The following is a 57671-nucleotide window of genomic DNA, read 5'->3' as shown; positions in this document are numbered from 1 at the left end:
CTGGATTTTTAGATGCGGTCGATGGAACAATGGCGCGAAAAACGAAGCAAAGTGGATTTGGAACAGTGATGGATGTGACATTTGATCGGGTGGTGGAAGCGGGTATTATTATTGCATTAGCCGTACGTTTTCCAGAGCAGCAGCTTATTTTACTACTTTTAATGGCATCGATTTTATTTGGAATTACGGCATTTTTGACGATTGGAAACGTAGTTCAGAATAAAGGCGTGAAATCATTTCATTACGCTACAGGACTAGCGGAGCGCACAGAAGGCTTCATTTTATTAAGTTTGATGATATTAACAGCACCGATTTTCTTATTTTGGACAACGTTATTGTTTTTTATTATCGAAATTATTTCAACGATTCAGCGTTTGGTAGAAGCATACAGACAGCTTGATAAAGAGGAGTGAGGACGATGAAGCAGCATCATCAGGTGATTGTGATTGGCGGTGGCGCGGCAGGGCTTTATGCTACGGCTGGCTTGGCGCGTCTTGGTGTCGATGTTGCAGTGGTGAATACAGATGCGAATATGGGCGGCGATTGTCTTCATTACGGCTGTGTTCCTTCAAAAACGTTGCTACATATGGCGCAAGAAACGACGAATTGGACAGAGATTCAGGCAAAAATTCAGTCTGTGATTGCGGACATCCAGGTTCATGATAGCGTTCCGAGGTTCGAGGATATTGGCGCAAAAGTGCACATTGGAAAAGCGGATTTCTTAGACGCAAACACTATCGAAGTCGGCCAGCAACAACTGACAGCTAAAAAATTCATCATTGCAACTGGTTCGCGACCAAGAATTCCGGATGTGACCGGGCTTGATGATTCGATGTATGAAACGAACGAAACGCTATTTCAAATGCCAAAATTACCGCGCAAAATGGCGATTATTGGCGCAGGACCAGTCGGACTGGAGCTAGGACAAGCTTTGCAGAATATCGGTGTTGAAATCACGATTTTTGACCATAATACGACATTTTTAAAAGCACTCAGTCGTGATATTGCGGATATAGCGCTTAAAAACCTACATTTAAATATCCATCTAAACAGCACGCTTACTGAAGTAACCCGTCTTAGCGAAGATGAAATCAGTCTTAAAATTACAGAATCAGGGCAAGAAAAAACGCTAATCGTTGAGAAAATTCTTTTTGCAACAGGACAAATAGCGAATATCGATAAGCTACATTTAGAACGAGCTGGCGTCACGTATGATAGTAAAATCGAAACAAACCATTATTTACAAACTACGGCACCACACATTTATGCAATTGGAGACGTCATCGCAAGTCCAAGTCTCACGCATGCAGGCGGCGCTGAAGCACGAACGGCGCTCATGAATATCGCATTTGGCAATTTTAGCAAGGTGAACTATGACACGCTGGCTTCGGTTATTTACACGAAACCAGAAATTTACCAGCTCACATCATCTAAAAAAGCAACGCGGACCTTATCAACATCCGGCGCTAATGTTGATCGATTCAAAACGGACAATGAATCCGAAGCGCTTGTCAAAATCGGCATCGATGATAATATGAAAATCATACAGGCAGAAGCAATCGGCACAGATATTTCCAATGTAATGCAACAAATCGCGCTACTCAAATCCACCAATGCCAAAATTACGGATCTTTCTAAACCGATGTATCCGTATCCAACGAAATCAGAAATCTTAAAAAACATATCTGACCAACTACTTACAGAAAAACTCGAAAAGCCCATTTTACAGCGAATTATCCGTAGCATCATCAAGTGGAGGGGATTATCATGAAAAAATTTTGGCAAGAGTGGCGCGGGGTTATTCTATTTATTGCATTTGTTATGACTGGCTTTCTCGTTATTTATAAACTCGGAATTATCGATAGTTTCAATGTAGCTGAACTGAGTCAAGTCGTTCGTGATATGGGCATTTGGGGTCAACTTCTCTACGTTGTGACTTATATTTTGCGCCCACTTGTTTTATTTCCCGCGACACCACTCACCCTTTTTGGCGGCTATACATTCGGCGCAGTACAAGGTACGATTTTAGATGTCATCGGTGCTGGAACAGGTGCTTTACTTGCTTTTTGGATTGCACGCAAACTTGGAAAAGATAAAATCGAACGCCTTATTCAAGGTAAAAAACTCGAAAAATTCGACCATAAACTCGTTGAAAATGGCTTTTTAGTTATTCTATATTTGCGGCTCATCCCGCTGTTTCCATTTGACAGCATTAATTATTCGATGGGACTAAGCTCGGTTCGGACGCGTGACTATGTTGCAGCAACCTATCTCGGCATTATTCCAGGCGCATTTACCCTGAATTTTCTCGGTTCGTCACTTGGCCGCCTAGATTGGAAATTTTACACAGCAATTGCGCTATACGCGATCATGATTCTTTTGCCATTTATCGTGAAAAAAATTAAGAAATAACTAAGAATTGCATAAAGGTTACCTTATTTTCGGTTGTTATTATAAAAGAGTAGAAAATAATAACGAAGAGGGGTAATGAAATTATGAAAGTAAAAACAGCAATTTTAACGGTAGCATTGGGGTCGACACTGGTTCTAGCGGCATGTGGGGGTGCGGATACATCAAGTAAAGATGACAAAATGGACGATAACAAATCCGCGATGACCACTAAAAAAGATAGCATGATGAAAGCAAATGAAAAAGTTTCGTTGATGGCCACATTGGGTGGAGCGGGTGCTCATAAAGTGAGTGGAACAGCGACAATCAAAGATAACAAGCTGATGCTGACCGATTTTGTCACAGATGAGGGTTCAGATTTACACGTGTACTTAGTAAAAGGGGGTAATATGAAGGATGGCGTGTAAGTAAGCGCAATCGACGTTTCTCGATGAGCAGAGAACTCAATGCCTATGCTGGTATCGATATCCGACGATATCAATCTGGAAAGACTTTTTATTCGAATCATATCAATAAGCGTGGCAGCCCTAAGTTTCGTAAACTGCTTTATCTTATTATTCAAAACATGTTAAAGAAGCAGCGGAATGCCCCTAATCATATTGTCCATTATTATTATAGACAAAAAGAAGAACCCTACAACAAATGTCATAAGGTCGCCTCTGTGGCTTGTATCAATAAATTATTGAAAACAATCCACTATCTGATTATAGCAAATCAAATGTACGACTACTGTTTAGCGACAACGTCGTAACATTTTTATTATAACAGCCTGCTCCCTTTTTTTAAATGGAAAAGAAGCAGGCTTAATTTTCTATGCCTAAAATACTTATATATTTATAAGGTTTATTGGTTGACTAATCGTAAGAAGAGTCTGAATCATAACCCAAATAAATCGGCGACAAGTGTTCGTATTGTTGGGACTGTTCGAAAGAAATGAGTTACAGTCCCAATATGCATGGGAGCAAAGCGACCATGTAATCCACCAGTGGCTGTTCGAAAGAAATGAGTTACAGTCCCAATATGCCGACAAGAGTCCTGAGCAGACGTTCTTTCAGGATACTTAGGCTAGAGATGAACGGACTTAGATGGTTTGCCCAGTCATACACTCCTCTTGATTGGACTGTTCGACATAAGATGCGCAATATAAACGTGAACAAGAGAACGGTTAACCCCCTTGCATACAAACGTATTCGCTCGATTTGTGCCAGCGAGTTCACATCTCACACGAAAAAAAGATTGGTGATATCATGCTTATTTTGTGTGGAAATACGTTTTTCAAGGTTTCATTATGAATAAAAAATCAGCCGCCTTACATCAAATATATGCATTTTAAAATAAGGTTTTGAACACACTGTTGTAGCCTCCCGATTCAAGAATGTGTGCTACTTTGATTCGTATCCAATTCATACCGAAAGCTAAGAAATCTAACCAAGATGACTGAAACTGATTACCTACCGTCTTCCAATACTGTCAAACTTGGACTATCCTCGACACTATGCAGCTTATTTCTAAACTTAAACAACTGATATAGATCTGAGAAAATATGCAAATATAAAAAATACCGATTGAAAATCTTTTTAGATTTTCAATCGGTATTTTTTATATCAGAGAGGCTTTTATCTAACCGTCTCGTTATTTACTTCAACTCTAAGTTCTTCGCTAGTGAATCATGTAATTTCTGACGTTCAGCATCAGATACATTATAGTACCATATGCCATCCATCTTACCACCATCACCGGCAACTGTCATATTTTCCACGTTTTTACGTGCATCTAGATAGTTCTTAGCGATACGTGTCATATCTGTCATTGTTAAATCAGTTTGCAGGTTCTTACCAACTGCAGACAAGATATCATCGAATTTCCACAGTGTTTGTGTTGTTGCTATTTTCTCGATTACAGCTTGGATGACTTCTTGTTGTCTCATTTGACGGCCAAAGTCACCACGAGGATCAGACTTACGAATACGTGTGTATGCTAAAGCATCTTCGCCGTTTAGCGTCACAGTGCCTTTTTTGAATTCTTTATCTTTTAAGGTAATATCCATATCGTTATAAACCTCTACACCACCAACAGCATCAACCAAGTCTTTCAGGCCTTCCATGTTTATTTTGATGTAGTAGTTAATCGGAATACCATTTAAAAAGTGAGTCACGGTATCTTCTGCCATCTTCACGCCACCGTAAGCATAAGCGGCATTGATTTTGTTCGTGGAGTCGTGTCCGATAATCTCGGTACGGGTATCACGCGGTATACTTAACATTTGTGCCTTATTCGTTGTGCCGTTTACCGTTGCGACCATCGTTGTATCGGAACGACCAACATCGCCTTCACGTTCATCGACACCTAGAATAAGAACGGAGAATGGGCTATTCCCATCAAGTTTTACAGGGTTCGCCGTTCGCCCTTCAACTGGCGTATATATGTCATCCATTGTGGACTTTGTTTGATATACAGCATAGCCAACAAAGCCTCCTAAAACTAAAAATATACCTAAAATAGACCATAGAAAAATTCTCAGACCTGTGCGTTTCTTCTTTTTTGTACCTGTGCGTTTCTCAGCGCGCATGTGCTTCTCAACCTCTCTAGTATAAATTCTCTCACCACCTATTTTACTACATACTGTCAAATAAGTCACTGTTATTTCCATTAGTATTTGATTAGAAAATAAGGAATGCTATATCCTATCTATGGGTTTTCATTGTTTTTTTTCATGTTTGTATGTATACTTATAAAAGTGTGTATCTACATAGAGGAGGCACGGGGAATTATGTTAACTGTTGTTTTAATATGTTTTTTAGCCTCGCTGCTGTTAACCCCTGTAGTGAGACGAATTGTACTTAAGTATGACATTACAGATAAACCAGATAAAAGAAGAATTAATATTGTGCCGATTCCAAGTTTGGGCGGTGTGGCTATTTTCATCGCATTTCTAATAGGGATGTTCCTATTACCGATTGATAGGACGCTTTTGTGGCCACTTGTGATTGGCGCAAGCGTGATTGCGTTGACGGGGATTCTTGATGATATTTTTGAATTAAAAGCGCGGTATAAAATGATTGGTCAGATTCTTGCGGCTGGCATCATCGTATTCTGGGGTGGCATTAACATTACGTTTATAAATCTGCCTTTTGGTGGCGAGGTTTACTTTGGTTATTTGTCGATTCCGCTAACAATTATTTGGATTGTGGCGATTACGAACGCGATTAACTTGATTGATGGCTTGGATGGTTTGGCTGCTGGCGTTTCAACGATTGCGCTATTAACCATTATGGGCATGGCTTTTGTGATGGGTGACCCACTCGTTATTATGGTTACGGCTGTGCTGGCTGCCTCGACACTCGGTTTTCTACCATACAATTTCTACCCCGCTAAAATTTTCATGGGGGATACAGGGGCTTTATTTTTAGGATATATCATCGCGATTCTTTCGCTGATGGGCTTTAAAAATGTCACGTTTATCTCATTGATTGTACCAGTTCTCATTTTAGGTGTGCCGATTTTCGATACGATTTTGGCGATTATTAGACGAATTGTGCATCGCACGCCAATTGCAATGGCGGATAAATCCCATTTGCATCATAGCTTAATGAAGCTCGGTTTTACGCACCGCCAAACCGTGATTCTGATTTACGCGATTTCAGCGCTATTCTCGCTATTCGCACTTATTTTCACGATGTCAACATTTTGGGGATCATTTTTACTCATTATGGTACTGCTCATCGTTATCGAATTTTTCGTGGAAGTTTTAGGGCTCGTCAGTCAAAATTATCGGCCGATGATGCGGCTTTTACGGATCGAGCGGGTGGAACAAGAAGAAGAACAGGAATAATGAATCAAGAACTTATCTTCGTCACAAGATAGGTTCTTTTTTGTCGCTTGATGCTTACGTACATCTATGTTAATCTATTTAAGTAGGTTTAAAAATCAAAGGAGAGATAAAAATGAATATTATTGCCACGGCAGAGTCGGTTTTGCAAGCTGAATTGTTGTTGGGCGCGGGGGTTGACACGCTATACGTCGGAGGAAGTCGTTTTGGACTGCGAATGCCGCAATCATTGACGCTTGCCGAAATTAGTGAAATAACTAACAAAGCGCACGAAGCAGGAAAAGAGGTCTTAGTGGCCGTGAATGGGCTCATGCACAATGAGCATTTGAAGGATTTGCCTGCTTATTTATGTGAATTATCTAACATGAAGGTAGACGCCATTACGGTAGGGGATCCAGGCGTTGTTTTTATGTTGCATGAAATGGCATTGGATTTGCCGTTTATCTATGATGCACAGACGTTTGTGACGAGCGCAGAACAGGTGAATTTTTGGGTGGAACAGGGAGCAGTTGGTGCTGTCATGGCTCGCGAGTTAACGTTGATTGAGCTTGAAGCGATTACGGCGAAGATGTCTGTACCAATTGAGGTGCAAGTGTATGGACCGACATGTATTCACCAATCGAAGCGTAAACTTGTGACGAATTACCAAAACATTGTGGAGATAAAAGATGATACATCGAAGAATCGGGGACTTTATTTGCGCGAGCCAAATGATGCGGATAGCCAGTTGCCGATTTATGAAGATGAGAATGGGACACATATTTTTTCAACGGAAGATTTGTCGTTAATGCCTTATTTGGAGCGAGTGTACAACGCAGGATTGCGAACTTGGAAACTGGACGGTGTTTTATTGCCAGGTGAGGATTTTGTCGCGATTGCAGCGTTATTCGTGCAGGCGAAAGAAGCGCTGATGGCGGGTGATTTTGTGGCGGAGACATTTGTGAATCGTTTAGCAAAACTGCAACCGGAAACGCGCGTGCTCGGAACGGGATTCTTTTTGAAACAGCCAGATGAGGTAAAATAAGGAGGACATGACAATGACTGGAAGAAAAAATTTGAAAAAACCGGAAGTTTTGGCGCCGGCGGGTAACTTGGAGAAATTGAAAATTGCGATTCGTTACGGTGCGGACGCTGTATATATTGGTGGACAGGCTTTTGGACTTCGTTCACGTGCTGGGAATTTTTCATATGAAGAGATGCAAGAGGGAGTAGCTTTTGCGCATGCGCGCGATGCGAAAGTCTATGTGGCTGCGAATATGGTTGCGCATGATGGGGACACGGAAGGGGCAGGTGAATTTTTCCGGACGTTGCGTGATATTGGGATTGATGCGGTCATCGTATCTGATCCAGCACTGATTAGTATTTGTTTTGTGGATGCGCCAGGTTTACCTGTTCATTTATCAACGCAAGCATCGGCGACGAATTACAAGACGCTTGAATTTTGGAAACAGCAAGGTTTGGAGCGTGTGGTTTTGGCGCGTGAAGTAAGCATGCGTGAGATTCAGGAAATCGGTCAGAATACGGATGTCGAGATGGAAGCGTTCATTCATGGCGCGATGTGTATTTCGTATTCGGGGCGTTGTACGCTATCCAACCATATGGCGAATCGGGATGCGAATCGTGGTGGTTGTGCGCAGAGTTGTCGTTGGAAATATGATCTTTTTGAAATTGATAATGGCGTACCGCGCAACTTGGTGGATGAGGACGAAGAACCGTTTTCCATGAGTGCAGTGGATCTCTCAATGATTCGCTTTATTCCTGACATGGTTGAAGCAGGTGTTGATAGCCTCAAAATCGAAGGTCGCATGAAGTCGATTCATTATGTGTCAACGGTGGCTAGTGTATACCGGAAAGTTGTGGACGCATATTGTGCTGATCCTGATAATTTTGTTTTTGATCCAGCATGGGAAGCCGAACTTTGGAAGGTTGCCCAACGCGAATTATCAACAGGCTTCTTCTATCAAGAGCCAACCGAAGACGAGCAATTATTCGGCAAAACGCGCAAAATTCCACAATATGCATTCGCTGCACAAGTTTTAGATTATGACCCAGCAACAAAAATCGCGACGCTACAACAACGAAATAATTTTGGCGTAGGTGAAGAAATCGAGTTCTACGGGCCAGGAGAAGTCGGTTTCAAGCAAGTCGTAAAAGACCTCTGGAACGAGCATGATGAGCCCATTGAGCGTGCGCCGAACGCGATGATGACAGTAAAAATGACAGTAGATTATCCTGTGGAAGAATTTTACTTCATGCGCAAGAAGAAAGAAGAGCGTAAGGCAAAAAAACGTATCAAAGTCTAATCCATAAAAAGGCTGATTTGACGCAAGGTCATCCTAGCTTACTGAATGATTGTGATTCATTGTAAACGCTGGTATAATGAAAACAAACATGAAAAGGAGTTGTATGAACATGATAGGATGGATTATTGCTATCGCGGTTGTTGTTATACTCGTATTGATTTACTTTGGCATGTATAACAGCCTTGTAAAATATCGCAACAGAGTAGAAGAAACGTGGGCGCAAATTGATGTGCAATTGAAACGTCGCTTCGATTTAATTCCGAATTTAATTGAAACGGTAAAAGGTTACGCGGCACATGAGAAAGAAACACTTGCAAAAGTGGTGGAGGCTCGTAATATGATGACGCAAGCTCCAGCAGATGGTCGCGGCGAGCAAATGGAAGCAGATAACATGCTAACAGGTGCACTTAAATCTGTATTTGCACTGGCTGAATCGTATCCAGATTTAAAAGCGAATACGTCATTTATTGAATTGCAACACGAACTAGCAACAACAGAAAACAAAGTGGCCTACTCACGCCAGCTTTATAACACAACAGTAATGACCTACAATACAAAAATCGAGTCAGTTCCTTCTAATATCGTTGCCAAAATGGGTGGCTTCACGAAACGCGACATGCTTGCAACACCAGAAGAAGAGAAAGTGGTTCCAAAAGTTCAATTCTAAAACACTGAAGGGAAGAATGAGCCATGTTATTTGAACAAATAGCGGCAAATAAACGTAAGACAGTGTTCATTGTTTTAGGATTCTTCATTTTTGTGATGTTGGTTGGTTGCGCCATCGGGATTTTGGTCTACAATAATTATTTGAACGGTTTGATTATGGCGGCTGTGATAGGAGCTATTTATATCGCGATTATGATTTTTTCAAGTTCAAAAGTCGTTATGACGATGAACCGGGCGAAGGAAGTCACATCCAAAGATCAGGAGCCAGTGCTTTGGGATACGGTTGAAAGTATGGCGATGGTTGCGGGAATTCCAATGCCAAAAGTATATATTGTGGAAGACCCGAGCCCGAACGCATTCGCAACTGGAATCTCACCTGAAAAAGGTGCTGTTGCTGTAACACGAGGATTACTAAATAAGTTGGAGCGCTATGAGCTAGAAGGCGTTATCGCACATGAAGTGGCACATATTCGTAATTATGACATTCGTTTGTCCACGATTGCGATTGCTCTTGTTGCCGTCGTTGCGATTTTGTCAGATTTGGCGATGCGGATGCTTTTTTGGGGCAGTATTACAGGTGGAAATAACAATCGTAAAAGTAACGACAACAATGGCGGTGGCGGTGCGCAAGCTATCATTTACATTGTCGCATTGGTCTTTGTTATTTTGGCACCAATCATTGCAACAGCAATTCAATTCGCGCTCAGCCGTAACCGAGAGTATTTAGCGGATGCGACAGCTGTTGAATTGACGCGGAATCCAACTGGTTTGGCTGATGCATTGCGTAAAATTAGTGGTGATACCACGAAGATGAAACAACCGAGCGCAGCTTCTGAATCGATTTACTTCACGACACCATCAAAAGGTGAGAAGAAAACGAAAGAAAAAGCAGGTTGGTTCGATTCCCATCCGCCGATTTCAAGTCGAATCGAGCGTTTGGAACATATGTAACACGAAGAACTAGACGGTTAGTTTATTGTTAGTAAGAGTCTAACATGATACTAACCGTCTTTTTTTATATATGATCATATGAATAAAAATACATAAAAATGAATATTATTATGATAATTTTTTTGTGAAATAGCGGATGTCTTTTTTGTGAACAGTTATTTTTACGGGGGAAAAAAAGTCTAAATTTTGCTGACTAAATCTGTGTAAGGGTTGTAAGATAAGTTTAGGCACAGGAAATAATAGCAACTTATTTTCCAATTAAAATAAAATGAACGAGGTGTTGGCGGATTGGTGTTACTCTAAGGTAGATACACAGCAAGGTATATCACAGTCATGGAAAAACGAAAACGTAGAGTAAGGTAACTTAAAAAATATTTTTGCAAAATAATAATGCGACACTGGTGCATGAACAAAAAACAGATTCCAAGCAAAAGAAGGAGGAAATAACTGCTTATCATGAAAAAATAATGCATAAAGCAGTTGTGATTACAAATATGAAAATGCAAAAGAAATTTGGATTGAAAATTTTATCGGTGGCAATAATTGCTTCCTTGATGGTACCGACTTCTATCGGAAATATTGCTGCTTTCGCGGAAACAGCTACGCCCACAACAACTGAAAATGTGGTGAAAAGCGATCCAACATTCGCACAAAAAAAAGAATTCCAAATCAAAAAAGGAACAGAAGATGCTGAAGTTAGTGCTTCAGCAGTTAATTTAACGAGTACTGGATTAGATTTACACGGTGTAGTGAGTGGTGTGCCTCAAGCGACTTATTTACGATTTTCCGATGTTAATCTACCGAGCGATGCCAAAATTTCGAACGCGTACCTTTCATTCACAACGCGTGATGCTTCGTCAGCTAGCCAGTCGACAACAATTAGCATAACAGGTGAACGTGGCACGCAAGCAGAATTTTCAAATACGGTTGCTTCGTTTACGAGTCGCACATTTACAGAGGCTGCGGTTAGCATGGCAACACCTGTAGTCGCGACCAATACGATTTTTAATACAGCGGATATTACTTCTGTGCTGAATGAAATGCGTGTCAACTCGGCGAATATCAAAAACTATGTATTCAAAATAGCTGGGAATAATAAAGGTTCTTTTGTGATGCGTTCTTATGATTCAAATGCAACACTGGCACCGAAACTTATTGTGGAATATACGTCTCCATCTGCGGATTATAAAGCAAACATCGCGAATACAGCAGATGACGCAGAAGAATACAGCGCGAACAAGACAATGGATTTAAATTCGGCGATGGAAATTGGTGGCTACTATTCGACGACATTAACGCCAGCATATCGAAATATTTCGGCTTTCCGTTTCGTCAATGTCAACCTTCCTGAAAATGCAAAAATTGACGACGCCTATTTAGAATTTACAACATACGGTACAGTTGCCAATCGCGTTTCCAACATGTCCATTGCATCCGAACTAGGCAATCCACAGGCGTATACGAATGTTGCTGGGAATATAAGCTCGCGTAACTATACAGTTTCCACGGTGAAATACAAACAAGCCAGTTTTACCGCGGCCAACCAAGTTATCCGAACGCCTAATCTAAAAAGTATCATTGATGAAACCCGCTTGATGGGATGGCAAAATGGCAGTGCCCTAGCTTTCCGCGTCGATGGAGACAACTATATCGGCAGTGTTTATCAAGGTGGATCAGCTATAGCCAACCAACCAAAACTTGTCATCAAATATACGTATAGTGAAAAAGATGCCATTGCTTCTGATGTCACCAAAGATCCAGCAAAAATGAAAAATCTCTTTATTAATGAAGTGGCCAGTATGGGAACAGATGCCAACAAGGACGGTTGGATTGAAATTTTCAACAACAACGATACACCTGTATTCTTTGAAAATGGTGTTTTCCTATCCGATGATGCGTCCAATTTAGGGAAATCAGAGCTAAAAAATCTCTACATTCCTGCAAAAGGATACGGTGTTGTGAAGGCGGACGGAACGCAAAATAATACTTCTATTAACTTCACGTTAGGCGACCGCGCAATGAAGCTTTGTTTGTCCACAAAATACGATGATAGTTTCCACACTCTAGACACGTTTGATGTGAGACAAATGAGTTTTAACGAAACAATGGGACGTCTTAATGATGGTGATCTGAACGTAGTGACGTTTAAAACAGGCACATACGAAAGTTCAAACAACGATGCTAGCCCAATCGTAACAGTGACAGCTAATCAAAAAACTGGACTTTACACAAAAGCATTTGATTTAGCACTGGCAAGCGACGCGGTTAATACGATTAAATACACGACGGATGGTTCGACACCGAGTGAGACGAACGGGACAACATACACGAAACCGTTCACTATTGACAAAAACACAACAGTCAAAGCCTATGCTTATAATTCGAAACAAAATAGTGGCGTACAAACATTTACGTACTCCATTCGTGAAGATGCCGATAAAATTCCGGTAGCGAAAAAAGAATATAGTATCAAAGCAGGAACAGACGATGCAGCAGTAGCAGCAACAACAGTTAATTTGACAAGTACTGCGCTAAATCTACACGGGCTTCTAAACGCCGCGCCACAAGCTACATTTGTGCGTTTTGCGAATGTTGCTATTCCAGCCGATGCCGTTATCACAAAGGCATATCTCACTTTCACGACACTCACAGCATCAAGTACACCAACGAATTTGACGGTTGCAGGAGAAATTGGAAATGGCGATATTTTTGCGTCCACCGTTGCTTCTTTCAATAATCGTAAACTAACGACTAACGTAGCAAAATCTGCAACACCAGACAAAGTAGCCGTCAACGATTTAGTAAATACAGGCGATTTAACCGAAGTCATCAATGAAATGCGTGCTGGAAATCCAGATATGAAAAATCTTGTTTTCAAAGTAGACGGAGACAAAACAGGGGCATATATTGCACGTTCATATGAATCAAGCCCCACAATGGCGCCAAAATTAGTTTTAGAATATTACTCAAGTGATGGTGATTTCAATGGCCAAGTCGCAACAGTAAACGATGATGCCGAAGAATACGGCACAGCAAAAGCAATCAACCTTAACGATAATTTAAGAATTGGTGGCTACTATAGCACGAATCTTGCTCCAGCTTACAAAGATATTTCGGCTTTCCGCTTTAACAACGTAATACTTCCAGAATCAGCAGAAATTGAAGATGCTTATTTAGAATTTACAACCTATGCAACAAATGCGGCAAAAATAAGCTCTAACATGGAGGTACGTGCGGAGCTTGGTAATCCGGAAATTTACAAAAATACGACTGGAAACATCACATCTCGCGTCTATAGTGAGTTGGCGGTGAAATACGCACAACCGGCGTTCACAGTAGCAAATCAAATCGTGCGCACGGCGAATCTAAAAGATATCATCGACGAAAGCCGCCTAACTGGTTGGGAAAATGGTCAATCAATGGCATTCCGCGTGGACGGCGATAATTATATTGGAAGTGTCTACCAAGGCGGAAATGCAAATGCAGCTAGACTTATCATCAAGTATAAAAACAACGGCAGAGGCCCAAGTATCGAAGGCGCCCTTACAACACCGGATAAAATCAAAAATGTCTACATCAATGAGTTATCATCTGAAGGCACAGCGAGCTCTAAAGAAGCCTGGATCGAGCTTTATAACGACAATGATGTCCCCGTTATTTTAGACAAAAGGATGTATCTAACCGATAAAGCAAAAACACTCGATAAATTTGAATTTTCAAACCTTGTTATTCCTGCTAAAGGATACCGTGTAATGTATTCTGATAAAGCGACGAATCTTGGGAATAATCACCTAAGTTTTGAAATCGGTGGTAGTGGGGATGTGATTTTATCCGCGAAAATTGGTTCTGAATTCAAAACAGTAGATGCCATCAAATACACGAAACAAGCATATAATCAATCATTTGGACGCCAGCCAGACGCGAGTAAGAACCTTACATTATTCAGCTCTGATACGTTAGGCAAATCGAATAACAACGGGCAAACCAACTATGCCGTACAATTCAGTAAAAATCGCGGTATGTATGATACTGGCTTTGAGTTAAGCATGACTTCAAAAGCTGGCATTACACTGAAATATACACTGGATGGTACGACACCAAGCGCGACTAAAGGAACAGTTTACACGGGCCCAATTACCATTGGTAAACAACAGTCGTTAAAGTGTATGGCTATGATGCAACAGGTAACACGGGTGTTCTTTCCAACACCTATGTTCTACGCGATAATTATAAAAATGAAGTTACATCTGGTGCTTTGTGGCAATATAAAAACACGATTACAAGTGACGATTACGCCCAAGCTATCGATGATTTTCCGGTTGTATCTATAACCGGTGATGCTACAAATTTGAACGGTTCCTCGGATACAGCTGGTACATTCGAGTATCTTGATTCACACATGGGAAATGGCGGAACAAACTATTTCAACTTCGCTGGCTCTAAAAAATTTGGGCAAGCAAGTGTATCGCAATTTAACTCCGGTGTCGCGATTAAATTCCATCGTGATTACAACGGCAAAAAAGCAAAATACAACTTTTTTGATCCAATGCCAGGTGAAGTATATCCAGTCGTGGGTAAATTCAGTAAACTGCAACTAAAAGAAGGACAGGATGGTCCTCAAAATGACATTTACAACCTTGGTTATAATCGCTATGATGAAAAAGTAACAGGCACGTTAGCTGGACAAATGGGTAAAATTTTCTTGCATACAAACTATGTTCATTACTACTACAACGGTAAATACATGGGTGTGAAAACAATGCGGGAGAATTTCAGTCAAAATATGTTTGAAGAATATTTTGGCGGTGACGGAGATGATTACACGAAGATTCGCTTCCAAGATGGCTACTTTGTTCCTGGTCACGTGGAAGCTGGCGATGGGGATACAGCTATTTTGACAAAAGTAAAAGCAGTATCCGCCGCGAAAAATTTCCAAGAATTTAAGAATTATGTGGATGTAGAGGATATGATTAAGATGCAAATTCTCTTCATGTTTACAGATACGGAACAAGAAGTCGATGCAGTCGTTTCCAATAGCGTTTTAACTGGAAATGGTGGCACAAAGATGAAGTTCAATATTAATGATACAGATGGCGCGTTCTATAATAACGGTGGAACAGGAACGAGTTCCTCTGCTTTCGCGGGCGGCGGTGGAACATACCGTTACAAATGGGCAGACGGCAACTCAAGACGCGGTGCCGGAGTGATGTTCGGTAATTTTTCAGGAGATAGTAGTACAGTCGCAACAGCCGGAAATCTTGAATTCAAAACGCTTGTTAAAGACCAAGTTCTCAAGCAAATTGGCCCAGCAAACGGTGATTTCGCAGGTTCAGCAGGCGCACCATTATCTGTTGCAAATGTGAGACAATTGATTCTAGATAACCAAAAACAAATTGATGCAGCATACAAACTAGATGCTGCTTACATGGGTGCGCGAAAAACAATATACCAAGATTGGCTATCCGCTCAAGTTAAAATCCAAGCACAGGTTCCAGATCGTGTGAAATATAATCTAGAAATGTGGACAAAATATGGCATGGCGCATACACTACAAAATGTTAATGTTGTATCAAGCGGTGCAGGTGTTGTATTAGATAACCCTAATGCTAATACAGATGTATACTACACGACAGATGGTTCTGATCCAATGGGCGCAGACGGAGTTGTATCAAGTAAAGCAACGAAATATACACCAGGAACTGTTCTTGATGCTAAAATCAAACTAACTGTCCGTGCTTTCAAAACAAACAACTGGGGTCCAATGATTGACAATGGTTCAGCCGCAGAACAAGCACAAAAAGAAGACGCTGCAACAAAAGCAGTCCAGTCTCTATTCATCAATGACGATGTTGCATCGGGAACACTAAAAAAAGAAACAACTCAAAAAGTAATTGACGCCGCACAAAAAGCAATTGATGTTGTGGCAGACGTTGAAGCACGAGCAACTTTACAAAAAGATTTGAATAAAGCAAAAGAATTGTTCGCGAATAAAGATATCGCAATAACGGCTATTAACGTAAACCCAGTTACGACATTAAATAAGGTGGTAACAGGAAAAGTAGAAGCAACTACAGGCACAGAGGTGAGACTCTTTGTTGATGGTGTGCAAAAGCGTACAGCAACAACGGATGACAAAGGGAATTTCACCTTTCAATCTGGGTATTTAAAAGAAGGCACTCAAATCGAAGTAAAGCTATACACGAAAGATGTCGTTACAGCCGCAACAAAAACTACAGTAAAGCAGGATACAGAGCCACTAAGTCTAGAAAATGTGAGTACATTTAGCCGTGTCGTCATCGGAAAAGGAAGTGAAAACACGTCATTTCGTCTAAGCATCAATGGTGTAGCAAAGACGGTGAAGACAAGTGATGAGAATGGAATTTATACATTTAGCATTGCTAATTTGGCGGTTGGAACACAAGTAAAAGTTGAAATGAAATCTGCAGGGACTTATTCTGTATGGAAAGAAACGACAGTAACAGCAGGCGTTGTTGATCCATCAAGCCTAGTTCTTGATCCATCTTTAAGCGGTGCAAAAATTGTCACCGGAAATACGCAAGAAGTTGGATCACAGGTTAGTTTGAGTGTTAATGGTGTAGCAAAAAATACACTCACATCTGACGCTACAACAGGTGATTTTCAATTTAATACAGCTGCTTTGCAAGTTGGCGACGTTGTAAAAGTTGAGATGAAAGTTGGGGGATTGTACACCGTTTCGCAAACCTTTACCGTAGCTGAAGCAAGTGGCGGGAATGAGCCAGAAAATAACGTGACAATCAATCCAATGACAGACAGGGATAAAGAGGTAACAGGTACAACAACCCTACCAAATACTGACGTTTGTATTAGTCTTAACGGTGATGTGAAAATAATCCAAAAATCAGATGCCGATGGAAATTATGCTTACACGATTGGAAATGTTACAGCAGGAGATACAATCACAGCTACTTTATATATCAATGGCGAGTACGATAAATCGGAAGAAATAGCAGTAGGAAAAGCGCCAGAACAAGCAAATAATTTAGTTGTCAATCCACTAACAACCGCAGATAAAAAAATTACAGGAAGCACAAGTAGTGCAAACACATCTATCCGCATCAGCATCAATGGTATTGCTAGAAGCACCGTAACAACAGACACCAATGGAGCTTTCACATATAACATTGCAAAACTAGAAGCAGGTGATGTAATCAAGGCAGAACAAAAAATAGATGGCTTGTTCACCGTATACAAAGAAGTAACCGTCACAGCCGCAGAAGTTGCAGACACAATTATGATTTATGATATTCGAGAAGGCGAAACCGTGATGACCGGGAGAACGAACCTGCCTAATGCGCAAATTCGCGTCAGCCTAAATGGTAAAACAAAAACGACATTTATCTCAGATGAAGCAGGTGATTTCAAATATACAGCTGGACAGGTAAAGCAAGGAGATATACTCCAAGTCGAGCTACGTGTCAATGGCGTGTATGCAGTTATTGCGACAACAACAGTCAAACGAGCAGCATTCAAACCAAGCGATCTACTAGTAAATCCAATTTTCATCGTTGATAAAAAAGTGACAATCAAAACCATCGCAGAGACACAAATTCGTATTAGCGTGAACGGAGTAGCCAAAGTAACACCAATAACGGATATCAATGGAGAGTACACTTATAACAATGCAAAATTAGCAATTGGAGACACCATCAAAGTCGAATTACGAGAAGATGGCATTTATACAATTAATAAAACAATAACTGTTCAATAAAAAAACAAAACAGGATTTCTGTAAGATGCGAAGAAATCCTGTTTTTGTATGTATAATTTGAAAAAAAACGGCCAACCTTAGGGGGAGGCTGACCGGAAAAAGGAGATTGTTAAGGGACGCCACAATTAGAAAAAGGGGGAAACTAATTGCCGTCCTTGCTTTACATTCTCTATAATAAAGCAGGCTAATGAAATTCTAGCGTCATTCCAATGAAAGTTTGATTAGAATTAGTGATATACGACACTTTCTGATTGGGGTATAGATATAACCACGCTTTACGAAGACTCTCTTTGCTTTAATTCAGGCACGAATCGATAAACGTTAGGTTCTTTTTTCACCTTGTTTTGTAGGCGGGTTAAAATAATTTCAGCCACTTTCAGTCCCATTTTTTCGGTAGGCTGCGCAATGGTTGTTAAACTAGGTTGATAAATATCGGCATAGGATACATCATCGATACCAATAACCGCAACATCGGACGGGATTGTTAGTTGCTGAACTTTTAAAAAATGTAAAATCTCGCGTAAAACAAGATCATTGCCAGCAATAAGCGCGTTTGGTTTATCTGCTGATTGAAACATTTTTGCCAAGCCGGCTTGCAATGCGTGCAACTCGTCTGAGTAGATAAAATCTGCATTGAAGGGAATATTATAAGTTTCCAAGGCCATTTTATATCCTTCAATTCGCTCAATTCGAGGAGAAATAGCAGATGCTGTCGGTAGAGTTAGCATGGCGATTTTGCGATGACCATTAGCCACGAGTGCCGATACAGCAAGAGAAGCGGCTGTTTGATTGTCAAGCAAAATCGTATCAACCAAAAGCCCATCTACAATCCGATCGATGAACACAACAGGTATTTCTTCTTCCACAACTTGCTGGTAAATCGACGCATTCGTTTCGGTCGGAAAAATAATTAGGCTATCGACCTTACGAGAGAGAAGAGCACGAATATGATATTCTTCTTTTTTAGGATTGTCATCAGCATTGCAAATAATCACGTAGATGTTTTGTTCTTCCAGCTTATTTTCAATAATTCGAATCATTTCAGTTGAGAAAGCATGGCGGATATTAGCCACGACAATACCGACAATTGTTGTTTTTCTATTTTTTAAATTGCGGGCAGATTCATTGGGGTGAAAATTAAGTTCATGAATGATTTGCTCGATTTTTTCACGCGTATTTTGACTCATGTATTCATAGCGTTTATTTAAGTATTGTGAGACGGTACTTTTTGAAACGCCAGCTTTTTTCGCTACATCACCAATTGTGATACTCTTTTTTTGCATAGCATCTGCTCCCTTCTTCCTAAAGCTCACTATCTATTAGTATACTTTGTTTTATAATAAAGCGCCATTGAATTGCTAACCATTCAGGAAAGCAATGGCTGTAAAAAAATGAAAAAATTCGCTATTTATGTTGCATTAACAAATATAATCTGGTAAAATCACTTCATAAACCGGTTTAGTAATTGTGGAAAAGTAGGTGTTTGCTATTTTAGATGTTATCACACTAGGGGATGCGTTAATTTCGATGTATCCGATGAAAGAAGGAGCTTTACGTTTTTGCCCTCAATTTGAAAGAAAAGCTGGTGGGGCGGAGCTAAATTTTGCTATTGGGTGCGCTAGGTTGGGTCTGAAACCAGGCTGGATTAGCAAGCTCGGAAATGATGATTTTGGGCGTTACATCTTTTCATTTGCTAGAGGAGAAGGTGTGGATTTGACCCATGTTGCGTTTGTTGATGGTTATTCAACATCTGTTTATTTTCGCGAAGTGTTAACGGATGGCGCGAGTAAATCGTTCTACTATAGGGAAAATTCTCCAACCGAAGCTTTGTCAGAGGTTGATTTTGAAAGCGCTTATTTTAAAGGAGCAAAAGTGTTTCATGTAACTGGCGTGTTTCCATCAATTCATCGTCGCAATCAGGAGCTCGTTCAACATGCGATTCAACTAGCAAAAAATAATGGTTTACTTATTTCATTCGATCCAAACATTCGACTGAAAATGTGGACGCTGGAGGAAGCAAAATCATTTACTGAATCGATTTTGCCCGAGGTTGATATTTTGTTAGCGGGTGAAGAAGAGGCGGAGATGTTACTAGGTAAAATGCCTGTGTATGATTATATAGCAAAGTTTCATCAGTATGGTGTGAAACAAGTTGTCATTAAGAGAGGTGCGGAAGGTGCGGCTGGCTCGGATCAGCAAACGATTTTTGATGTAGCACCATTCAAGCCAAGAGCCGTAGTCGATACGGTCGGTGCGGGGGATGGATTTGATGCCGGATTTATTTCAGCACTATTAAAAGGTCGCTCTTTTGAACAGGCGTTACATTTTGCTAATGCGGTAGGATCGATGGTTGTTAGTGTGAAGGGTGATAACGAGGGATTACCGTATTATGAAGAAGTGCAGGCTGTTTTAGGGGAATTAGAACTGGTAGATCGCTAGACGCAAACGAAATAGGAGGAATCAGTATGTCAGAAGTGCAAGCTCGTTTAGTACGTGAAAAAATCGTTGCGGTTATTAGAACAGATAGTTTTGAAGAAGCAAAGCAAATTAGTGTAGCGATGATTGAAGTTGGGATTACAATGATTGAGATTACAATGACGGTACCAGAAGCGCCAGTACTTATCAAGTTGCTAAAAAATAAATATCAAGCGGATATACTTGTGGGTGCTGGGACAGTGGCTACGAAAGAAGAAGCGATAGAATGCTTCAATTATCAGGCGGATTTTCTTGTTTCACCGTATTTAATTGAAGCGGTTGCCGAAGCTGGAGAGATGCTGGGCGTTCCTGTTTTTTCAGGAGCGATGTCGATGAAAGAAGTAGCAGCTACGCAAAAATATCCCAATAGTTTAGTAAAAATATTCCCTGCTAATATCGTTGGAGCGCCATTTTTGAAAGCGGTTAAATCAGTTATTCCTACGGTGCAGTTAATGCCAACTGGCGGTGTGAATGAAAAAAATATATTGGATTGGTTTGAGGCCGGAGCAGATTGCGTCGGTATTGGCAGTGACTTAGTACGTATTTATCGAAAAGATGGTACCGCGGGTCTTAAAGCATACGGCCAGCAACTCCAAGAAATTTTGGCTAGCACAGTGCATAAATAAGTGAAAGAAAGGCGTGAATAATTTGTCTATAAAAACTAGTTATTTATTTCGGTTAACAGAAGAAAAAAATAATTGTCTGGTATTTAAGCTACACGAAGAAAATATATATGCACGTATCTACGTTTTAGAGACGGATATTGTACGCGTGTTTATCACAAATGGTGACCAACCAAAAATAGATAAAACATGGCTCGTCGCACCAGGCTTAGAAGATATCCCATTTACTGGACGAGAGCGCCAAGATACAAGTTTATTTTCGTTACCCGCTTATAAAACGGAACAAGATGCGGACCAATTTTATATTGAGACTGCGAAAATGAGAGTAGCAATCCGCCTAGATGGATTTCAAATAACATGGTATGCACGTGATGAACAAAGTGGTGATTTCGTTCAGTTTGCCAAGGACCGAGCGACCCAAGCTTATAATTTTGATGGTTCATTAGGTGAAGGTGTGTATCATTATTTAGAGAGAGATCGGCAGGAGCAATATTACGGTTTAGGTGAAAAAAGTGGGGAAATGAATCGGCACGGACGGCGCTACCGGATGCATAGCTTAGATCCAATGGGCTACGATGCGGAAACAACGGACCCGTTATATAAGCATATTCCTTATTATTTGACGTACCAGCCAGAGACGAAAATTTCTTTTGGAATTTTCTATGATAATATGTCGCAAGCAGTATTTGATATGGGAAATGAAATGGATAATTATCATGGCTTGTATCGCTATTATCAGGCAGTTGACGGTGATTTAGATTACTATATTGTCCTTGGGCCAGAGATGAAACGTGTCGTTGAGAGAACTTCTTGGTTAACAGGCCAAACGATTTTTGCGCCGAAGTGGAGTCTCGGCTATTCCGGCTCAACAATGTCATATACGGATGCACCAGATGCGCAAGTACAGTTACATAAGTTTCTTGCGTTATGCGAAGAGCATGATATCATTTGTGATTCGTTTCAGCTCTCATCTGGGTACACATCGATTGAAGATAAGCGCTATGTCTTTCATTGGAATAAAGAGAAATTTCCAGAGCCAGAGCAACTTTTCCAAAAATTCCATGATAAGGGCATTCGACTTTGCGCGAACATTAAGCCTTGCTTACTAACGGATCACCCCAAATATCAAGAATTAGCAAACGCGAATATGTTTATTCAAAATCCAGCAGGTACAGAAGAAGAGCGGGCACAATTTTGGGATGAGACGGGTGCATATTTAGATTTTACAAATGAAAAAACGATTCAGTGGTGGAAAGAACAAGTAACAGAACAGCTTTTAGAACGGCATATTGATTCGACATGGAATGATAATAATGAGTTTGAGATTTGGACGAGAGATGCAACGTGTGACGGATTTGGAACAGCAATTGATTTTGAAAAGCTTCGAGCAATCCAGCCGCTGTTAATGATGAAGGCATCTTATGAAGCACAAAAAGAGTATGCGCCTCATTTACGGCCATATCTTATTTCGCGCTCAGGTTGTCCAGGTATGCAACGCTATGTACAGACTTGGTCAGGCGATAATTATACGGAATGGAAAGCGCTTAAATACAATATCAAAATGGGGTTAGGCCTCAGTTTATCTGGTATCTATAATACTGGTCATGATGTTGGCGGTTTTGCAGGGCCAGCACCAGAACCAGAATTATTCGTTCGCTGGGTGCAAAATGGGATATTCCATCCACGATTTACTATCCATTCATGGAATTCCGATCAAACAGTCAATGTACCGTGGATGTATCCTGAGGTGGCAGAAGATATTAAAAATCTCATTAAGTTTCGCTATAAGTTAACGCCGTATCTATACAATATTTTGTATGAAGCGCATGCGTATTATCGCCCAATTATCCGCCCCGTATTCTATGAATTTAGCGAGGATGAAAGAACATTTGAACCGAGCGATGATTTTATGTTGGGTGATGCGATGTTAGTTGCCTCTGTTGTAGAAAAAAGTGCAACAACAAGACAAGTTTATTTACCCGCATTTGTCCACGGTTGGTATGACTATCATGCAGAAAGTTGGTATGAAGGCGGTCAAACCATCACATTACCAGCACCTTTTGATAAACCACCTTTGCTCGTAAAAGCGGGCAGTATAATCCCGATTAATGATGACCAAGTAACATTTACAACGAGAAAAGAATCCAGAGGGATGCAATTATTTCCACACGCACTCGAGGGACAGAGCGAGTATACATTATTTGAAGATGATGGCGTTTCTGTTACAAATGATGCTAACTTCGCAAAAATTCAGATTCAGATGACGACTACTGCGACGCAAATCGATGTACATGTGACGAAAATTGGTGCATATGAATTACCATACGAGCAAATACATTTTTATATACCGGCGAATGAAACAAGAAAACTGCTCGTTAATGGGCAAGAACTAAAGTTGCGAGATAACCGTTTTTTCTTCCCTGTACCGGAATGTGAGGCAGGCGCATGATGCATTTTATGGATGAGAATTTTTTATTACATTCAGATAGCGCCAAAATTTTATATCATGATTATGCAAAAAATATGCCAATTTATGATTATCACTGCCACCTGAGCCCAAAAGAAATCGCAGAAAATAAACCGTTTGAGAACATGACCCAAATTTGGTTGGCAGGTGACCATTACAAATGGCGAGCGATGCGTAGTTTTGGTGTGGACGAACGGCTGATTACAGGTGATGCGAGTGACAAGGAGAAATTTCAGGCGTGGATTGAAACATTGCCGTATACGATGGGGAATCCGTTATATCACTGGTCGCACATGGAGCTAAAGCGCTATTTTCATTTTGATGGAGTTGTTCAGGCTACGGATTGGGAATTTTTATGGAATCATTGCCAAGAACAGTTACAATCCGAAGATCTTCGTCCGCAAAGCATTATTCGCCGCAGTCAAGTGAAAGTGATTTGCACAACAGATGATCCGGTCGATTCGCTAAACTACCACAAGCAAATTGCTACTAACCAAGCTATTGAAGCAAAAGTTCTGCCGACATTCCGTCCAGATCGGGCTTTGGAAATTAACAAACCAACATTTCGAGTGTTTTTGGAAGAGCTTGGTGCAGTAGCAAATGGCAGTGTAACACAATTTCAAGATTTTTTACAAGCGTTAGAGCACCGTATCAATTATTTTCATGAAGTGGGCTGTCGTGTTGCAGATCATGGTTTTGAATTCCTATTTTGCGAAATGGTTACGCTGGAAGAGGCGAGTCATCTTTTTGCAAAAGCTTGTAATGGAGTCGCATTGAATTCGCTGGAAGAAAAGCAGTATAAGACGTTCTTATTGCAATATTTAGCGGAGCAATATAGCAGGCTAGGTTGGGTGATGCAATGGCATATTGGTGCGATTCGCAATAATAATACGAAGCGATTTAATGAATTAGGTCCGGATAGCGGTTTTGACTCGATTAATGACTTTTCACTTGCCAAACCGTTGAATCAGCTCCTGAATTATTTAGAAATGAAGAATTGCTTGCCTAAAACAATTATTTACACGCTAAATCCAGTGCACAACGATTTAATTGCCAGCACGATTGGTAATTTCCAAGCAAGCGGACATAAAGGGAAAATACAATTCGGTTCTGGCTGGTGGTACAACGATAAAAAAACAGGCATGATACAGCAGATGACATCATTATCGGAAGCTGGATTAATCAGCACATTCATCGGGATGTTGACGGATTCACGGAGCTTTCTATCCTACACGAGACATGAATATTTCAGGCGGATTCTCTGCCAACTAGTTGGGGGTTGGATTGAAGCTGGTGAAGTTCCGAAAGATTACGCTTTTATCGGACAAATGGTACAAGATATTTCGTACAATAATGCGCGAAATTATTTTCCTATAGAACAGGAGTTGAGTAAATAAGATGAAAATGTCATTTCGATGGTATGGAGAAAGTGATCCAATTTCACTTGATTATATAAAACAAATACCGGGCATGAAAGGGATTGTGTCCGCTATTTACGACGTGCCAGTTGGTGAAGTTTGGCCCGTCGAAAAAATTCAAATATTAGTAGATCAAATAACGAGTAAAGGCCTTGAGTTATCAGTCATTGAAAGCGTGCCTGTCCACGAACACATTAAGCTGGGTTTGCCGACAAGAGAGCGCTATATTGAAAATTACCAGCAAACGATTCGTAACTTAGCAACTTGTGGTATAAAAACAATTTGTTATAATTTCATGCCGGTATTTGATTGGACAAGATCTTCTTTAAGTCACCCATTACCAGATGGATCAACGTGCCTTAGCTATGAAAAAGCAAGCGTTGAAAAAATGGACCCGCTCCAAGGTGAGCTAAGTTTGCCAGGCTGGGATGAAAGTTACCAGAAAGAAGAATTAAAAGTACTGTTTGACCATTACGCCTCTGTGGATGAAGAGCAGCTTTGGGAAAACCTTGCTTACTTTATCAAAAAAATTATTCCTGTCGCCGAAGAAGAAGATGTAAAAATGGCAATACATCCAGATGATCCACCTTGGTCGATTTTTGGTCTACCTCGAATCATTACGAATAAAGAAAATTTAACGCGCTTCTTAAATATCGTTGACAGCGCTCATAATGGACTTTGTTTTTGCACAGGTTCTTTGGGAGCAAGTGCGACAAATGACTTACCAGGAATGATTCGCTATTTCGGTAAAAAGCAGCGAATTAACTTTATGCATGCTCGAAATATTAAGCGAACGGGTGATCAGGATTTTCATGAGTCCGCGCACATGTCTGAATACGGCTCCATCGATATGTATGAAATTATGAATGCACTTGCTGATGTTGATTTTGCAGGTCCGATTCGTCCAGATCACGGCAGAATGATTTGGGGAGAAACAGGTAAACCAGGCTATGGTTTATATGATCGCGCATTAGGAGCCGTTTATCTAGGTGGTTTATGGGAAGCGGTGCAAAAAAAGAACGATTCCCTTTCCAAAATTCCAACACATATGGAGGCATAAAATGAGTCAAGCAAACTTAAAAAATAAAGTAGTCGTCATTACTGGTGGATCAGGCGTGCTGGGCGCTTCCTTTTCAAAACGAATGGCAGCGCGCGGAGCAAAAGTGGTAATTCTCTGTCGCGATTTGGCGAAAGGGGAAGCGTTGACTAAAGAAATCCAAGCAGACGGCGGACAAGCGATGTGTCTAGTAGCCGACGTTTTGAAGCTGGCGAGTTTAGAGGAAGCGCACCAACAAGTACTGGAAACATTCGGCGCTTGCGATATTTTAATCAATGGAGCAGGTGGCAATCATCCAGACGGCACAACCTCAAAAGAGTATCTAGCTGCAGAGGATATACACGATACCGGACTAAAAACCTTTTTTGATTTGAAGGAGGCAGGCATTGCATCTGTTTTTAACTTGAATTACATGGGAACGTTGCTACCGACACAGGTCTTTGCAAAAGATATGATGGATAGACCCGGCTGCTCAATTATTAATATTTCTTCCATGAATGCCGATACGCCATTAACAAAAATTCCTGCTTACAGTGGCGCAAAAGCAGCGGTTAGCAATTTCACGAAATGGCTAGCAGTCCATATGTCCAAAGTTGGAATTAGAGTTAACGCTATTGCTCCTGGTTTTTTTCTCACCGCTCAAAATGAAAAAATGCTTATTGCTGAGGATGGAAAGCTAACAGACCGAGCGGAAAAAATTATTAGTCATACACCACTGGAACGTTTTGGGGAACCAGAGGAACTTTTAGGGACGTTGGAGTTTTTGGTGAATGAGGAAGCATCTGGCTTTATAACGGGCGTTGTTATTCCAGTTGATGGTGGATTTTCTGCATATTCCGGCGTCTAAGGAGCAATTCAAAATGAAGGGGAGTTACGAGCATGATAAGTAAAACAAAAAATCCGAAAATAGGTTTTAAAACTGTTCTGTCTTATGGAGCAGGCGATGTATTTGGTGGTGGAGCGTTTGCTATTGCTGGTTTGTGGTTAATCTTTTTCTATACGAATATTGCTGGCTTAACACCTGTAGAAGCGACATCGATTGTTGCTATCGGGCGTTTCGTCGATGCTTTCTTTGACCCGTTGATGGGTTACATTACAGATAACTTTTATAAAACGAAACTAGGAAAACGGTTCGGTAGACGGGGCTTCTTCTTTCTGCTTGGCATGCCGTTATCGCTGACTTATGCACTCATGTGGACAGTCGGCTTCGGTGGTTACTGGTACTACCTACTTACTTACGTTATGTTTGGGTTTGTATTCTCACTAATCACAGTTCCATACGAAACATTGCCTGCTGAGATGACGAGAGACTTCAACACGCGTTCTAAACTAACGACAGTTCGCTTACTATTCTCACAAGGTGCAACTTTCTTAGCTTCATGGTTGCCAGGTGTGTTAATCCAAATTTACGGAGACGATTCTCCTACGTCATTTCTATTAATGGGGGTTTGTTTCTCTATTATTTATGCGATTATTATGTTTTGCTTATACAAATTCACTTGGGAACAGCCTGTCGTCGTACATGAGCAAGAGCAAAATTCATTTCGAAGTGATATGAGATACTTATTTAAAGAATTGATTTCTACATTTAGAGTTAAAACGTTCCGATTACACGTTCTTATGTATACAGGAGCCTTTCTTGCGCAAGATATTTTTGGCGCCACGTTCGCCTTCTTCATTACATTTGCCATTGGTCAAGATGCAGTATTAGCCTCTAAACTTTTGAGTACAATGGCTGTCGTTCAAATTATCTTTGTGCCAATTTTCGCATGGTTCTGTATTAAATTCGGGAATGGAGCCGCCTATAAAATTGCTTTGACAGCAGTTATTGGTGGGATACTAGGATTCGTTGCGATTTACTACTTTGTTGTTGCACAAGTCTTGTTAATGCTTTATCTAGTATCGATTCTAATGGGAATTGGTCGAAGTGGGACATTCTACGTACCTTGGAATATTTATAGTTTTGTAGCCGATGTAGATCAAATGCTAACTGGTAGAAGACGAGAAGGTATCTTTGCAGGCGTGATGACATTTACGCGGAAATTCGTGCAATCTGTGGCGATTCTTTTAGTAGGAGCTTTTTTAGAAAGCTTTGGTTTTATTTCTAAGCAAACGGTTCAATCGAGTAGCGCAGTCAACGGAATTATTATTGTGTTTGGTATCGGTACGATTGTTTTTGTGCTCCTAGGCTTGCTTATCTCAACTAAGTTTAAATTAACGAAAGCTAATCATAAAATACTGTTACATGAAATTACACGTTTGCAGGAAGGTGGTTCTATGGAGACTGTCGATCCGCATACAAAAGAAGTGGTTGAAGAATTGACAGGATGGAAATACGAGCAGAATTGGGGGAATAATCAAGTTGTTCCTGCTAGAGAAAAAACTGTTTAAGCCTATCAAAAAGGAACCTTCATTTGGTGGTGGAGGTTCCTTTTTAATCTGTTATAGAGCGATGTATTTCCATAGTGTCTGGCCATCTTTCGAATCGACCATCGTTACTTTTTGCTGCAGGCGCCATTTCTTCATTTGACGCTCTACTTGCTTTTCAGGCAAAGCGTACATACTTGCGATTTCTTTGGTTGTCGAAATTTGAACTTCCTCCATATATTCCTCAAGTGTCGGCGTCTCTTTAGGCTCGGGGAAATGATTGAGTAACTCTGAAAGAATATGCACGTAAACATCATAACGATGCAAGCCACTAATCTTTAAGCCTTCATCCTCGATATTCCGATTGAAAAATACAACAGTTGGATTTTGATCAATCTCCATTTCGTGTGCCACTTTTTGATCGCCAATATAGGCGCGTTTAGCGAGATTGGATTGTAAATCGGTTTTGAATTCAGCCAAGTCAAGGCCAACATTTCTAGCCGTTTCGTATAAAACCGTAGATTCAGAAATATCTTTTTCATCGATGAAATGGGTTTCTTGAAGTTTGCGCAAGAAATCAATGCCTTGTCTCTTGCCTTGGAGCTCTGCTGCTTTCACAGCTAAGCAGGAGATATAAGACATGTGTGCCATTTCTGGCTGAGGAATAGTACAAGCATTACGCTTTTGCCTACTCATCACCGTTTGTAGATTATTATGCAGGACATAGCGCAACTTAAAGTAGTTGCCATATTCCATCTGCAACCGCCGGATCGTATGTTCCATATTCCAACACTCCGTACAAGCCGGATCGAAAAATAGATAAATCTCAATAGGTTTGCTATTACAGACCGATTGAAGATATAAATTTTGGTTTATCATTGCTTATCACCTGTTTTCAGTTTCTAATCTCTCTTGATTAGACAAAGTATACGCGAATGTTTCTATTTCTCTAAGAGGTTAATGTTGGATATGTCACGATACCATTCCTATTACCATAACTACATTTTAGCAGTGGAAGATTAAATTAACAAATGATTGCAATCAGAATTAGATAAAATTATTACCCAATTTTGACGAAATCGTAACATTTCAGAAATAACTTTGTGCATATGATAAATGATGTGCACGCTACCATCAAGTGATAGCAGGCTTTTATTTCTCTTTGTAAACAGCTTCATAAAAACGTAATATTTTATTCATCGTAGGGCGCTTCGGAATTCCACGATCCTCTAAAAATCGGTTGAATATAGCTTGTCCTTTTTCAAAATCAGTCACTTCATATTCCAATTCGAAATCATGCGTGTTGCTATAGAAACTTTTATCGAAAACGAGCAGTCCTTTTTTGTAGCTTTTTTCTGCGCGTGTAGTCGTCAGTGAACCGAACATAACAAGGTCTTGATGGTCAATGCCGAATGTGCTTAAAGTATCGCGAACCGGACCAACAGGAATGTTAGCGCCATCCAAAATAGCCGTAACTTGTTCTTCTGCCAAAATTTGTGTCGTTTCCAATAAGCCAATTTGTTCAGGTGTCTTTAAAGTGAGTTCGTAATGGGATTCCCGTTTTCTAATTCTTAGAGCGGCTAACCGACCTTTCAACTGAAAATCAGCGGTGTCCAAATAATAATTCGTCTGCGTGAAAAAATCAGATTCTTCTAGTTTGAATTCCCGGATTAATAAATCATATTCGCTTGTCGTCAGCATATTCTTAAACTCAATTTCTAATTCTTGACTCATGCGGCTAGCTCCTTTTTTAGTCCCAAACAGCGTCTAAATCTGTCGAGTAATTAATAATTGCGTCTTTGTACGCCATGATGGACGGATCATTTGATGTTTCCCCGATAATTTTGATTGCGAGTTGCATTGCTTCTTTATAATGTCGTTTGTTGTACAATGACATGCTTGTAAAAACTGCGAGCGCTTGGTTTTCTGGGAAGGTTGCACGCGCTTGTTGAAAAATTTCATCCGCTTTTTCGTAATTTCCAACAGCTCGATATGTGCTCCCAAGCCCGATGTACGCGTCTGCTAAGCAATCCTCAGGAAGTCCTATTTTGAGTGCTTTCTCATAATAGGAAATGGCCTCTGTTTCGTCGCCTAAGCCATCACAACTCCAAGCCACGTAGTAGTTTAAAAGGGCATTATCTGATTCTGCGAGCAAGGCATTTTTAGCGGATTCTTTGGCATTTTGATACTGCCTGCTTTCCAGTAACGCTAGGATTTCTGCTGGCTTCATTATCGTTCTCCTCCTCGTCCTATCTATCCCTTCATTTTAACACAAAAGGGGAGAATAAATGAAATCAAAAAAGATAGAAGCAAATAGGAGAGAAAGACTAACAAATATGCTAAAATAGGAGTTGAGCAAGTTTATCACATAATGAAAATCGACATATGAGGTGAGTTTTTTGAATCATTGGGAAGATTTTTTAGCGCCATATAAACAAGCAGTGGAAGAACTGAAAATTAAGTTAAAAGGGATGCGTTCGCAATTCCAGCTCGCAAATAACCATTCGCCGATTGAGTTTGTGACCGGCCGTGTAAAGCCAGTTTCAAGCATTTTGGACAAGGCGAATAAGAAGGACATACCGCTAGACAGGCTTGTCGAGGAAATGCAAGACATTGCAGGGCTTCGGATGATGTGCCAGTTTGTGGATGATATTAATGTGGTTGTGTCACTTCTACGACAACGCAACGACTTCCGAATTATTGAAGAACGCGATTATATTACGAATAAAAAGCCAAGTGGTTACCGCTCCTATCATGTTGTGATCGAGTATCCGGTTGAGACAGTACAAGGGGAGAAAAAAATCTTGGCTGAGATTCAAATCAGGACTTTGGCGATGAATTTCTGGGCGACGATTGAGCACTCGCTAAACTATAAATATCAGGGCGAGTTTCCAGAAGACATCAATGTTCGACTAAAGCGCGCAGCTGAGGCGGCTTTTCTTCTAGATGAAGAGATGAGCGAGATTCGTGAAGAAGTACAAGAAGCGCAAGTGTACTTTACTAAAAATAAAGAAGTGCCAAAAGATAAGAACGCGAATCACCATACATTACCGAAAAATTAAGAAGTTACGTTGTTGAATTTCGCGCACAAAAAGATAGGGGAGAAGTAATGATGAAGTATGCAGTCACTTCAAGAGGTGATGAAAAGTCCAATCTATTACGGCTCAAAATGATAGGCTATTTCGATGATTTTGATATGATGTATGATGAATCTGAACCAGAAATTGTGATCTCGATTGGTGGCGATGGAACATTGTTGGCCGCTTTTCATGACTACCAACACCGACTAGACAAAGTAACTTTCGTCGGGATTCATACAGGTCACTTAGGCTTTTATGCTGATTGGCGTCCATCTGAGGCAGAGAAACTTGTTTTTGCGATTGTAGAAGGAAAATATGACACAGCAGCCTATCCGCTTCTAAAAACGACAATCAAGTATGGTGGAAATAAAGAAAAGGTCTATTTAGCGCTGAACGAGTCCACGATTAAAAGCTCTGGTGGCCCCTTTGTTGTGGATGTTTCGATTAACGGTGCTCACTTCGAGCGATTTCGTGGAGATGGATTATGTATGTCAACACCATCAGGAACTACTGCCTACAACAAAGCACTTGGTGGCGCATTGATGCATCCATCGATTGAAGCAATGCAGCTGACCGAAATGGCATCGATTAATAATCGCGTGTACCGGACAATTGGTTCACCGCTTATTCTACCAAAACATCACTCGGTAACGTTGAATCCAGTCAATGATAAAGATTTCCAAGTATCGATGGATCATTTAAGTATTCTACATCGCGACGTCCGTGAAATCAGGTACGATGTCTCCCAGCAAAAAGTAATGTTTGCACGCTTCCGCTCCTTCCCATTTTGGAAGAGGGTACACGACTCTTTCATCGAAGAATGAAAAGCTGAACGGGCTCGTTCAGCTCCGAAAAAATTTGTTAGGGGTCGCAATAAAAACCCGCACCTGGTTTTGTGGAGGGCCCGAAAATTTCGAGGAGCTAGCCCGTGAAGCTGGATCGCGAAGAAGGATACGTCGAAAAATGAGGCGTTCCCGCCAACAAGATTGGCAAACAATGAAAGTAAGCTAGCCTAGAGGTAGTCGTACAAACAAAGATTTCTAAACTAGATCTTCAAACGCTTTCGCTCGATTTGTTGGTAGCAGGATGTAGAGCTTATCCAGTAAAGATAAAAGATATAAACATTAAAAGAGGTATCAATATGTATTTAGAGTGGGATGTCGCGGTGGATGAGGAAAATCTGATGCTGCGTACTTTTTTGCGAGGAAAATTTGTTTCGAAGTTGTTGCTTACTTCGGTGAAATTTTCGGAGGATGGTAAGATTGAAGTGAATGGAAAAGAGGAGAATGTGCTTTACCGAGTGAAGGCTGGGGATCATGTTCGGATTACTTTTCCGAAAGAGCAGGAAAATGAGCGATTGCTGGCTGAATATGGTGAGCTGCCGATTGTTTTTGAGGACGATTTTATTTTGGTGTTGGATAAGCCGGCGGGGATGACGAGTATTCCATCGCAGTATCATCCAAGTGGTTCGGTTGCCAATCATTTGAAGGGTCATTATTTGAGAAATAATATTGATTCGGCGATTCATATTGTGACGCGCCTCGATAAGGAGACGTCTGGTTTGATGCTGATTGCTAAAACACGGTATGCGCACGGCAGACTTAGCACGCTACATCAAACGGGCCATGTGACGCGTAAATATCAGGCACTTATTTCGGGGAATATGGAGACGCGTTCAGGAAGCATCATCGCGCCCATTGGCAGGAACCCGGAAAGTCTGATTGAGCGGGCTGTTGTTGCAGATGGCAAATACGCAAAAACGAATTATGAAGTTTTGGCGAGCTATCCAACATTCGATCACGTTAAAATTCAACTCGAAACTGGTCGAACCCACCAAATACGAGTTCATTTTGCGCACGTGGGGCATCCACTTGTTGGTGATAGCATGTATGGCGGGTCAACCGAATTATTGAGCCGTCACGCGCTACATTCTTGTCATTTGGAGTTAATCCATCCATTCACCGAAGAAAAAATGGCTTGGGATAGCGAAATAGCGCCTGATTTAGCGGGTATTTTGACACAACCTAAATAATAACAGTTTTAAAATGACAAGCATTCGTGTAAAATGAAGAGAAGCGCGTAATTTGAAGGAGGAAATGAATAAATGAATCTAACTTTAGAGGGAAAAAACTATGTCGTAATGGGCGTAGCAAATAAGAGAAGTATTGCCTGGGCGATTGCTCGTTCGCTAAACGAAGCAGGAGCAAATCTGATTTTTACATACGCAGATGATCGTTCGAAGCGCAGCATTGAGGAGTTGGTTGCTTCTTTGAATGAAAATAACCAAAATCCGCTTATCATCGAATGTGATGTAAATAAAGAAGAAGCGATTGTGGCAACTTTTGAGACAATTAAAGCGAAAGTTGGTCAAATTTCTGGGATTGCACATTGTATCGCATTTGCTAATAAAGACTTTTTGGCAGGCGATTATTTGGAAGTGGATCGCGAAAGTTTCCTACAAGCGCACGAAGTTAGCGCATATTCATTCACAGCAATTGCACGCACGGCAAAACACTTAGAGATGTTAACAGATGATGCGAGTCTAGTGACGTTGACATATCTTGGCGGTGAGCGTGTTGTGAAAAATTATAATATCATGGGCGTTGCAAAAGCAGCACTTGATGCAAGTGTGAAATATTTGGCGATGGATTTAGGGAAGCACGGCGTTCGTGTCAATGCCATTTCAGCCGGTCCAATCCGCACCGTTTCTGCACGTGGCGTAGGTAGTTTCAGTGAATCATTAGCAGTCGTAGAAGAAAAAGCACCATTAAAACGCGCAACCCAAGCCGAGGAAGTAGGCGATACAGCATTATTCCTATTTAGCGCTTTATCACGCGGCGTAACTGGCGAAATGATCCATGTAGATAGTGGTTATCACGTTATTGGATTCTAAATAAGATAGTAAATTGGTTGGTAGGAGCATTCTTACCAGCCGATTTTTAAGAGGAGAATTGTCATTTATGCTTCTATGGATATCTGTTGGAATATACATTTTGATTTCAGGGTGCATACTTTTATTTTGTAAAAAATTTGGATTCCGAATTGTCATTGCATTGTCTCTGATTGTGTTGTTTCTATTTGACGGGGCACCTTTTAGCAGCGTCTTAAGTATCAGTTTTTCCATGTTAAAAACGGTAGTATTTATTGGTATTTTGCTACTAATTGTCATGTATTTCAAGAAAAATCAACATAAAAAAACGCCTTGAAATTTTTCAAGGCGTTTTGCTAGTGTTATGCTTTTGCTTGGACAGAAATCGTATCATCTTCAAGCACAGCAACAAGTTCTTTTGCCTCAGGTTGCTCAATCATGAAGTCGGCAATTGCGTCTTCCAAATGGGATTGAATCGTTCTGCGTAATGGTCTTGCTCCAAAATTAGGATCATAACCAATCTCGGCCAGTTTTTCTTTCACCGCAGTATCTACTGTTAAATCGATTTCTTGAGGTGCTAGCATTTCGTTTAAATCAGCAAGCATCAAGTCCACGATAACAAGCAAATGCTCTTTATCTAAGTTCTGGAATGTCACAATCGCATCCAAACGGTTTAAAAACTCTGGTTTGAAGTAATCGCCAAGTTTATCAAGAATTTCAGATTCTTTTTTCACAGCTTCGGCGGCTGTCGTTGCAAAACCAACGGAAGCTTCTGAAAGCGATGCACCTGCATTACTCGTCATGATAATCACAGTATCTTTGAAACTCACTGTGCGACCTTGACTATCAGTTAGGCGGCCATCCTCTAAAATTTGCAGAAACATGTGCTGCACGTCTGGATGGGCTTTTTCCATTTCATCCAGCAAAATAATACTGTACGGATTGCGGCGAACTTTTTCGGTTAACTGACCTGCTTCTTCGTGACCAACATAGCCAGGAGGGGAGCCAATCAATTTGGAAACGCTGTGTTTTTCCATGTATTCGCTCATATCTAGACGAATCATTGCGTCCTCTGAACCAAACATTTCAGAAGCGAGCGTCCGGCCAAGCTCTGTTTTACCAACACCGGTTGGCCCAACAAATAGGAAGGAACCGATAGGACGATCTTTTTGTTTCAAGCCAACGCGGCTACGACGAATCGCTTTGGCAACTTTTGTAACGGCTTCTTCTTGACCGATAACTTTAGATTTCAAGTTGGTAGCTAAATTTTTCATCTTAGATTGCTCGTCTTCTTGTAGACGGCCAACGGGGATACCGGTTTTTTCTTCAATCAGTGCTTGCATATCAGCTGCGTGAATCGTTGGCATTTCAACTGTTGTACCATCTGCTTTGCGCTCTTTTAGCTTTGTAATTTCATCTCGAACCGATGCGGCTTCTTCATAATTTTCATTGCGTAACGCGGCATCTTTTTGCTCTTCTAAATGAATAATAAGCTCATTAATTGTATTTGGGTCGACATGCTCTAATGTTAAATTATATTTAGAACCAATTTCATCCATCAAATCAATCGCTTTATCCGGTAAATGACGATCCTGAATATAGCGATCACTCAGTTTCACCGCTGCTTCAATCGCATCTTGTGCATAAATAACGTGATGGAATTCCTCATATTTTGGCTGTAAACCGGCAAGGATCGTGAGTGTTTCATCAATCGTAGGCTCGTCAACAAGAACTGGTTGGAACCGACGCTCTAACGCAGCATCTTTTTCGATTTTGCGATATTCTTTTAAAGTTGTTGCGCCGATCATTTGCAACTCTCCGCGAGCCAGCGCTGGTTTCAAAATGTTCCCAGCATCCATGGAACCTTCAGCAGAGCCAGCTCCAACAATCGTATGCACTTCATCAATAAATAGAATCGTGTTTTCATCGGCTTGTAGTTCGCTAATCAACTGTTTCATACGCTCTTCAAATTGTCCGCGAATGCCAGTGTTAGACACGAGGGAAGCAACATCTAGCAGAATGACTTCCTTGTTTTGGAGCTTTGCAGGAACATTCCCAGCAACGATTGCATTGGCTAAACCTTCGACAACTGCCGTTTTACCGACACCAGGTTCTCCGATAAGAACCGGATTATTTTTATTACGTCGATTTAAAATTTCAATCATGCGCTGAATTTCTTCATCACGACCGATGACTGGATCAAGTTTAGACTCCCGTGCCATGGCAGTTAAGTTAGTGCCATACTCATCTAACAAGCCACCACGACCGCCACCTGCTGTTTGCGTCTTAACGGTTGCTTTGCGTTCTGATTGCGCGTTTTGTTGCCCACCAGCAATATTGGCAAAAAATTGATCCATTTGCGAATAAAAATCATTTTGGCCGCGATTACTTCCAGCAGATGCCCGGAACTGGGCGTAGCAATCAGGACACAAGGGCATCTCCATTTTCTGCCCATTCACGCTCATATATAATTGAATTGTAGCTTCATTTTGATTACAATTTTGACATTTCATTGGAAAACCTCCCATAAATTTTGAGATTTAGGTCTGACTTTGACTTTATTTGACCTTATGATAGTAGTATACTCTGACCAAGTTTGACTTTCAACTATTTTGCTCATAAAAAAAGAATTCCGGATTAGGGAATTCTCACTGTCATTATTTCAATTGTTTTTTCATATCTTTATGTTCAATCCCTGCATCCATGAAGATATCAGAACATACTTCATACCCTAACTTTTCATAAAATGGAATTGCTGTTGTTTGTGCGCCTAGCTTCAATAAAGTTACATTTTGTGCTAATGCCTCTCGCTCAATGGCCTCAATAATACGGCGGCCGCTACCTTTTTTACGGGCTACTTTACGAGAACAGATTCGCTCTACCTTCCCATATTCAGGTAATGCGCGGAATCTACCTGTTGCAAGCGCCGTACCGTCTTCATCATAATCCACGAACATGACGGTCGAATCAAGCTTATCGAATTCATCCCATTCTAATTCCGGATCAACTTTTTGTTCCAAGACAAATACCTCATTTCGAATATCAAAGGCATCTTGTTTCCCTCTTTTATCTGTTACTTGCTTTACTGCCATGCTTTCTATTCCTCCTTAAACGGTCATATCTTCTGTTTCAAATTGTTCTTTGTCTAGCATAAATTGTAATGCTTCTTTTACAAACGGTTGCCAATATTTCCAGCGATGCTTGCCTTCGAACTCTTGAAAATAATACTCAAAACCGCGTGATTGTAAAACCTGGTGAAGCGCTAAATTCGGTTCTAAAAAATTGGCCACCTCATTATTTGTCATGGAAACCTCTGTTTCTTCACTACCAATCACGTGAAAAATTTTAACAAGTGCGGGGTTCGCTTTATTCGCAAGCGTCATCAGTTCGTCATTCACGAGTGGGGAGTGCAAAATTGCATTACCAAAAGTGTGCGGATATTTCAGAGCCGCTTTTAAAGACACGCTAGCACCCAATGAGTCTCCCATCAAAAATCTACTTGCCCCCATGTGATATGTTGGAAAAGTAGCTTCAATATAAGGCACAAGCTCATGTGCTAAAAAGCGGATATAAGCTTCGTTTTGCGAGCCATTCGGATGGTACTTTGCCCGGCGATCCTCTACAGTTTTGTAAGGAATACCGACAAAAATGGCCTCTTGAATCTGATGATTTTCTGCCAATTCATCAGCAAACCGTGCCAACTTACCGAACTGAAAATAGTCCTTACCGTCCTGTACTAAGAAAAAAGGGTACTTCGAAAGCGGCGAAAACGTTGGCGGTAAATAAATTAATAAGTCCAGTTCCTCGTTTAAAACATTACTCCAAATCTTTTGTTCCAACATTTTTGCTTCTGACATTTGCAAATCCCCCTTCTTTATTCGTTGTCCGAATTATTAGACAATAACCTGTGAGCAAGATATTAAGAGCCAAACTTCGATAACGTATTTACATTCTACCACAAAATGAAAACGATAGGGAAACTTTTGCTTAAATAATCAGTTTTTTTTCAAAAGATTGCATGTCTTTTTTCAAAAGCTGTGGAGTTATGATATAATAAACAAATCAAATAATAGAAGAAAAAGGGTGGGAATCGCATGAGTAGTAAGGATATTGATTGGAGCACACTTGGTTTTGAGTACATTAAAACGGATTTGCGCTATGTTTCTATTTGGGAAAATGGCAAGTGGGATGAGGGGACAATGACAGAAGATAATGTCGTTCACATCGCGGAAGGCTCCACAGCGATTCACTACGGACAACAATGTTTTGAGGGACTAAAAGCGTATCGTTGCGCGGATGGGTCGATTAATTTATTCCGACCGGACCAAAATGCACAACGGATGAAGCGTAGTTGTGATCGGTTATTGATGCCTGAATTTCCGGAAGAACGTTTTATTGAAGCGTGTAAGCAAGTGGTTGCGGCAAATGAAGCTTATATGCCACCATATGGTTCAGGCGGGACGATGTATTTGCGCCCATACTTGATTGGAATTGGCGATAACTTGGGAGTTCGGACAGCACCTAAGTTCATGTTTTCTGTATTTTGTTGCCCAGTTGGTCCATATTTCAAAGGTGGCTTAAATCCAACGAACTTCATTATTTCAAAGTATGATCGTGCAGCTCCAAACGGTACAGGAGCCGCGAAAGTTGGCGGTAATTACGCTGCAAGTTTGTATCCAGGAAAAATAGCGAAAGATCGCGAGTTCAGCGACTGTATTTATTTAGATCCCGCGACACATACAAAAATTGAAGAGGTGGGAGCAGCGAATTTCTTCGGTATCACGAAAGATAATCGCTTTGTAACACCGTATTCACCATCTATTTTGCCAAGTATTACGAAATATTCATTACTTTATTTGGCAGAACACCGCTTAGGCATGAAAGCGGAGGAAAGTGATGTGTTTATTGATAAATTGGATGAATTCACGGAAGCTGGAGCATGTGGAACCGCGGCCGTTATTTCACCAATCGGTGGAATACAAAATGATGATGATTTCCATGTGTTTTATAGTGAAACAGAAGTTGGCCCAGTTACAAAAAAATTATACGATGAGCTTTGTGGGATTCAATTTGGTGATGTAGAAGCACCAGAAGGATGGATTTATAAAGTGAAGTGATTTACGGAATTTGATAAAGTGGTTCCATCATATGAAAAAAGTAGTGCTGCAAAATCTAAAATTTGGATTTTGTAGCACTACTTTTTTATTGATTTCCTGAAACATGTTTTTTCGGTAAGATAAAATGAATCGCGTAGCTGAGTAGACAGCAGGCGAACATGGCCCAAAAAACCATGTGGAGTCCGCTATACAGAACGTCTCGCAATGGTTCAACGAGAGCAGCATCCACATTTCCTGATGTTTGAGGACTGATAAGTTGGTTTAAGTTATCGCGGTTCACACCAGTTTCGGCATTTTTAAAACCGCTTGCTAGCACAGAATTGAAAATTGTTCCAAATACAGCCACACCAATCGTCTGACCGACTGTACGGAATAGCGTATTGGAAGCAGTCGCAATACCTGTCTGTTCTTTTTTCACGGCATCTTGTACGGTAACGGTCGTTGTTGTGAAAATAATTCCAAATCCAAAACCCATCAAAGCGCTGTCGAGATAGAAATAAACATCTGGTGTCGCGCTCGGAAATAACGCTAAGAAAAGTCCACTAACAGTCGTGATAATAACGCCAATACCAACTGTATGCCTATTCCCAATGGACATTAACAACCGCCCACCGATAAAGGAGCCAATAATCCAGCTTACCGAAAGCGGTGCAATCATCAATCCAGCAATCATGGCACCATGTCCCATCATGCCTTGCGCCCACATCGGAATGTATACGTTGATGCCAATCAAAAACGCGCTCACGAGAAAGCCGATTAAGTTGCCGATTAACACGACTGGATTTTTAAAGAGAACAAACGGCATGATTGGGTCTTGCGCTCGTTTTTCAGCGAAGTAGAAGGCTATAAATAGTATCACCGAACCGATTAACAAAATAACAACAAGCGGTTCCAGCCAATTCAATGTTTCGCCAGCTCGTTGTAGAGCGAATAGTAACCCGAGTAACGCGATCGTGAACAGCGTGGTACCGAGGTAATCAATCGGCAACTTCACCCTAATTATGTGTTCTTTCAAATATATCGATATAAGTATAATTGTCAAAATTCCAACCGGCACGTTGATAAAGAAAATCCAGTGCCACGATAATTGATCGACCAAAAAACCACCGAGTAGCGGTCCAAAAACACCAGCAATTCCCCATGCAGAACCCATGAAACCGAGCACCTTGGCACGTTTTTCAAAAGGATAAACATCAGCAATAATGGTCATTGTTGTAGGTAGAATTCCGCCAGCTCCAATTCCTTGAATGGCTCTAAAAATAATGAGTTGTTCCATCGTTTGCGCAAAACCGCAGAGTGAGGAACCGACAATGAAAATAACGGTAGCAATGATAAAAATTTTTTTACGACCGAACAAATCGGATAATTTTCCGTAAATTGGGACAGTAACGGCCGAAGTAAGTAAATAAATCGAGAAAATCCAGTTCATTAGCTCAATGCCATTTAAGGCGCTAACGATTGTAGGCATTGCAGTGCTAACGATTGTGCCCTCAATCGCGGCCATAAAAGTTGCCACAAACACGGCAATTGTAACAGCGGTCCTTTTTGTATTCGTTTGTTCCATTTCAATAAAAACTCCTTTCACACATCAATAAAATTATAACATAAGTCAAATCGAAAAAAGCAAGATAGCCGTCATTAATTTGAAAAAGGGGTATAATGGACAAGAGAAGAAAGTGTTAGGAGGAATTGAAGAATGGCGTTTGAACCGAATACATTAGAGACAATGGAGCTAATCAAGCAGTTGACAATGATACCGAGCCCGACAGGAAATACAGAACAGGTACTTGCTTTTGTGGAAGATTACTTGAAAGAGGCAGGAATTGCGAGTGAAAGAAATCATAAAGGCGCCTTGTTAGTTAGTGTTCCAGGGAAAGATACAACGAAGCAACGGATGTTGACAGCACATGTGGATACATTAGGAGCGATGGTAAAGCAGGTGAAACCAGACGGGCGCTTGGCGATTAACTTAATTGGAGGTTACCGTTTTAATGCTATTGAAGGAGAATACTGTCTGATTGAAACGAGTGATGGCAAGCAATATACAGGAACTATTTTGATGCATCAAACGTCAGTTCACGTATATCAAGATGCTGGAACGGCGCCACGTGATGCAAAAAATATAGAGATTCGGCTGGATGCGAAAGTTTTTAACCCAGAAGATGTTGCTAAACTGGGAATCGGCGTTGGGGATTTTGTGTCACTCGATCCACGCGTGGAAATCATTAACGAGGAATTTATTAAATCGCGCCATTTAGATGATAAAGCGAGTGTTGCTATTTTGCTCCGTTTACTGAAAAAGCTGCAAGAAGATAGCGCAGAATTACCATATACGACGAATTTTTTAATTTCTAACAATGAAGAAATTGGCTACGGCGGGAATTCTAATATTCCTGTTGAGACCATCGAGTATTTGGCAATTGATATGGGCGCGCTTGGTGATGGACAAACATCAGATGAGTATACCGTTTCGATTTGTGCAAAAGATGGAAGTGGCCCTTATCATTACGGTTTACGAAAAAATCTTGTGCAACTTTGTAAAGAGAATGAGATTGATTATAAAGTCGATATTTATCCATTCTATAGTTCTGATGCAAGTGCTGCAATTAAGGCTGGGTTTGATATTGTGCACGGTTTGATTGGCCCAGGAATCGATGCAAGTCATGCATATGAACGGACGCACCGAGATTCTTTATATCATACAGAGAAATTAGTACACGCGTATTTATTTTCTAAAATGGTGAAATAGGAGGAGAAGAATATGTCTATTTTTGAATTAGAGCAAGAGACACTACACGGCGAAACAGTATCACTAGATCAGTATAAAGGTGATGTTATGATTGTCGTAAACACAGCGAGCAAATGCGGTTTCACACCACAGTATGAAGAATTAGAGAAACTCTATCAAGAATATAAAGATAAAGGATTTACGGTTTTGGGGTTCCCATCAGACAGTTTCATGAATCAGGAACTAGACACATCGGGCGAAATAGAGGAATTTTGCAAAATTAATTACGGCGTGACTTTTCCGCTTTTTGCGAAATCAAAAGTGCGTGGCTCCGATATTAATCCCGTATTTGACATATTGACAAAGCAAAAAAAAGGACTGCTAGGTGGCGGAATCAAATGGAATTTCACCAAGTTTTTACTAGATCGCGATGGCAATGTAGTTGAACGCTATGCACCAAAAGACAGCCCAATGAGCATGAAAGAACAAATAGAATCCTTGTTATAATTAAAAGCCGAAAAATAGTGAAAGTCTTACAGACTGTAGAAAAACTACCTCACATGATTTTCCGCAAAACCTCAGCGTGTTGTTGGAGTTCTTCGACATGAAATGAGTTAGTCCTCCAATATGCAGAGAAATTTCATTTGTCTGCCGTCCTTCAAGCTTAGTTTCTAGGCAAAAGCGAGTACCAGCGTGGAGCTTCCTTGCGTACGTTGACTGAAAACAGAGAGGGAGTCTTATCCCCGACCATGTGAGAAGTTATGCGAAACGCAGTGTAGAAGAGCACTGGAACGGAGTTTTTAACAGAAAGGATTACAGGCTCGCTTTGCTCTCCTGCATATTGGGGCTCTAACTCAGCATCACTTCGAATAGCCCCAACAATGAGCGTTTGTCGACACGCTGAGTCATATTCTGTGATTCCCCACTAATTCACAAGCGTTTCTCGAGCTGCTTGTGAGTTAGTGGGGAATTTGGTACAATAGTAATGAGGCTAATGTTCTCGTAGTGGAATGGAGGTATGATAATGACACTATTTGGATACCCAATCGAGACGGTTTATTTCACGGTGTTGGTTGTTGTCGGAATAATTATTTTAATCGATATTTTGACAGCGCTTATATTTTCTGTGGGACTTATCAGCTTCGTATTGGATTTACTACCAATTCCAGGTTCTGTTTTACTTTATTTCATGGGATTTGCAGCGGCAACGGGGTATTGTGGTGAGCGATTTACGTCTTTTTCCAGTACTACGATTTTGATTGCGGCGATTGTGGTTGGGGTTGCTTTTTCATCGATTCTTTATTTTGGAATTCTTTTACCGCTTTCGAAAAAGAGCGACTCGATTGCGTATGAGACGAAGGATTTAGAGGGGAAAATAGCAAAAGTGATTACGCCTGTTCCAAAAGATGGTTTTGGTGAGGTAATTATCGAAATGAATGCTGGTAATATTTCCAAAGCTGCCAAAAGTGATGAGAATGAGCCAATCGGACGAGATGAAACGGTATTAATAATTGATGCCACGGATTCTTTTGTGACGGTTGTGCCGTATGAACCATTTTTGAAGTAAAGAGAGCCTAGTTTTAAAAACAGAGACGACGAGGAGGAATTACTAAAATGGAGTTACTGACAAATGGTATGACGATGATTGTGATTATTGCGGTCGCTATTTTATTACTGTTTTTGATCGTATTTATTACGAAATATAAGACAGTCGGGCCGGATGAAGCGTTGATTGTTTCAGGGAGTTATCTAGGTGGTAAAAATGTGTTCGTTGATGAGGGCGGCAAGCGGGTGAAAATTGTACGCGGTGGTGGTACGTTTGTTATGCCGGTGTTCCAGCAGTCTTCACCACTTAGTTTACTATCGAGCAAGCTAGAAGTACGGACGCCAGAAATTTATACGGAGCAAGGTGTTCCAGTAACGGCAGACGGAACAGCGATTATCAAAATTGGTGGCTCGATTTCAGAAATTGCGACAGCTGCCGAACAATTTTTAGGAAAAACAACACAAGAACGTGAAAATGAGGCAATCGAGGTTGTGGAAGGGCATTTGCGTGCGATTCTGGGCTCGATGACCGTGGAAGAAATATATAAAAATCGAGATAAATTTTCCCAAGAAGTGCAAGGTGTCGCAACGCAAGATTTGTCAAAAATGGGACTTATTATCGTATCATTTACGCTAAAAGAAGTGCGCGATAACAATGGATACTTGGATGCTTTAGGTAAGCCACGAATTGCACAGGTGAAGCGTGATGCGGATGTTGCCGAAGCAGAAGCGACAAAAGAAACGCGGATGAGACGTGCCGAAGCAGAGAAAGAGGCGACACGTGCGGAGCTGGAGCGTAAAACAGAGATTGCTGAGGCAGAAAAGCAAAACCAGTTGAAAGTCGCGGAATATCGTAGCGAGCAAGAATCGGCGAAAGCGATTGCCGATCAGGCGTATGACTTGGAATCGGCACGCTCTAAACAAGAAGTTGTGGAGCAGCAAATGCAAGTTCAAATCATTGAGCGTGAGAAGCAAATTGAATTGGAAGAACGTGAAATTAAGCGCCGTGAGCGTCAATATGATGCCGAAGTGAAGAAAAAAGCAGATGCGGATCGTTATTCGATTGAGCAAGCAGCAGCAGCCCGTAAGAGTCAAGAGTACGCGGAAGCAGAAGCGAACCAATACAGAATCGAAACGCTAGCAAAAGCCGAAGCCGAGCAAGTGCGAGTACAAGGTATCGCAAAAGCTGAGGCAGAGCGTGCGCAAGGTACAGCCGAGGCCGAGGTTATCAAGCTACAAGGTCTTGCCGAAGCAGAAGCGAAACGTAAAATTGCCGAAGCATACGAGTTGTATGGCCAGGCTGCGATGCTTGATATGATCGTGAGTATGCTTCCTGAGTACGCAAAACAAGTGGCGGCTCCGATGGGGAATATTGATACGATTACAGTTGTGGATACTGGTAGTAGTGAAAGCAATGGTGGCGCGAATAAGGTTAGCGGTTATGCGACGAATTTGATGGCGACAGCACAAGAAAGCTTGAAAGCAACGACAGGGCTCGATATCCGTGAATTGCTTGAGAATTTTTCAGGTAAAGGGAATGTAAAAGGAAGCATTGAGGATCTGACGGATGCTGTGAAATCGCAGAAGCCTGTAGAAGTTACAGAAGTGGAAGCAACAGGCAATAAGGTAGAAGAGGATTAAAAATAGCTGGGTATGGTAATCGCTATGATTGCTGTATCCAGCTATTTTTATTAGGAATGAAGAAAAATCTGATATATATAGCGATTTTACAACTTGTTATCGTTAACAGTTAAATTTAGGTTGATTTAACCAGTCGAGCTTGATTATACTTTAGGTTGAGTAAGCGCTTTCTAATAAATAGAAAAGGGGTTAGGGATTTGAAGAAAATGTGGCGTAAGTATCTAGTCTCCATCATGATTGCTATCTTTGCTATACAGAGTTTTGGATTGGGGATTCAAGGTTTTGCAGAGGAAACAGTAGCACCGAAGCCAGATGTGGCACAGCAAGCGAAGTTAGCTAATTCGGTGAATGACAGTGCGTTATCGGAAAATAGGGAGAGTAAAACGAAAGTCATTGTTCATTACAATCCAAAAGACCAAGCGAGCAAAGCATGGCAAATGTGGGTGTGGAATAACGATGGGGTTGCTGGGCATGAGGTTGTTTTTGAGGACACGAATGCGTATGGTGACTATTCGAAAGTAGCGATTCTGGACGTAGATGGCGTGCAATCGGAACTCGGATTTTTGATTAAAAATGGTTCTGGTTGGGGTGGCGATCGTGATATTAGCAGTGATCGTTATATTTCTACAAAAGAAGGAATTACTGAGGTTTGGCTAAATTATGGTGAGGAAGCTATTGCTACAAAACCAGCGAATTTGGCGGTCTTACCAAGTCATGAGAATTTAGAAGTGACATTTTATTATCATCGTGATGATAATGATTATACGAATTGGTTTGTGCATTCATGGGCGGATGGCGCAACTGGAACGCAAACGATTAATTTTGCAGATGGTCAAGCGGACGGTGATTGGCAATCGGTGAAGGCGACTTTTAACGCTTCTAGTGGGGCAAGTTTGTCGAATTTAGGATTTATTATTGCGAATAATGCGAATGGTAATTGGGAGAAGGACGGGACGGAGGACGATCGTTTTGTTTATCTGTTCACAGATGATGGCAAAGCGGAGGTTTGGATTGTAAGTGGGGATAAGACAGGCTACCGTAATCCAAACTTTGCGGATGCGACGAAGCAGATAAAAACGGCAAGTTTGACAGGGTTCAAGGAAGTGAAGGTGACACTGAATCGTGATGCAACGCCGCTTGACTTGATGGCGGATGTGACGCTTACGGAGGATGGAAACGCGGTTACGATTTCGAATATTAGACGAGATGCCACGAATTCATCGGTTTTCTATATTGAAACGATGCAGGATTTGCCGATTCAAGTTGCCTTGACGGTGAAGACGGATGGATTTGGCGAGAAGCTTGTGGATACGACGAGCATCGTTCGGAACCAAGCATTTGATGCAAAATATGCTTACACGGGCGCGGAACCGTTGGGAGCAACATATGGTGCTGATCAGAGTGTATGGCGTTTATGGGCTCCGACAGCCGCAAGTGTGAAGTTGACGACATATCAGGATAATTTGCCGAACAGTCCGGTAGCACAGAGCTATGATATGACACCAAAAGCACAAGGAATCTGGGAATTCGCGGCAAAACTCCCTTCCGGTACAGCCTATACGTATGATTTAGTTTTTGCGGATGGCAAGAAAACGGTGTCTCAAGATCCATATGCGAAAGCTGCAACGGCGAATGGGAATCGTTCGGTTATTTTAGATCCGGCAGTCATGGTTCCAGCAAATTGGGAGACAAATCGGATGCCAGCGTTTACGAATCCGACTGATGCGATTATTTATGAAATGCACATTCGGGATTTCTCGATTGCCAATAAAGATACGGTGAACAAAGGGAAATATTTAGGTGTGATTCAAGAAGGGACGAAGACGGCAGGTGGTGATGCAACTGGAATCGACTATCTAAAAAAAATGGGCATCACGCACGTTCAAATTTTGCCGATGTTTGATTATGCATCGTTGAATGAGGAAAATCACAATAACGCTTCGGAACAATTGGGCGCGCTACCGTATAACTGGGGTTATGATCCGAAAAACTATAACGTCCCAGAAGGTAGCTATAGCACGAACCCATACAATCCTGTGACGCGGATTCAAGAGGCAAAACAGATGGTGCAAGGGCTTCATAGCAACGGTTTGCGTGTTATTATGGACGTTGTATATAATCATGTATTTGACGCAGGGGCGCATTCTTTCGAAAAAACGGTTCCGGGCTATTATTTTCGATATGGTGATGATGGCAAGCTTGCGAACGGCACAGGTGTTGGCAATGATACTGCTTCTGAGCGTGCAATGATGCGGAAATACATGGTTGATAGTGTCGCTTATTGGGCGAAAGAATATCACATGGATGGTTTCCGTTTTGACTTGATGGGAATTCATGATGTCGATACAATGAACGCGATTAAAGCAGAATTGAATAAAATTGATCCATCGATTATCGTGCTTGGCGAAGGCTGGGATCTGGGAACACCGCTTGCAAGTGATGCTAAAGCCAACCAAAAAAATGCCTCTAAAATGCCAGAAATAGCACATTTTAATGACTCGATTCGTGATGCAATCAAGGGAAGCACATGGGGTGGACACGAATCAGAGCCTGGCTTTGTGAATGGTGCCGCAGGGAAAGAATCACTTATCGCGAAAAATATGTTAGCAGGAAGTCTTCGCGATCAAGGCCAAGGAATTTATGATTTCACGCAACCTAGCCAAGTAATTCAGTACGCTGAGGCGCATGATAATTTGACACTTTGGGATAAATTGGCGTACTCAAATCCAACTGACTCTGAGCAGGATAAAAAGAAAATGCAAAAAATGGCAACGAGCATGGTGCTACTATCACAGGGTGTGCCGTTTATTCATGCCGGACAAGAATTTTTCAGAACGAAAGATCAGGATGAGAATAGTTACCAGTCGAGTGATGCTATCAATAAGCTAGATTGGGAACGATATGCAGAAAACATCGATTCGGTTCAAGAGATTGAAGCGGTGATGCAGTTGCGAAATTCCGAGCCACTTTTCCGACTCACCAATTATGCTGATATTAATCAAAAAATGAAGATTATCAAGCAAGATGACAGCATAGTAGCATACGAATTAAAAGATGGCGATACATCATATGTTGTTGCTTTCAATGTGAATAAAGCAGAGAAAGAAATTGCGATTCCAGCGAATAAATACTGGGCTAGAATTGGCGAAACAACGACAGATTTAACCGCCGAGACGAGTACTGTAAAAGTAGGCGCGCTATCCACGCTCGTTTTGAAAAATGGCACGGAAACTTTTGAAATTGAAGCTTCGGCCGGTGTTGGTGGAACGATTACACCGAGTGGCAAACAAACGTATGCAGTTGGCGAAAAACCTAGTTATACGGTGAGGGCAGATACTGGATATCGCTTGCAACAAGTACTAGTAGATGGAAAAGCTGTAACGCTCTCAGGAAGCACGTATACATTTGAATCACTAGCAACTAGTCATAAAATAGAGGCTATTTTCGAAGTGATACCCCGAGAAAATAAGCTTGAGAGTTTAGATAAAATCACATTACCAGTTGCTGAACTCATGGCGCAACCTGGACAAAGTGAAAAAGAGTTGTATTTGTTACAAAAACTAGCAGCTCGTGGATATTATCAATTGGAAGGCGACGCGGAGCAACATGATTTGGATATCACACTCGCTGTAACAAATCTGGATTGGGAGGCTCCAAAAGCAGGCGTTTATGAAGGAACAGTCCAACTCACAAGTGAGGTGCGCAGTAGAGTGGCGACAACGAAACCTGTTCAAATCACGTTGACCGCAGCTGCGCCGGCACCAGGTGGTGGAGAAATTACAAAACCAGTCAAACCAACGATACCATCAGGACAAGTAGGCGGTAATGCAACAACAGTACCACCGAAAAAAGAAACGAATGTACCTGTCAATAAAACGGATGAAAGCCCTGTAAAAGTAACGCCAACAGAAGCATTACCAGCAACCGGTGACAGCAATACTTCTCTGCTTCTTTTACTGGGAGTAATCTTTATCAGCGGTAGTATCGTATTTATGACGACAACACGAAGAAAAGATACGAATTAAACTTGTATGAAGCTAAGTATAGACACAATAAAGCGTCGATATTTAGCTTCATTTTCTACATATTATTTTTTCCAAAAACTATCTCAAAAACGTCTGGATATGATATACTAAGGAAATGTGAGTATGTCTAGGAGGAATTTGAAAATGGTTCAAGATTTGAAAAAAGAAGTTGCTTCGCGCAAAACTTTTGCAATTATATCTCATCCGGATGCTGGGAAAACAACGATTACTGAGCAGTTATTGCTTTTTGGTGGGGCGATACGCTCAGCGGGAACAGTCAAAGGGAAGAAGTCGGGTAAGTTTGCGACGAGTGACTGGATGGAAATCGAGAAACAGCGTGGTATTTCGGTGACGAGTTCGGTAATGCAATTTGATTATGAAGGTTCACGGATTAATATTTTGGATACACCGGGTCACTCGGATTTTAGTGAAGATACGTATCGAACGTTGATGGCGGTCGATAGTGCGGTCATGGTTATTGATAGCGCGAAAGGGATTGAGGCACAAACCTTGAAACTCTTCAAAGTTTGTCGGATGCGTGGTATTCCTATTTTTACTTTTATCAACAAAATGGACCGTCAAGGAAAAGCGCCACTTGAATTGCTTGCCGAATTGGAAGAAGTTTTGGGCATCGAATCGTATCCAATGAACTGGCCGATTGGTATGGGTAAAGAGCTTGGTGGGCTATATGATCGCTATCACCGTCAAGTGGAACAATACCGTGTGGAAGGTGACGAACGCTTCTTACCTCTTGGTGAAAATGGTGATTTAGTGGAGCCGCATGTGATTCAAAATTCCAGCTATTATGAACAAGCGCTTGAGGAGATTATGTTGCTAGATGAAGCTGGCAATGATTTCAGTGAAGAGCGCATTGCCGCGGGTGAACTAACACCAGTATTTTTCGGTAGTGCCTTAACAAATTTTGGTGTGGAAACATTCTTGAAAACGTATGTAAACTTTGCGCCAGCACCACAACCTCGCCAATCTAATGAAGGTGAAATAAACCCTTATATGGACAAATTTTCTGGTTTTATCTTTAAAATCCAAGCAAACATGAACCCAGCACATCGTGACCGGATTGCGTTTGTGCGCATTTGTTCGGGTGAATTTGAACGGGGCATGTCCGTGAACTTAACACGTACCGGCAAGCCGATTAAACTTGGTAATTCGACGCAATTTATGGCAGATGATCGTGAAACTGTTAATACCGCAGTTGCTGGGGATATTATTGGTTTATACGATACAGGGAATTATCAAATTGGCGATACGATTACGAATGCTAGCAAGACGCTTCAATATGAAAAACTACCACAATTTACGCCGGAACTGTTCATGAAAGTCTCTGCAAAAAATGTGATGAAGCAAAAGCATTTCCACAAAGGAGTTGAGCAGCTCGTTCAAGAAGGTGCGATTCAGCTTTTCAAAACGTGGCGTATGGAAGATTACATTATCGGTGCAGTTGGCCAACTGCAATTTGAAGTTTTTGAACACCGCATGAACAATGAATATAATTCTGAGATTCGAATGGAGCCCATCGGTTCGAAAATTGCGCGCTGGATCAAAGAAGAAGACGTGGATGAAAAACTATCTACACAACGAAGCATGCTCGTAAAAGATCGTTTCGACAAGCCATTATTCCTATTTGAAAATGAATTCGCATTAAACTGGTTCCACGATAAGAACCCAGATATTGAATTAACATCCTTGCTATAAATCATGAAAGAGCCTATTTTGGGCTCTTTTTGTGTTTCAAAAGAAAAAACAAGGGAAAATGAAATTTATATTACATTAAGGGGTGAGGAAATGAGAAAGATAGTATTTATTTTAATGGGAGTTCTATTGTTTAGCATTTCTGTGTTGGTTACGGGAGGGCAAGAAGCAAAAGCGGCAACAGACTACGGCTCACAGTTCTTTACGCATGTAGAAATGCAAAATAAAAATGGAGTTGCTAGCACGGATTTTAAAGAAAATGATCGTGTGAAAGTGGTTTACAATTGGGAATTGACACAAGCAGTACATAGCGGTGAAACGATGACGATACCATTACCTGAGCAACTGAAATATGTCAGTTTTGCACCGTTTTTGCTAAAAGATGATAGTGGCAACACAGTAGCAACGGCGATTGTAGATCCGATAAACAACAAAATTATACTGACTTTTACGACATTTGTTGACACGCACATAGATATTAAAGGATCGATGTTTTTTTATGCAGATTTTAACAAAAATAACATTGTAACGGATCAATCAAATTCAATTGCTTTTCCATTGGCCGGTGATTACACGACGCTTGATATCATGATTCATAAGGTAGGAAATGGAGGTGGTGGAACGGTTACGCCGACTGTAGTATTTAAGCAAGGACGAATTGATACGAAAGATAGCAGTCTTATTAATTGGACGGTCACACTCAATAACGCGCTCGAAGACATAAATGATGCTTATTATAGTGATATTATGGGAGCAGGACAATCACTCTATGGCCCAGTAAAACTAAAGTACCGCGATGCTGATAAAAAAGAACTGTACACGAGAACTGAAAATGTGGTGCTGGATTCAAAGCGTAGTTTTCGTTTAGAGTTAGGCGACCTTATCGATACATCGGTCGTAATAACGTACCAAACGAAAATGGCGGGCGGTCAGTTCAGCTATAAAAATACCGCTAAAATTGGTGGTTCAAATATTGAAGAACAAACAAGAAATGCAACTGTCAATGATTATTCAGGAGGTGGGGAAGGTGAAGGTAGCGGGAATAATCCACCACCAGTTGAGCCGCCAATAGTAACGCCAGATCCGCCAGTGGCAACAAAACCACCAGTAACACCAGAGCCTAGCACAGAACCAATCGTTGTGATACCGGAAGTAAGCACGATGATAGATGGCGATAATGAATTACAAATATACGTTGTTAAAAAAGGAGATACGCTTCCAAGCATTGCAAAAAAATTCGAAACAACGACAGAACAACTAAAAATATGGAACAAACTCCCGAGTAGCGAAGTATATGTAGGGCAAAAGCTGATTGTGAAAGTAACACCGAGGAAAGGCGCTATACAGGAAAAGGAAACATCGAATCCACCAGCCATGAAAATATTACCCCAAACTGGAGATACGACAGACAGCCTAGTTACCATCATTGGTACTTTTTTAACACTGACGTCTATAGGTTTCCTAGCTCGTAAAAAATAGTAGAACCTAGCGATGAATTGGATAGAAAATTCATCGCTAGGTTTTTATTTATCCATCTCTGCTTGGAGTTTACGAGCTAATTTTTCGTAGTTCTGAAAGTCTTTGTAGTCCTGCTTAGGAATAGTGAGCAAGTTTTGTGTACCCAAAACCTGCTGTTCAATGCCATCTGCGAATTTTATGAAAGCATTGGCGGTTTCTTTGCTATAATCTAGCGAATAGTATTTGGATTGGCGATAAAAAGCTTGTAGTTTAGGGTCTGTAATGTCCTTTTTGTTATCAGCAAATATTTCATCATACTTTACAGAAATAATCTTATCATCAGCTGTAACGACTTGTAGACGCGCTGTTAGACCATTGCCAAGTGGCTCTGCAATCCCATAATAGTAAAATCCAAATGGCTTTTTCACCCAATCTTTCATTTCCTCAGCAAGCGGCATCATTCCATTTCTAGCACTAGTCGAAGAACCTCTTACTGTCTCGAAATTACCATCTAGTCGGTTTTCTGCAAGCATCTGACCTTCTAAAAATGTAATGCCATTCACCCAAGTTACTAACGTGTCATCTGTTCGGGTGTTCTCGGCTTGGAAAAAAGCATAGTCAGAAAGGCGTTTCGATGCATTAGCATACTTTGGTTCGTAATAGTTCGGTGCAGCCATCTCGTTAAATTCAACATGGATTAGCTTGCCATCATTGTCTGTTACTAACTCTAAGATGCCATGATTTCCACCATCAAAATCAAGCTCATTCTTATAATAATTCCCATGGATAATACCAATCGGTGGCTGAACAGACCAAAACATGCGCGCTTCTTTTTCTGCTGGTGTGAATTTTGCCTCGGGGTGCGTGCCGAATGTGGTAGTTGTGGCAGAAGTTACAACATCATAATTATATTTATGGCCTTGAGATTCCACAGAAACCTTCTTTGCTTTAGGTTCTTGGCTATTCTCATTGGAGCAGGCGACTAATGTGAGCGATGCAAGTATTAACATTATTTTCTTCAAATCGATTTCCCCCCTCTTTCTTTCCAGTATCGCAAAAAAAGATAAAACTGTGCTAAATTAAATATGAAATAAAAATAAATTTTTAGTCAAATAACACACCATTCTGTCAATGAAAAGCTTTGTTGACAGTTGGACTAATTCTATGATATTATTTTTCTATCAATCAAATATCACTTTTGACATTCGTCAAGGGGGAGTAGCGTTAGTCTTATTTAGTAGACTGAGATAAAGTCGTCATTACATGGATATCGTATCCATCGGTTTTATCAACATTTCATGAAAATGTCAGCGAGACCTTTGCCAAACATCTGGCAGGGGTCTCGTTTTTTGTGTTTGATTAGGAGACGCTGACGACGGTTGAAAGAAAAAAGGAGGAATTTTATTTGGATACAGCAATGATTTTAGAGTACGGATGGGTTTTACTTGTCTTAATTGGTTTGGAAGGTATTCTAGCGGCCGATAACGCGGTTGTTATGGCGGTTATGGTAAAACATTTACCGGATGAACAGCAGAAAAAAGCCCTATTTTACGGCTTGATTGGCGCATTTGTGTTCCGATTTGCAGCTCTTTTCTTAATTTCCTTTTTGGCAGAAGTTTGGCAAGTTCAAGCGCTTGGAGCTGCATATTTGCTTTATATTTGTATTAGCCATATGTGGAAGCACGCAAAAGGTAAAGACGATGGGCATAAAGTGAAGGAAGGTAAGGGTTCCAGCTTCTGGGTAACTGTTTTAAAAGTGGAGATTGCCGATATTGCCTTCGCGATTGATTCGATGTTAGCTGCTGTAGCACTAGCAATTACACTTCCAGCAACAGGCTGGGGCACAATTGGTGGACTAGATACGGGACAATTTAGCGTGATGTTTATCGGTGGACTCGTTGGCTTAATCTGTATCCGTTTTGCTGCAACACAATTCGTAAAATTACTGAAAAAATATCCATCTCTTGAAACAGCTGCCTTCCTCATTGTAGGATGGGTCGGTGTGAAGCTAGTTGTTTACACATTAGCACATCCAGAATTAGGAATCATCCCAGAGCACTTCCCACACTCAACTGTTTGGAAATTAACATTCTGGGCAGTCATGATTGCCATCATCTTATGGGGCTGGCTCATATCTGTTCGTGCAGCCAAAAAAAATCCAGATGCAAAAGCTTAATAAAAATGGAATCTTGCTCCCGTTGCGTTTACGGGAGTTTTTCCGTTATATATAGTTAGCAAATAGAGTAGAAGATATGGTAAAGTGGAGAGTAAAGAAATGGTGGGGTGGACATGGATATCTCGATTTGGGGAGAATATATATGGGTATTTTTGATTTTGATTGTGCTAGAAGGGGTACTTTCAGCGGATAATGCTGTTGTTATGGCTGTCATTGTTAAAAAATTACCGCATGATCAGCAACGAAAAGCCTTATTTTATGGGCTGGTCGGAGCCTTTGTTTTTCGATTGATTGCAATGCTTATTATTTCCTATTTAGTTAATTTTTGGGAAATACAAGCGATTGGTGCCCTGTATTTACTTTACTTAGCAATAAAGCACATTTGGGACAAAAATACCAACAAGAATAAAATAGAAAAAGAAGAAAAAGAACCAAAGCCAGCATCTTTCTGGGGAACAGTGGCACGCGTGGAGTTAACAGATATCGCCTTTGCCTTGGATTCGATGCTTGCGGCTGCCGCTCTAGTGGTTACTTTACCAGCAATCGGTACATACGAAATTGGTGGTATGAGTGCGGGTCAGTTTACTGTGATGTTCTTGGGAGGTTTAGCAGGATTAATCGTTATTCGTTTTGCAGCAACACAAGTGGTGAAATTATTGAAGCGTTACCCTACTTTAGAAACAGCCGCCTTCTTGATTGTTGGGTGGGTTGGGGTGAAAATGGCCGTGATTACATTGGCTAACCCGCAAGTAGGCATTTTATCAGAGCATTTTCCAGATTCAGCAGGGTGGGAGATCACCTTCTGGTTCGTCATGATTGCTCTTGGTTTAGGTGGTTATATTATTGCTAGGAAAAAAGAGAAACAAAAGGGATAATTATATGATTGGTGGTAACTCGCGCCGAGGGAAAATACGTGCAAGGATGTCTAGGCTAACACCGATTCAGGTCATCATCACGTTTTATTTCCTATCGATTACATTTGCAACAGCACTACTAAGCATGCCGTTCACACAAAAACCAGGTGTTAAAATTCCATTCATTGATACGCTATTTACAGCAGCGAGTTCGGTGAGTGTAACGGGTCTGGCATCGGTGAATATTGGTGAATCTTACAGTCGCGCTGGAATTTGGGTGCTAATGGGACTTTTCCAAATTGGTGGCCTTGGTGTCATGATGCTTAGTACGTTCTTTTATTTGTTATTGAAGCGCAGAGTTGGGCTACGTCAGCGCCAGTTAATTATGACAGATACGAACCAATTTTCAATGAGTGGGATGGTCCGGATGTTACGTGAGATTCTGATTTTGATTTTTGGAATCCAGTTTATTGGTGGACTGATTCTAGGCATTTATTTTATCCCGTTTTATAAAGGCGATGTTGGTGAGGCAATGTTCCAAGGATTATTTAACTCGGTTTCAGCGGTGACAAATGCTGGTGTGGATATTACAGGTTACTCATTGACGCCGTTCGTGACGGATTACTTCGTCCAATTTATTACGATATTGCTCATCATCGCTGGCGGGATTGGTTTTCCTGTCCTAATTGAAGTACGCCGATTCTTATTCGAAAAGAATACTTTGATACCATTCCGTTTTTCTTTGTTCGTAAAAGTGACGACGGTTACCTATATGGCACTGCTTGTCATTGGTGGACTGCTAATTTGGGCGATGGAGAGTCAGCATTATTTTAAAGGAACTCCGATTGATGAGGGCTTCTTTAACTCGATGTTCTTATCCGCAACGTCCAGAAGTGCAGGCTTGTCAACGATTGACACATCAGCACTGACAGACCCGACGCTACTTGTGGTTTCAGCACTAATGTTCATCGGAGCATCGCCAAGCTCCGTGGGTGGTGGAATTCGGACGACGACTTTTGCGATTACGATTTTATTTTTGTATTCTGTGATCCGTGGACGGAACCATATTTACATTTTCGGCCGTGAATTGTACCAAGAAGATGTGCGAAAAGCGTTGGCTGTAGCTGTTTTTGCAACTCTCCTATGTGTTGGGGCAATTACAATACTAGGATACACAGAACAGGCAGAACTGATGGCAATTGTGGTCGAAGTGTTTTCTGCGTTTGGAACTTGTGGCTTATCGATGGGGATAACGGCCGATTTGAGTTATTTCGGCAAGATTATCATTATCCTGCTTATGTTTATCGGGCGTATTGGGATAATGTACATGATGTTATCCTTCCGCACTAAAGATGGTAAGAAAAACGCGATTAGACTGCCAAAGGAGAAAATTATTACGGGGTGAAATCTGGTTTTTAATTCCGCTAAAAAGTGTCAGGTAGCTGTGTCTGACATTTTTTTAGAGCTCAAAATCCTAATAAACTTAACGTTTTTCATTTAATTTTAATCTTGTTATGATAAAGTTATGAAAAACACGTAAGGAAGTGGCATTTTTGCAACGAAGATTATCTTGGTTATGTATTGGCATAGCTGTAGCGATGATTATTATTTTGTTTGTCTCCTCATCGCAAACCTACGAGCAACAATCTATGACATCTGGTTTAGATAGACTACTAGCCAATAAACCATTCGAAAAGCAATTATCAGCTATATCTTTTCATTATGCTGGTTCGGAAATAAGTATAGCAGCGAAAGGATACAGTTCTTTTGTTGAATTCTTTATACGCAAAGGTGCACATTTCTTTTCTTATGCACTTATGGCTTTTAGTTTGTTTGTAGGATTCAGTGCTTTTATAAAAAGAAGCTGGTTAGTACTTTCTCTTAGCGCAGGAATTCCTCTCGCATACGCTGCGTTTGATGAATTCCACCAAATGTTAACAGGTGGTAGAACGCCACTAGTTCAAGACGTTATTTTGGATTTCGTGGGAGCCTTGTTTGGGATAGTTCTTGCCTATTTGCTCGTAAGGTGGCTCATAAAAAAAGATAAAGCATCAGTTACTGATTGATGCTTTATCTTTTTTTGTGCGCCCAGCATGCGCAAATGCTAGGTGGTGAAAGTCCACTACAGGCTTGGCAGTAGGAACTGTTAGCTC

Annotated in this window: 44 protein-coding genes, 1 pseudogene and 1 riboswitch (1 of these 46 running past the window's edge); of the genes and pseudogenes, 35 read left to right on the top strand and 10 right to left on the bottom strand. The window is 41.0% G+C overall.

The window, feature by feature from the left end:
* From R8925_RS06970 to R8925_RS06950, 5 genes and pseudogenes are all read left to right on the top strand, one after another.
* Positions 1–413 carry the 3' portion of a CDP-alcohol phosphatidyltransferase family protein gene (locus R8925_RS06970; RefSeq protein WP_430535166.1) on the top strand. It extends 181 nt beyond the left edge of the window, so only the last 413 of its 594 coding nucleotides appear in the window; its start codon lies beyond the left edge, outside the window; it ends in the stop codon at positions 411–413.
* A gap of 5 nt (positions 414–418) precedes the next feature.
* Positions 419–1771: a dihydrolipoyl dehydrogenase family protein gene (locus R8925_RS06965; protein ID WP_430535165.1), complete on the top strand. Its 1353-nt coding sequence runs from the start codon at positions 419–421 to the stop codon at positions 1769–1771.
* Positions 1768–2412: a TVP38/TMEM64 family protein gene (locus tag R8925_RS06960; RefSeq protein WP_430535164.1), complete on the top strand. Its 645-nt coding sequence runs from the start codon at positions 1768–1770 to the stop codon at positions 2410–2412. Before R8925_RS06965 ends, R8925_RS06960 begins: the two co-directional genes overlap by 4 nt.
* A gap of 83 nt (positions 2413–2495) precedes the next feature.
* Positions 2496–2816 (top strand): DM13 domain-containing protein, encoded by a 321-nt coding sequence (locus R8925_RS06955; protein WP_430535163.1) that lies wholly within the window; start codon positions 2496–2498, stop codon positions 2814–2816.
* A gap of 14 nt (positions 2817–2830) precedes the next feature.
* Positions 2831–3160 (top strand): annotated as a pseudogene (locus R8925_RS06950) (transposase); the annotation flags it as partial.
* Between the two features lie 885 nt (positions 3161–4045).
* Here R8925_RS06950 and R8925_RS06945 read toward each other — a convergent pair.
* Positions 4046–4978, bottom strand: a complete 933-nt coding sequence (locus R8925_RS06945; protein ID WP_430535162.1) for an LCP family glycopolymer transferase — start codon at positions 4976–4978, stop codon at positions 4046–4048.
* 201 nt (positions 4979–5179) lie between these two features.
* Here R8925_RS06945 and R8925_RS06940 point away from each other — a divergent pair, with 201 nt between their 5' ends.
* From R8925_RS06940 to R8925_RS06910, 7 genes are all read left to right on the top strand, one after another.
* Positions 5180–6241, top strand: a complete 1062-nt coding sequence (locus R8925_RS06940) for a glycosyltransferase family 4 protein (RefSeq protein ID WP_430539420.1) — start codon at positions 5180–5182, stop codon at positions 6239–6241.
* A 112-nt stretch (positions 6242–6353) separates the two neighbouring features.
* The gene (locus tag R8925_RS06935; protein ID WP_430535161.1) at positions 6354–7262 is read left to right on the top strand and encodes a peptidase U32 family protein; all 909 of its coding nucleotides are present in this window, start codon (positions 6354–6356) and stop codon (positions 7260–7262) included.
* A 13-nt stretch (positions 7263–7275) separates the two neighbouring features.
* Positions 7276–8541 (top strand): peptidase U32 family protein, encoded by a 1266-nt coding sequence (locus tag R8925_RS06930; protein WP_430535160.1) that lies wholly within the window; start codon positions 7276–7278, stop codon positions 8539–8541.
* A gap of 109 nt (positions 8542–8650) precedes the next feature.
* The gene (locus R8925_RS06925) at positions 8651–9208 is read left to right on the top strand and encodes a LemA family protein (protein ID WP_430535159.1); all 558 of its coding nucleotides are present in this window, start codon (positions 8651–8653) and stop codon (positions 9206–9208) included.
* Between the two features lie 23 nt (positions 9209–9231).
* Positions 9232–10158: a zinc metalloprotease HtpX gene (htpX, locus tag R8925_RS06920; protein ID WP_430535158.1), complete on the top strand. Its 927-nt coding sequence runs from the start codon at positions 9232–9234 to the stop codon at positions 10156–10158.
* 377 nt (positions 10159–10535) lie between these two features.
* Positions 10536–14489: an FN3 associated domain-containing protein gene (locus R8925_RS06915; protein ID WP_430535157.1), complete on the top strand. Its 3954-nt coding sequence runs from the start codon at positions 10536–10538 to the stop codon at positions 14487–14489.
* Between the two features lie 68 nt (positions 14490–14557).
* Positions 14558–17908, top strand: coding sequence for a toxin Cry1Ac domain D-VI-related protein (locus R8925_RS06910; protein ID WP_430535192.1), 3351 nt, complete (start codon positions 14558–14560; stop codon positions 17906–17908).
* Between the two features lie 275 nt (positions 17909–18183).
* Here the strand turns inward: R8925_RS06910 and R8925_RS06905 are convergent, their stop codons facing one another.
* Positions 18184–19191: a LacI family DNA-binding transcriptional regulator gene (locus R8925_RS06905; RefSeq protein WP_430535156.1), complete on the bottom strand. Its 1008-nt coding sequence runs from the start codon at positions 19189–19191 to the stop codon at positions 18184–18186.
* Between the two features lie 196 nt (positions 19192–19387).
* On the opposite strand from R8925_RS06905, the gene R8925_RS06900 reads away from it, so the two are divergent.
* The 7 genes from R8925_RS06900 to R8925_RS06870 are packed head-to-tail and all read left to right on the top strand — an operon-like array spanning position 19388 to position 28339.
* Positions 19388–20347, top strand: a complete 960-nt coding sequence (locus tag R8925_RS06900) for a sugar kinase (RefSeq protein ID WP_430535155.1) — start codon at positions 19388–19390, stop codon at positions 20345–20347.
* Positions 20348–20373: 26 nt separating this feature from the next.
* Positions 20374–21009, top strand: coding sequence for a bifunctional 4-hydroxy-2-oxoglutarate aldolase/2-dehydro-3-deoxy-phosphogluconate aldolase (locus R8925_RS06895; RefSeq protein WP_430535154.1), 636 nt, complete (start codon positions 20374–20376; stop codon positions 21007–21009).
* Positions 21010–21031: 22 nt separating this feature from the next.
* Positions 21032–23455 (top strand): glycoside hydrolase family 31 protein, encoded by a 2424-nt coding sequence (locus R8925_RS06890; protein WP_430535153.1) that lies wholly within the window; start codon positions 21032–21034, stop codon positions 23453–23455.
* Entirely contained in the window at positions 23452–24870 is a 1419-nt protein-coding gene (gene uxaC / locus R8925_RS06885) for a glucuronate isomerase (protein WP_430535152.1), read from the top strand. Before R8925_RS06890 ends, uxaC begins: the two co-directional genes overlap by 4 nt.
* Before the next feature lies 1 nt (position 24871).
* A complete protein-coding gene (gene uxuA / locus R8925_RS06880) occupies positions 24872–25951 on the top strand; it encodes a mannonate dehydratase (RefSeq protein WP_430535151.1) in 1080 nt (359 codons plus the stop codon).
* A 1-nt stretch (position 25952) separates the two neighbouring features.
* On the top strand, positions 25953–26795 hold the full coding sequence (locus R8925_RS06875) for an SDR family oxidoreductase (RefSeq protein WP_430535150.1): 843 nt from the start codon (positions 25953–25955) through the stop codon (positions 26793–26795).
* Between the two features lie 32 nt (positions 26796–26827).
* Positions 26828–28339: an MFS transporter gene (locus R8925_RS06870; protein WP_430535149.1), complete on the top strand. Its 1512-nt coding sequence runs from the start codon at positions 26828–26830 to the stop codon at positions 28337–28339.
* Between the two features lie 51 nt (positions 28340–28390).
* Here R8925_RS06870 and yjbH read toward each other — a convergent pair whose 3' ends face one another.
* The 3 genes from yjbH to R8925_RS06855 all read right to left on the bottom strand — a co-directional run bounded on the left by yjbH (position 28391) and on the right by R8925_RS06855 (position 30545).
* Positions 28391–29194: a protease adaptor protein YjbH gene (gene yjbH / locus R8925_RS06865; RefSeq protein WP_430535148.1), complete on the bottom strand. Its 804-nt coding sequence runs from the start codon at positions 29192–29194 to the stop codon at positions 28391–28393.
* A gap of 273 nt (positions 29195–29467) precedes the next feature.
* Complete coding sequence (locus R8925_RS06860; protein ID WP_430535147.1) at positions 29468–30049, bottom strand: CYTH domain-containing protein; 582 nt, start codon at positions 30047–30049, stop codon at positions 29468–29470.
* A 16-nt stretch (positions 30050–30065) separates the two neighbouring features.
* Entirely contained in the window at positions 30066–30545 is a 480-nt protein-coding gene (locus R8925_RS06855; RefSeq protein WP_430535146.1) for a tetratricopeptide repeat protein, read from the bottom strand.
* A 169-nt stretch (positions 30546–30714) separates the two neighbouring features.
* Here R8925_RS06855 and yjbM point away from each other — a divergent pair, with 169 nt between their 5' ends.
* The 4 genes from yjbM to fabI all read left to right on the top strand — a co-directional run bounded on the left by yjbM (position 30715) and on the right by fabI (position 34288).
* Entirely contained in the window at positions 30715–31377 is a 663-nt protein-coding gene (gene yjbM, locus R8925_RS06850) for a GTP diphosphokinase (RefSeq protein ID WP_133619769.1), read from the top strand.
* A 50-nt stretch (positions 31378–31427) separates the two neighbouring features.
* Entirely contained in the window at positions 31428–32219 is a 792-nt protein-coding gene (locus R8925_RS06845; RefSeq protein ID WP_430535191.1) for an NAD kinase, read from the top strand.
* Between the two features lie 317 nt (positions 32220–32536).
* Positions 32537–33427: an RluA family pseudouridine synthase gene (locus R8925_RS06840; protein WP_430535145.1), complete on the top strand. Its 891-nt coding sequence runs from the start codon at positions 32537–32539 to the stop codon at positions 33425–33427.
* A 72-nt stretch (positions 33428–33499) separates the two neighbouring features.
* Positions 33500–34288, top strand: coding sequence for an enoyl-ACP reductase FabI (fabI, locus tag R8925_RS06835; protein WP_430535144.1), 789 nt, complete (start codon positions 33500–33502; stop codon positions 34286–34288).
* Between the two features lie 338 nt (positions 34289–34626).
* Here fabI and R8925_RS06830 read toward each other — a convergent pair whose 3' ends face one another.
* The 3 genes from R8925_RS06830 to R8925_RS06820 form a co-directional block, all read right to left on the bottom strand.
* Positions 34627–36777, bottom strand: coding sequence for an ATP-dependent Clp protease ATP-binding subunit (locus tag R8925_RS06830; protein WP_430535143.1), 2151 nt, complete (start codon positions 36775–36777; stop codon positions 34627–34629).
* Between the two features lie 144 nt (positions 36778–36921).
* Positions 36922–37356 carry a GNAT family N-acetyltransferase gene (locus R8925_RS06825; protein ID WP_430535142.1) on the bottom strand — a complete coding sequence of 145 codons (435 nt, stop codon included), beginning with the start codon at positions 37354–37356 and terminating at the stop codon, positions 36922–36924.
* A 15-nt stretch (positions 37357–37371) separates the two neighbouring features.
* A complete protein-coding gene (locus tag R8925_RS06820; protein ID WP_430535141.1) occupies positions 37372–38121 on the bottom strand; it encodes an alpha/beta hydrolase in 750 nt (249 codons plus the stop codon).
* Positions 38122–38358: 237 nt separating this feature from the next.
* Here R8925_RS06820 and R8925_RS06815 point away from each other — a divergent pair, with 237 nt between their 5' ends.
* Positions 38359–39381, top strand: coding sequence for a branched-chain amino acid aminotransferase (locus R8925_RS06815; RefSeq protein WP_430535140.1), 1023 nt, complete (start codon positions 38359–38361; stop codon positions 39379–39381).
* A gap of 85 nt (positions 39382–39466) precedes the next feature.
* Here R8925_RS06815 and R8925_RS06810 read toward each other — a convergent pair whose 3' ends face one another.
* Positions 39467–40945: an LM6179_1298 family efflux MFS transporter gene (locus tag R8925_RS06810; RefSeq protein ID WP_430535139.1), complete on the bottom strand. Its 1479-nt coding sequence runs from the start codon at positions 40943–40945 to the stop codon at positions 39467–39469.
* Between the two features lie 132 nt (positions 40946–41077).
* Between R8925_RS06810 and R8925_RS06805 the strand changes: the two genes are divergently transcribed.
* The 7 genes from R8925_RS06805 to R8925_RS06775 all read left to right on the top strand — a co-directional run bounded on the left by R8925_RS06805 (position 41078) and on the right by R8925_RS06775 (position 52509).
* A complete protein-coding gene (locus R8925_RS06805; protein ID WP_430535138.1) occupies positions 41078–42130 on the top strand; it encodes a M42 family metallopeptidase in 1053 nt (350 codons plus the stop codon).
* Positions 42131–42142: 12 nt separating this feature from the next.
* Entirely contained in the window at positions 42143–42616 is a 474-nt protein-coding gene (locus tag R8925_RS06800; RefSeq protein ID WP_430535137.1) for a glutathione peroxidase, read from the top strand.
* Between the two features lie 517 nt (positions 42617–43133).
* Positions 43134–43676, top strand: a complete 543-nt coding sequence (locus tag R8925_RS06795) for an NfeD family membrane protein (protein ID WP_430535136.1) — start codon at positions 43134–43136, stop codon at positions 43674–43676.
* A gap of 68 nt (positions 43677–43744) precedes the next feature.
* The gene (gene floT, locus R8925_RS06790; protein ID WP_430539421.1) at positions 43745–45295 is read left to right on the top strand and encodes a flotillin lipid rafts scaffold protein FloT; all 1551 of its coding nucleotides are present in this window, start codon (positions 43745–43747) and stop codon (positions 45293–45295) included.
* Positions 45296–45501: 206 nt separating this feature from the next.
* Complete coding sequence (gene pulA, locus R8925_RS06785) at positions 45502–49320, top strand: type I pullulanase (RefSeq protein ID WP_430535190.1); 3819 nt, start codon at positions 45502–45504, stop codon at positions 49318–49320.
* 144 nt (positions 49321–49464) lie between these two features.
* Positions 49465–51033 (top strand): peptide chain release factor 3, encoded by a 1569-nt coding sequence (locus tag R8925_RS06780; RefSeq protein WP_430535134.1) that lies wholly within the window; start codon positions 49465–49467, stop codon positions 51031–51033.
* 90 nt (positions 51034–51123) lie between these two features.
* Positions 51124–52509, top strand: coding sequence for a collagen binding domain-containing protein (locus R8925_RS06775; RefSeq protein WP_430535133.1), 1386 nt, complete (start codon positions 51124–51126; stop codon positions 52507–52509).
* Between the two features lie 44 nt (positions 52510–52553).
* On the opposite strand, the gene R8925_RS06770 is transcribed toward R8925_RS06775, so the two are convergent.
* Positions 52554–53510, bottom strand: a complete 957-nt coding sequence (locus R8925_RS06770) for a hypothetical protein (protein WP_430535132.1) — start codon at positions 53508–53510, stop codon at positions 52554–52556.
* A 179-nt stretch (positions 53511–53689) separates the two neighbouring features.
* Positions 53690–53862, top strand: a riboswitch (yybP-ykoY riboswitch).
* A gap of 31 nt (positions 53863–53893) precedes the next feature.
* Between R8925_RS06770 and R8925_RS06765 the strand changes: the two genes are divergently transcribed.
* The 4 genes from R8925_RS06765 to R8925_RS06750 all read left to right on the top strand — a co-directional run bounded on the left by R8925_RS06765 (position 53894) and on the right by R8925_RS06750 (position 57584).
* Positions 53894–54664, top strand: coding sequence for a TerC family protein (locus R8925_RS06765; RefSeq protein WP_133619758.1), 771 nt, complete (start codon positions 53894–53896; stop codon positions 54662–54664).
* A gap of 113 nt (positions 54665–54777) precedes the next feature.
* Positions 54778–55539, top strand: a complete 762-nt coding sequence (locus tag R8925_RS06760) for a TerC family protein (RefSeq protein ID WP_430535131.1) — start codon at positions 54778–54780, stop codon at positions 55537–55539.
* Positions 55508–56923, top strand: a complete 1416-nt coding sequence (locus R8925_RS06755) for a TrkH family potassium uptake protein (RefSeq protein WP_430539419.1) — start codon at positions 55508–55510, stop codon at positions 56921–56923. The genes R8925_RS06760 and R8925_RS06755 overlap by 32 nt, the downstream gene beginning before the upstream one ends.
* A 148-nt stretch (positions 56924–57071) precedes the next feature.
* A complete protein-coding gene (locus tag R8925_RS06750) occupies positions 57072–57584 on the top strand; it encodes a VanZ family protein (RefSeq protein ID WP_430535130.1) in 513 nt (170 codons plus the stop codon).
* Positions 57585–57671 lie beyond the last annotated feature (87 nt).

Source organism: Listeria rocourtiae subsp. hofi (assembly GCF_963575615.1).
Lineage (GTDB): Bacteria > Bacillota > Bacilli > Lactobacillales > Listeriaceae > Listeria_A > Listeria_A hofi.
The sequence above is the reverse complement of the archived record's forward strand: the minus strand, read 5'-3'. Positions and strand labels throughout refer to the sequence as shown.

Coding starts and splice junctions, on each gene's coding strand:
- R8925_RS06965 (WP_430535165.1), top strand. CDS start 419: ATGAAGCAGCATCATCAGGTGATTGTGATTGGCGGTGGCGCGGCAGGG.
- R8925_RS06960 (WP_430535164.1), top strand. CDS start 1,768: ATGAAAAAATTTTGGCAAGAGTGGCGCGGGGTTATTCTATTTATTGCA.
- R8925_RS06955 (WP_430535163.1), top strand. CDS start 2,496: ATGAAAGTAAAAACAGCAATTTTAACGGTAGCATTGGGGTCGACACTG.
- R8925_RS06945 (WP_430535162.1), bottom strand. CDS start 4,978: ATGCGCGCTGAGAAACGCACAGGTACAAAAAAGAAGAAACGCACAGGT.
- R8925_RS06940 (WP_430539420.1), top strand. CDS start 5,180: ATGTTAACTGTTGTTTTAATATGTTTTTTAGCCTCGCTGCTGTTAACC.
- R8925_RS06935 (WP_430535161.1), top strand. CDS start 6,354: ATGAATATTATTGCCACGGCAGAGTCGGTTTTGCAAGCTGAATTGTTG.
- R8925_RS06930 (WP_430535160.1), top strand. CDS start 7,276: ATGACTGGAAGAAAAAATTTGAAAAAACCGGAAGTTTTGGCGCCGGCG.
- R8925_RS06925 (WP_430535159.1), top strand. CDS start 8,651: ATGATAGGATGGATTATTGCTATCGCGGTTGTTGTTATACTCGTATTG.
- htpX (WP_430535158.1), top strand. CDS start 9,232: ATGTTATTTGAACAAATAGCGGCAAATAAACGTAAGACAGTGTTCATT.
- R8925_RS06910 (WP_430535192.1), top strand. CDS start 14,558: ATGGGAAATGGCGGAACAAACTATTTCAACTTCGCTGGCTCTAAAAAA.
- R8925_RS06905 (WP_430535156.1), bottom strand. CDS start 19,191: ATGCAAAAAAAGAGTATCACAATTGGTGATGTAGCGAAAAAAGCTGGC.
- R8925_RS06895 (WP_430535154.1), top strand. CDS start 20,374: ATGTCAGAAGTGCAAGCTCGTTTAGTACGTGAAAAAATCGTTGCGGTT.
- uxaC (WP_430535152.1), top strand. CDS start 23,452: ATGATGCATTTTATGGATGAGAATTTTTTATTACATTCAGATAGCGCC.
- uxuA (WP_430535151.1), top strand. CDS start 24,872: ATGAAAATGTCATTTCGATGGTATGGAGAAAGTGATCCAATTTCACTT.
- R8925_RS06875 (WP_430535150.1), top strand. CDS start 25,953: ATGAGTCAAGCAAACTTAAAAAATAAAGTAGTCGTCATTACTGGTGGA.
- R8925_RS06870 (WP_430535149.1), top strand. CDS start 26,828: ATGATAAGTAAAACAAAAAATCCGAAAATAGGTTTTAAAACTGTTCTG.
- yjbH (WP_430535148.1), bottom strand. CDS start 29,194: ATGATAAACCAAAATTTATATCTTCAATCGGTCTGTAATAGCAAACCT.
- R8925_RS06860 (WP_430535147.1), bottom strand. CDS start 30,049: ATGAGTCAAGAATTAGAAATTGAGTTTAAGAATATGCTGACGACAAGC.
- R8925_RS06855 (WP_430535146.1), bottom strand. CDS start 30,545: ATGAAGCCAGCAGAAATCCTAGCGTTACTGGAAAGCAGGCAGTATCAA.
- R8925_RS06845 (WP_430535191.1), top strand. CDS start 31,428: ATGAAGTATGCAGTCACTTCAAGAGGTGATGAAAAGTCCAATCTATTA.
- R8925_RS06840 (WP_430535145.1), top strand. CDS start 32,537: ATGTATTTAGAGTGGGATGTCGCGGTGGATGAGGAAAATCTGATGCTG.
- fabI (WP_430535144.1), top strand. CDS start 33,500: ATGAATCTAACTTTAGAGGGAAAAAACTATGTCGTAATGGGCGTAGCA.
- R8925_RS06830 (WP_430535143.1), bottom strand. CDS start 36,777: ATGAAATGTCAAAATTGTAATCAAAATGAAGCTACAATTCAATTATAT.
- R8925_RS06825 (WP_430535142.1), bottom strand. CDS start 37,356: ATGGCAGTAAAGCAAGTAACAGATAAAAGAGGGAAACAAGATGCCTTT.
- R8925_RS06820 (WP_430535141.1), bottom strand. CDS start 38,121: ATGTCAGAAGCAAAAATGTTGGAACAAAAGATTTGGAGTAATGTTTTA.
- R8925_RS06815 (WP_430535140.1), top strand. CDS start 38,359: ATGAGTAGTAAGGATATTGATTGGAGCACACTTGGTTTTGAGTACATT.
- R8925_RS06810 (WP_430535139.1), bottom strand. CDS start 40,945: ATGGAACAAACGAATACAAAAAGGACCGCTGTTACAATTGCCGTGTTT.
- R8925_RS06805 (WP_430535138.1), top strand. CDS start 41,078: ATGGCGTTTGAACCGAATACATTAGAGACAATGGAGCTAATCAAGCAG.
- R8925_RS06800 (WP_430535137.1), top strand. CDS start 42,143: ATGTCTATTTTTGAATTAGAGCAAGAGACACTACACGGCGAAACAGTA.
- R8925_RS06795 (WP_430535136.1), top strand. CDS start 43,134: ATGACACTATTTGGATACCCAATCGAGACGGTTTATTTCACGGTGTTG.
- floT (WP_430539421.1), top strand. CDS start 43,745: ATGACGATGATTGTGATTATTGCGGTCGCTATTTTATTACTGTTTTTG.
- pulA (WP_430535190.1), top strand. CDS start 45,502: ATGTGGCGTAAGTATCTAGTCTCCATCATGATTGCTATCTTTGCTATA.
- R8925_RS06780 (WP_430535134.1), top strand. CDS start 49,465: ATGGTTCAAGATTTGAAAAAAGAAGTTGCTTCGCGCAAAACTTTTGCA.
- R8925_RS06775 (WP_430535133.1), top strand. CDS start 51,124: ATGAGAAAGATAGTATTTATTTTAATGGGAGTTCTATTGTTTAGCATT.
- R8925_RS06760 (WP_430535131.1), top strand. CDS start 54,778: ATGGATATCTCGATTTGGGGAGAATATATATGGGTATTTTTGATTTTG.